At 59.3% G+C, this 56,383-nt stretch carries 55 protein-coding genes (2 of these 55 only partly in view); 23 read left to right on the forward strand and 32 right to left on the reverse strand.

Features of this window, described 5'->3' with window-relative positions; genetic code table 11:
- Both rsmD and FIU92_RS15180 read right to left on the reverse strand, forming a co-directional pair.
- Window positions 1-345 carry the 5' portion of a 16S rRNA (guanine(966)-N(2))-methyltransferase RsmD gene (gene rsmD, locus FIU92_RS15175; RefSeq protein ID WP_152459411.1) on the reverse strand. 213 nt of this gene lie to the left of the window's left edge, so 345 of the gene's 558 nt are visible here — the first part of the coding sequence; the start codon lies at window positions 343-345; the stop codon falls past the left edge of the window.
- Window positions 342-1,553 (reverse strand): NAD(P)/FAD-dependent oxidoreductase, encoded by a 1,212-nt coding sequence (locus FIU92_RS15180; protein ID WP_152459412.1) that lies wholly within the window; start codon window positions 1,551-1,553, stop codon window positions 342-344. The genes rsmD and FIU92_RS15180 overlap by 4 nt, the downstream gene beginning before the upstream one ends.
- Window positions 1,554-1,652: 99 nt before the next feature.
- Here FIU92_RS15180 and FIU92_RS15185 point away from each other — a divergent pair, with 99 nt between their 5' ends.
- The 4 genes from FIU92_RS15185 (at window position 1,653) to FIU92_RS15200 (ending at window position 3,175) form a co-directional block, all read left to right on the forward strand.
- Window positions 1,653-2,138 (forward strand): peroxiredoxin, encoded by a 486-nt coding sequence (locus FIU92_RS15185; RefSeq protein WP_152459413.1) that lies wholly within the window; start codon window positions 1,653-1,655, stop codon window positions 2,136-2,138.
- A gap of 102 nt (window positions 2,139-2,240) precedes the next feature.
- Window positions 2,241-2,486: a glycine zipper 2TM domain-containing protein gene (locus FIU92_RS15190; protein ID WP_152459414.1), complete on the forward strand. Its 246-nt coding sequence runs from the start codon at window positions 2,241-2,243 to the stop codon at window positions 2,484-2,486.
- Window positions 2,487-2,497: 11 nt separating this feature from the next.
- On the forward strand, window positions 2,498-2,845 hold the full coding sequence (locus FIU92_RS15195) for a hypothetical protein (RefSeq protein ID WP_152459415.1): 348 nt from the start codon (window positions 2,498-2,500) through the stop codon (window positions 2,843-2,845).
- A gap of 21 nt (window positions 2,846-2,866) precedes the next feature.
- Entirely contained in the window at window positions 2,867-3,175 is a 309-nt protein-coding gene (locus FIU92_RS15200; RefSeq protein WP_152459416.1) for a hypothetical protein, read from the forward strand.
- On the opposite strand, the gene FIU92_RS15205 is transcribed toward FIU92_RS15200, so the two are convergent.
- Genes FIU92_RS15205 through FIU92_RS15220 form a run of 4 tightly spaced genes read right to left on the reverse strand, consistent with a single transcriptional unit; the run spans window position 3,172 to window position 5,914 of the window.
- Window positions 3,172-3,465: a 4a-hydroxytetrahydrobiopterin dehydratase gene (locus FIU92_RS15205; RefSeq protein WP_152459417.1), complete on the reverse strand. Its 294-nt coding sequence runs from the start codon at window positions 3,463-3,465 to the stop codon at window positions 3,172-3,174. The two genes, FIU92_RS15200 and FIU92_RS15205, sit on opposite strands and share 4 nt — an antisense overlap.
- A complete protein-coding gene (locus FIU92_RS15210) occupies window positions 3,462-4,649 on the reverse strand; it encodes a GNAT family N-acetyltransferase (protein WP_152459418.1) in 1,188 nt (395 codons plus the stop codon). Before FIU92_RS15210 ends, FIU92_RS15205 begins: the two co-directional genes overlap by 4 nt.
- Before the next feature lie 45 nt (window positions 4,650-4,694).
- Window positions 4,695-5,462 (reverse strand): glycerophosphodiester phosphodiesterase family protein, encoded by a 768-nt coding sequence (locus FIU92_RS15215; RefSeq protein WP_152459419.1) that lies wholly within the window; start codon window positions 5,460-5,462, stop codon window positions 4,695-4,697.
- Window positions 5,459-5,914 carry a RidA family protein gene (locus tag FIU92_RS15220; RefSeq protein ID WP_152459420.1) on the reverse strand — a complete coding sequence of 152 codons (456 nt, stop codon included), beginning with the start codon at window positions 5,912-5,914 and terminating at the stop codon, window positions 5,459-5,461. Before FIU92_RS15220 ends, FIU92_RS15215 begins: the two co-directional genes overlap by 4 nt.
- Before the next feature lie 345 nt (window positions 5,915-6,259).
- On the opposite strand from FIU92_RS15220, the gene FIU92_RS15225 reads away from it, so the two are divergent.
- A complete protein-coding gene (locus FIU92_RS15225; RefSeq protein WP_152459934.1) occupies window positions 6,260-7,030 on the forward strand; it encodes a VacJ family lipoprotein in 771 nt (256 codons plus the stop codon).
- Entirely contained in the window at window positions 7,020-7,619 is a 600-nt protein-coding gene (locus tag FIU92_RS15230; RefSeq protein ID WP_152459421.1) for a phospholipid-binding protein MlaC, read from the forward strand. Before FIU92_RS15225 ends, FIU92_RS15230 begins: the two co-directional genes overlap by 11 nt.
- A gap of 103 nt (window positions 7,620-7,722) precedes the next feature.
- Here the strand turns inward: FIU92_RS15230 and fliP are convergent, their stop codons facing one another.
- From fliP to fliF, 4 genes are read right to left on the reverse strand one after another with little or no spacing between them, the layout of a single operon-like run.
- Entirely contained in the window at window positions 7,723-8,451 is a 729-nt protein-coding gene (gene fliP / locus FIU92_RS15235; protein ID WP_152459422.1) for a flagellar type III secretion system pore protein FliP, read from the reverse strand.
- A complete protein-coding gene (locus FIU92_RS15240; RefSeq protein ID WP_152459423.1) occupies window positions 8,451-8,738 on the reverse strand; it encodes a FliM/FliN family flagellar motor C-terminal domain-containing protein in 288 nt (95 codons plus the stop codon). The genes fliP and FIU92_RS15240 overlap by 1 nt, the downstream gene beginning before the upstream one ends.
- Window positions 8,731-9,327: an ABC transporter ATP-binding protein gene (locus FIU92_RS15245; protein WP_152459424.1), complete on the reverse strand. Its 597-nt coding sequence runs from the start codon at window positions 9,325-9,327 to the stop codon at window positions 8,731-8,733. Before FIU92_RS15245 ends, FIU92_RS15240 begins: the two co-directional genes overlap by 8 nt.
- Window positions 9,327-10,910 carry a flagellar basal-body MS-ring/collar protein FliF gene (gene fliF / locus FIU92_RS15250; protein ID WP_152459425.1) on the reverse strand — a complete coding sequence of 528 codons (1,584 nt, stop codon included), beginning with the start codon at window positions 10,908-10,910 and terminating at the stop codon, window positions 9,327-9,329. Before fliF ends, FIU92_RS15245 begins: the two co-directional genes overlap by 1 nt.
- Window positions 10,911-11,029: 119 nt before the next feature.
- On the opposite strand from fliF, the gene fliL reads away from it, so the two are divergent.
- Genes fliL through FIU92_RS15275 form a run of 5 tightly spaced genes read left to right on the forward strand, consistent with a single transcriptional unit; the run spans window position 11,030 to window position 15,643 of the window.
- On the forward strand, window positions 11,030-11,527 hold the full coding sequence (fliL, locus tag FIU92_RS15255; RefSeq protein WP_152459426.1) for a flagellar basal body-associated protein FliL: 498 nt from the start codon (window positions 11,030-11,032) through the stop codon (window positions 11,525-11,527).
- Window positions 11,528-11,536: 9 nt separating this feature from the next.
- Window positions 11,537-12,013 carry a hypothetical protein gene (locus FIU92_RS15260; protein WP_152459427.1) on the forward strand — a complete coding sequence of 159 codons (477 nt, stop codon included), beginning with the start codon at window positions 11,537-11,539 and terminating at the stop codon, window positions 12,011-12,013.
- A complete protein-coding gene (locus tag FIU92_RS15265; protein WP_152459428.1) occupies window positions 12,010-12,594 on the forward strand; it encodes a MotE family protein in 585 nt (194 codons plus the stop codon). The genes FIU92_RS15260 and FIU92_RS15265 overlap by 4 nt, the downstream gene beginning before the upstream one ends.
- Before the next feature lie 47 nt (window positions 12,595-12,641).
- A complete protein-coding gene (motA, locus tag FIU92_RS15270; protein WP_152459429.1) occupies window positions 12,642-13,511 on the forward strand; it encodes a flagellar motor stator protein MotA in 870 nt (289 codons plus the stop codon).
- A complete protein-coding gene (locus FIU92_RS15275; protein ID WP_152459430.1) occupies window positions 13,508-15,643 on the forward strand; it encodes a hypothetical protein in 2,136 nt (711 codons plus the stop codon). Before motA ends, FIU92_RS15275 begins: the two co-directional genes overlap by 4 nt.
- Window positions 15,644-16,222: 579 nt before the next feature.
- On the opposite strand, the gene betB is transcribed toward FIU92_RS15275, so the two are convergent.
- Window positions 16,223-17,677, reverse strand: coding sequence for a betaine-aldehyde dehydrogenase (gene betB, locus FIU92_RS15280; RefSeq protein ID WP_152459431.1), 1,455 nt, complete (start codon window positions 17,675-17,677; stop codon window positions 16,223-16,225).
- Window positions 17,678-17,864: 187 nt separating this feature from the next.
- Between betB and FIU92_RS15285 the strand changes: the two genes are divergently transcribed.
- On the forward strand, window positions 17,865-18,194 hold the full coding sequence (locus tag FIU92_RS15285) for a hypothetical protein (protein ID WP_152459432.1): 330 nt from the start codon (window positions 17,865-17,867) through the stop codon (window positions 18,192-18,194).
- Between the two features lie 7 nt (window positions 18,195-18,201).
- On the opposite strand, the gene FIU92_RS15290 is transcribed toward FIU92_RS15285, so the two are convergent.
- Both FIU92_RS15290 and FIU92_RS15295 read right to left on the reverse strand, forming a co-directional pair.
- On the reverse strand, window positions 18,202-18,711 hold the full coding sequence (locus tag FIU92_RS15290; protein WP_152459433.1) for a potassium channel family protein: 510 nt from the start codon (window positions 18,709-18,711) through the stop codon (window positions 18,202-18,204).
- A 65-nt stretch (window positions 18,712-18,776) separates the two neighbouring features.
- Entirely contained in the window at window positions 18,777-19,682 is a 906-nt protein-coding gene (locus FIU92_RS15295; RefSeq protein ID WP_152459434.1) for a rhodanese-related sulfurtransferase, read from the reverse strand.
- Between the two features lie 96 nt (window positions 19,683-19,778).
- On the opposite strand from FIU92_RS15295, the gene pncA reads away from it, so the two are divergent.
- Window positions 19,779-20,372, forward strand: coding sequence for a bifunctional nicotinamidase/pyrazinamidase (gene pncA, locus FIU92_RS15300; RefSeq protein ID WP_152459435.1), 594 nt, complete (start codon window positions 19,779-19,781; stop codon window positions 20,370-20,372).
- Here the strand turns inward: pncA and FIU92_RS15305 are convergent.
- On the reverse strand, window positions 20,369-20,899 hold the full coding sequence (locus FIU92_RS15305; protein ID WP_152459436.1) for a hypothetical protein: 531 nt from the start codon (window positions 20,897-20,899) through the stop codon (window positions 20,369-20,371). The two genes, pncA and FIU92_RS15305, sit on opposite strands and share 4 nt — an antisense overlap.
- 164 nt (window positions 20,900-21,063) lie before the next feature.
- On the opposite strand from FIU92_RS15305, the gene pncB reads away from it, so the two are divergent.
- A complete protein-coding gene (gene pncB, locus FIU92_RS15310; protein WP_152459437.1) occupies window positions 21,064-22,356 on the forward strand; it encodes a nicotinate phosphoribosyltransferase in 1,293 nt (430 codons plus the stop codon).
- Between the two features lie 87 nt (window positions 22,357-22,443).
- The gene (locus FIU92_RS15315) at window positions 22,444-23,604 is read left to right on the forward strand and encodes a hypothetical protein (protein ID WP_152459438.1); all 1,161 of its coding nucleotides are present in this window, start codon (window positions 22,444-22,446) and stop codon (window positions 23,602-23,604) included.
- Between the two features lie 15 nt (window positions 23,605-23,619).
- Here the strand turns inward: FIU92_RS15315 and FIU92_RS15320 are convergent, their stop codons facing one another.
- From FIU92_RS15320 to FIU92_RS15345, 6 genes are all read right to left on the reverse strand, one after another.
- Entirely contained in the window at window positions 23,620-25,071 is a 1,452-nt protein-coding gene (locus tag FIU92_RS15320) for an aldehyde dehydrogenase family protein (RefSeq protein WP_152459439.1), read from the reverse strand.
- 33 nt (window positions 25,072-25,104) lie between these two features.
- Window positions 25,105-26,703 (reverse strand): ABC transporter ATP-binding protein, encoded by a 1,599-nt coding sequence (locus FIU92_RS15325; protein ID WP_152459440.1) that lies wholly within the window; start codon window positions 26,701-26,703, stop codon window positions 25,105-25,107.
- On the reverse strand, window positions 26,700-27,515 hold the full coding sequence (locus FIU92_RS15330) for an ABC transporter permease (protein ID WP_152459441.1): 816 nt from the start codon (window positions 27,513-27,515) through the stop codon (window positions 26,700-26,702). The genes FIU92_RS15325 and FIU92_RS15330 overlap by 4 nt, the downstream gene beginning before the upstream one ends.
- Window positions 27,512-28,459 (reverse strand): ABC transporter permease, encoded by a 948-nt coding sequence (locus FIU92_RS15335; protein ID WP_152459442.1) that lies wholly within the window; start codon window positions 28,457-28,459, stop codon window positions 27,512-27,514. Before FIU92_RS15335 ends, FIU92_RS15330 begins: the two co-directional genes overlap by 4 nt.
- Before the next feature lie 40 nt (window positions 28,460-28,499).
- Entirely contained in the window at window positions 28,500-29,471 is a 972-nt protein-coding gene (locus FIU92_RS15340) for a hypothetical protein (protein WP_254705319.1), read from the reverse strand.
- 161 nt (window positions 29,472-29,632) lie between these two features.
- Entirely contained in the window at window positions 29,633-31,120 is a 1,488-nt protein-coding gene (locus FIU92_RS15345) for an ABC transporter substrate-binding protein (RefSeq protein WP_152459443.1), read from the reverse strand.
- 169 nt (window positions 31,121-31,289) lie between these two features.
- Here FIU92_RS15345 and panB point away from each other — a divergent pair, with 169 nt between their 5' ends.
- The 3 genes from panB (at window position 31,290) to glpK (ending at window position 34,525) form a co-directional block, all read left to right on the forward strand.
- Window positions 31,290-32,129, forward strand: a complete 840-nt coding sequence (gene panB / locus FIU92_RS15350) for a 3-methyl-2-oxobutanoate hydroxymethyltransferase (RefSeq protein ID WP_152459444.1) — start codon at window positions 31,290-31,292, stop codon at window positions 32,127-32,129.
- The gene (gene panC / locus FIU92_RS15355; protein WP_152459445.1) at window positions 32,126-32,977 is read left to right on the forward strand and encodes a pantoate--beta-alanine ligase; all 852 of its coding nucleotides are present in this window, start codon (window positions 32,126-32,128) and stop codon (window positions 32,975-32,977) included. The genes panB and panC overlap by 4 nt, the downstream gene beginning before the upstream one ends.
- Window positions 32,978-33,046: 69 nt before the next feature.
- A complete protein-coding gene (gene glpK / locus FIU92_RS15360) occupies window positions 33,047-34,525 on the forward strand; it encodes a glycerol kinase GlpK (RefSeq protein ID WP_152459446.1) in 1,479 nt (492 codons plus the stop codon).
- On the opposite strand, the gene smpB is transcribed toward glpK, so the two are convergent.
- The 10 genes from smpB to FIU92_RS15410 form a co-directional block, all read right to left on the reverse strand.
- Window positions 34,522-34,998 (reverse strand): SsrA-binding protein SmpB, encoded by a 477-nt coding sequence (gene smpB, locus FIU92_RS15365; RefSeq protein ID WP_152459447.1) that lies wholly within the window; start codon window positions 34,996-34,998, stop codon window positions 34,522-34,524. The genes glpK and smpB overlap by 4 nt on opposite strands.
- A gap of 58 nt (window positions 34,999-35,056) precedes the next feature.
- Window positions 35,057-35,599, reverse strand: coding sequence for an isopentenyl-diphosphate Delta-isomerase (gene idi, locus FIU92_RS15370; protein WP_152459448.1), 543 nt, complete (start codon window positions 35,597-35,599; stop codon window positions 35,057-35,059).
- 201 nt (window positions 35,600-35,800) lie between these two features.
- Complete coding sequence (locus FIU92_RS15375) at window positions 35,801-36,214, reverse strand: cytochrome c family protein (protein WP_152459449.1); 414 nt, start codon at window positions 36,212-36,214, stop codon at window positions 35,801-35,803.
- Between the two features lie 113 nt (window positions 36,215-36,327).
- A complete protein-coding gene (locus FIU92_RS15380; RefSeq protein WP_152459450.1) occupies window positions 36,328-37,344 on the reverse strand; it encodes a P1 family peptidase in 1,017 nt (338 codons plus the stop codon).
- Between the two features lie 82 nt (window positions 37,345-37,426).
- A complete protein-coding gene (locus FIU92_RS15385; RefSeq protein WP_152459451.1) occupies window positions 37,427-38,173 on the reverse strand; it encodes an SDR family oxidoreductase in 747 nt (248 codons plus the stop codon).
- A 60-nt stretch (window positions 38,174-38,233) separates the two neighbouring features.
- Entirely contained in the window at window positions 38,234-38,653 is a 420-nt protein-coding gene (gene arfB / locus FIU92_RS15390; RefSeq protein WP_152459452.1) for an alternative ribosome rescue aminoacyl-tRNA hydrolase ArfB, read from the reverse strand.
- 263 nt (window positions 38,654-38,916) lie between these two features.
- A complete protein-coding gene (locus tag FIU92_RS15395) occupies window positions 38,917-39,564 on the reverse strand; it encodes a queuosine precursor transporter (RefSeq protein ID WP_152459453.1) in 648 nt (215 codons plus the stop codon).
- A gap of 91 nt (window positions 39,565-39,655) precedes the next feature.
- Window positions 39,656-40,540, reverse strand: coding sequence for an esterase-like activity of phytase family protein (locus FIU92_RS15400; RefSeq protein WP_152459454.1), 885 nt, complete (start codon window positions 40,538-40,540; stop codon window positions 39,656-39,658).
- On the reverse strand, window positions 40,513-41,376 hold the full coding sequence (gene mepA / locus FIU92_RS15405; protein ID WP_152459455.1) for a penicillin-insensitive murein endopeptidase: 864 nt from the start codon (window positions 41,374-41,376) through the stop codon (window positions 40,513-40,515). The genes FIU92_RS15400 and mepA overlap by 28 nt, the downstream gene beginning before the upstream one ends.
- A complete protein-coding gene (locus FIU92_RS15410; protein ID WP_152459456.1) occupies window positions 41,373-42,740 on the reverse strand; it encodes an MFS transporter in 1,368 nt (455 codons plus the stop codon). Before FIU92_RS15410 ends, mepA begins: the two co-directional genes overlap by 4 nt.
- 128 nt (window positions 42,741-42,868) lie before the next feature.
- Between FIU92_RS15410 and FIU92_RS15415 the strand changes: the two genes are divergently transcribed.
- The 3 genes from FIU92_RS15415 to yaaA all read left to right on the forward strand — a co-directional run bounded on the left by FIU92_RS15415 (window position 42,869) and on the right by yaaA (window position 46,076).
- Window positions 42,869-43,156, forward strand: coding sequence for a YggT family protein (locus FIU92_RS15415; RefSeq protein WP_005980077.1), 288 nt, complete (start codon window positions 42,869-42,871; stop codon window positions 43,154-43,156).
- A gap of 76 nt (window positions 43,157-43,232) precedes the next feature.
- A complete protein-coding gene (recQ, locus tag FIU92_RS15420; RefSeq protein WP_152459457.1) occupies window positions 43,233-45,272 on the forward strand; it encodes a DNA helicase RecQ in 2,040 nt (679 codons plus the stop codon).
- A 33-nt stretch (window positions 45,273-45,305) separates the two neighbouring features.
- Window positions 45,306-46,076, forward strand: a complete 771-nt coding sequence (gene yaaA / locus FIU92_RS15425) for a peroxide stress protein YaaA (RefSeq protein ID WP_152459458.1) — start codon at window positions 45,306-45,308, stop codon at window positions 46,074-46,076.
- A gap of 90 nt (window positions 46,077-46,166) precedes the next feature.
- Here the strand turns inward: yaaA and FIU92_RS15430 are convergent, their stop codons facing one another.
- Window positions 46,167-48,425 (reverse strand): response regulator, encoded by a 2,259-nt coding sequence (locus FIU92_RS15430; RefSeq protein WP_152459459.1) that lies wholly within the window; start codon window positions 48,423-48,425, stop codon window positions 46,167-46,169.
- A 116-nt stretch (window positions 48,426-48,541) separates the two neighbouring features.
- Here FIU92_RS15430 and FIU92_RS15435 point away from each other — a divergent pair, with 116 nt between their 5' ends.
- Together FIU92_RS15435 and pbpC are read left to right on the forward strand one after the other, a co-directional pair.
- On the forward strand, window positions 48,542-53,968 hold the full coding sequence (locus FIU92_RS15435) for an alpha-2-macroglobulin family protein (RefSeq protein ID WP_152459460.1): 5,427 nt from the start codon (window positions 48,542-48,544) through the stop codon (window positions 53,966-53,968).
- A 36-nt stretch (window positions 53,969-54,004) separates the two neighbouring features.
- Complete coding sequence (pbpC, locus tag FIU92_RS15440; RefSeq protein ID WP_152459461.1) at window positions 54,005-56,041, forward strand: penicillin-binding protein 1C; 2,037 nt, start codon at window positions 54,005-54,007, stop codon at window positions 56,039-56,041.
- On the opposite strand, the gene FIU92_RS15445 is transcribed toward pbpC, so the two are convergent.
- Window positions 56,038-56,383, reverse strand: partial view of a hypothetical protein gene (locus FIU92_RS15445; protein ID WP_152459462.1) — the 3' end only. Its footprint extends 1,697 nt past the window's final position; only the last 346 of its 2,043 coding nucleotides appear in the window; the start codon falls outside the window, past its right edge; the stop codon is at window positions 56,038-56,040. The two genes, pbpC and FIU92_RS15445, sit on opposite strands and share 4 nt — an antisense overlap.

The raw sequence follows: 56,383 nt of genomic DNA on the forward strand, positions 1-56,383 counted from the left end.
CGCGCCGGGATTGTCGCCCAACCGGGTCGCATCGCGGCAGACCAAGTCGGTACGGTCGGCGCTGCGGGTCAGGTCGATATTCTTGCGTATCAACCCCTGAGCCACCCGCCCGTCATCGACGAAGGTGACATGCGACGCCCCCCGCGACAGCGCCTCGAGCCCCAGCGCACCGGTTCCCGCGAACAGATCCAGCACCCGCAAACCGTCAAAATCTATCTGGTGGTTGAGTACATTGAACAGGCTTTCCCGCACGCGGTCGGTGGTGGGGCGCAGATGCGCGCCCGCATCACCCTTGCCGACCGGGGCGAGGGCGCGGCCCCGGAATTCTCCGGCTATGATCCTCACGCCTTGAGCAGCGGTTTTAGGTCCGCGTTCGGGTCTGCCACGACTTCGGGATCAGCGGTCTTGCCCATTTCGATCAATCTTTTGCCGACCATGTATGCCCGCGGATCATTCACCGCGTCCACAGCAATCAGCCTGTCGCCTTTGTAATACCAGAAGGACACGGTCTGACCCTCGCCCTTGCGGGTCACCACGCGGTCATATCCGGTGTTCAGGCCCGCGATCTGAAGCTTGACGTCGTACTGGTCCGACCAGAACCATGGGGTTGCCACATAATCCTTGGCCGCGCCCAGCATGTTCTGCGCCACGATTTCGGCCTGGTCGATCGCGTTGGGGACGCTTTCCAGACGGATACGCCCTTCGCCATGGGGGAAAGAGGCGCAATCGCCCGCCGCCCAGATCGACGGATCAGACGTGCGACCATGGGCATCGGTTTTGATGCCGTTGTCCAGTTCGAGCCCTGCCATCTCGGCCAGTTGGGTAGAGGGGGTGATGCCCACACCGACCACGACGAAATCAACGTCCAGCGTCGTGCCGTCCGTCAACACGGCCCCCACAACCCTGCCATTTTCGCCGATCAGACGATCCAGCCCGACACCTTCGCGGATGTCGGCACCGTATTCGCTGTGCAACGCGCGGAAATACGCGCTGGTTTCGGGCGCAGCGACCCGTTGCAGGATGCGGTCGGCCATCTCGACCAAGGTGACCTTGACGCCGCGTTTCGCGCAGACGGCGGCGGCCTCGAGCCCGATGTAACCGCCGCCCACGATCAACGCGCGGGCGCCTTCGGTCACTTTGGGTTCCATCTCATCAATATGGGCCAGGTCGCGCACCACATGTACGCCATCCAGATCGCCTCCGATGGCGGCAGGCAGGCGGCGCGGATCTGACCCGGTGGTCAGCGTCAGTTCGTCATACGGGATGACTTCATCCCCAACAGTGACCGTTTTGGCCTTGGGGTCGATGCCGGTCACGCGCTGGCCAAGCCGCAGAGTGATGTTGTTTTCGGCATAGAAGCTTTCGGGTCGCAGGAACAGGCGCTCCAGCTCCATCTCTCCTAGAAGATAGGCCTTGGACAAAGGCGGGCGCTGATACGGCAGGTGCGGCTCGGCCCCGATCAGAGTAATCTTTCCGTCGAACCCGTCCTTGCGCAGCCGCGCCACCAAGGACGCTCCTGCCTGACCCGCGCCAATCACGACAATATGGCTCATGCTTTGCCCACCCCGCAGTTTTCCCGTGGTCTCTCTGATTTGACCACCTATATTGCGGCTTAGCCCAATTCTGCAAATCCAAACGACAGGAGCTGAAAAATGATTTCAACAGGAGACACCCTGCCCGAGGCCACACTGATCCAGATGGGGGCCGACGGGCCGGAGGAAGTTCGGATTTCAGACAAGACCAAGGGGCGCAAGGTTGTCATTTTCGCTGTGCCCGGCGCCTATACCGGCACATGCACCACCGCACATGTGCCAAGCTTCATTCGCACCAAAAAGCAGTTCGACGACAAGGGCGTGGACGAGATCATGTGCCTGTCGGTCAACGACCCGTTCGTCATGCAGGCCTGGGGTGAATCCACCGGCGCCACCGCGGCCGGACTGACCATGGTATCAGACGCGGCCTCAGAATTCACCAAAGCCATCGGCATGGATTTCGACGCCCCGCCCGTTGGCCTGTTCGCGCGCTCGAAACGGTATGCGATGCTGGTCGAGGACGGCAAGATCACGGCCCTGAACCTGGAAGAAAACCCCGGTGCCTGCGGGATCTCGGCGGGTGAAGGTTTGCTGGAGGTGATCTGAATTTGGCCGGCCCCGGTCTGTCCGGGGCCGCGTGAACCCAATTTAACTTGAAGCACTGCCTCAATGCGCGAATACTCGTCGCACAAAATTGGGGAGATTTTTATGAAACTTAAGGTATTTTCATCCATCCTGACCGGCGCAGCGCTTTTGGCAGCCTGCGGTCCGGCCCCAACCCCGCAACAGCAAGCCGCACGACAGCACGAGATTGCCTGCCTCAGCGGCACACTGGGCGGCGCCTTGATCGGCGGTGCAATCGGCAACCAGTTCGGCGGCGGATCGGGCAAGACGATCCTGACCGCAGCCGGTGCTGCCGCCGGTGGCATTGAAGGCCAAAGATTTGCATGCTGAGGAGATTGGACATGAAACGGGCGATTTTTGTATTCACAGCTGCATTCCTGGCCTCGGCCACCAATGCCGAAACCGTGGCCGAGCTGCATGAAAAAGAATTGAATGCCATCGACGCAAACAATGACGGGTTCCTGTCCAAAGACGAGTTCGACGCTTTTTCGGACTATGCGTTTCAGGCCATGGACGAAGACAAGAACGGCACACTGGGTCAGGCCGAGGCCAAGCCGTTTCTGGACATAAAGCAGTTCCAGAATGTTGACCGCAACAAGGACAGCTTTATTTCAAGATCGGAATATGATGCACAGATGAATGAAGATTTCGACGCGGCAGATCAGAATGGCAACGGCCAACTGGACTAAGCCCGCTTGAAGGAGCTTGCTATGAAGAAATGGATCGGAATGAGTGCTTTGGCACTGGCCGCGGCCTGTGACGTTCCGCAAGCTCCCGTGGTGACGGGGCCGGACGGACAGGCCCGCATCCAGATCAATCCGTCTGGCCTGACCTGCTATGAAAACCGGTGTCTGGATATCAATCCGGCGGCGCGCAGCGTGCGCCAGATCGGGAACAAGACCACTGGCATCCCAAGGTCCATCGATGTCAGCGATGGCACCGTCACACCTGCGGAATTCAAGCAGATGGGCACGGCTGCGTCGCTTGCCGGTGGCCAGGGGTCAGGCAACGACCGCTAGCACAGGCTGTCCATCTTTCGAGCCAGTTTGGCGTCCAGTGACGACAGGCCGCCTACGTCATGGGTGGACAGGACCACCTCGACCGTGCGGTAGACGTTGGACCATTCTGGATGATGGTTCCATTTCTCGGCCCAGATCGCCACTTGCGTCATCCAGCCAAATGCGTGCACGAAGTTGTCGAATATGAAGGTCTTGGTGATCGCGTCGCGGCCTTCGACCATGGTCCAGCCGTTTTTGAACAGCGGATCCAGCAGCGGGCCACGGGTCTCGGCGGACAAAAGTTCAGTCATTGCTGTTCCTCCGGGTTCGATTTCCTGAACGGGCCGTAATCCGTCAGAATCTCGATCTCTTCTCCCACTGCGCGGCCTTCGGCGTCCAGATATTTTTTGACGGCATCGGCAAAACCCGGATCGCCGACCCAGTGCAAGCTATGCGTGCGCGTCGGCAAATAGCCCCGCGCCAGCTTGTGTTCGCCCTGAGCGCCCGCTTCCACCCGGGCCAGACCGTGGGCAATGGCAAAGTCTATCGCCCTATAGTAGCACAGTTCGAAATGCAGGCAGGCATGATGTTCGATGCAGCCCCAATACCGCCCAAAAAGCGTTTCGCGGCCTATGAAGTTCAGCGCACCCGCAATGGCGTGACCATCCCGTTCAGCCAAAACCAGGGCCATGTCATTCGCCATCGTCTCTTGTGCGATGTCAAAAAACCGCCGCGTCAGATAGGGTGAGCCCCATTTTCGCGCCCCGGTGTCCTGATAGAACCGCCAAAACGCATCCCAGTGTTCCGGGCGCAGGTCATCGCCCGTCAACGTGCGGATTTCACCGCCAAAGCCATTGGCCTGCGCCCGTTCCTTGCGGATGTTTTTGCGCTTGCGTGAGGACAAGGCCGCAAGGAAGTCATCGAATTCGGCGTAGCCATCATTCAGCCAGTGAAACTGTTGCGAGCTGCGAAGCATTAGCCCCATCTGCTCACCGGCCAATGCCTCGGCTTCCGTACAGAAGGTCACGTGAACCGAAGAAACCTGATTGTCGGCCGCCAGTTGAACGGCACCCTGCACCAAAGCCGACATTCCGATCCTGTCATAGCCCGGGCGCACCAGAAACCGCCGCCCGGTGGCGGGTGTGAACGGCACCGCAATTTGCAGCTTGGGATAATACCGCCCGCCTGCGCTTTCATAGGCATGGGCCCAGCTGTGGTCAAAGATGTACTCGCCCTGGCTGTGCGATTTGGCATACATCGGGGCCGCTGCGATCAGGATCCCGTCAAGAAAGGCGGTCAGGTATTGCGGCTGCCAACCCGTACCGCGCCCGACCGAGCCGCTTTCCTCAAGCGCCAGCAAAAAGCGATGTGTGGTGAAGGGATCAAGGGGCCGCCCACCATCGGCGGCCTCGGTGCAGGCGCAGGCATCCCACTCGGCCGCTGAAATCCGCGACAGAGACCCAATGACCTGAACTTCGATTTGGGCCTGATCCATGTTTCCTCCGCACCAGCCCTTTATCTGTGACCGAAGCGGCAAGGTTCAAGCTGAATGCGCAGCCAGATACCCTTCGAAGGTCACATTGTCGGCAACCATGCGGGCCTCGGCCTCTTGTTCGGGCGTCCGGACGGTCCAGCACAGGATCGGCACGCCCTGCGCCTTCAGTTCGGCCACACGCGGGCGGGAAAGGTCTTCCGCCTCGTGGCTGATGAAACCGGCCCCAACACGGTCAAAATCAGGAATATCGCGCAGGGTGTCGCAGACGTCTTGCGGCAGAAGCTCGACACTGGGCTCATAGGCGCAAGTCGTGATGCCGCGCGGCAGATGCGGGGCCAGCCGCGCCAGTTCCGCGACCGAGTTTGGATTGAAGGACATCAGGGCCACCGGGCCGTCATAGCCCTGCAATGCGCGCACGGTGTCGTGCTCGAGGGCGCCGATATTCATACCCATAACGCCGTCCTGATCCTTCAGCTCGATCAGCAGCGGCACCTGGCCTGCCACCATATCCAGCACCTCATCCAGCGTTGGAATGCCGTCATCACCATACAGAAGGGTCAATTCGGACGCCGCCGCCGCCGACACCTGCCGGATCGGCCCGGGCTGGCCGGTCAGACGCCCCATGTCGTAATCATGGAACACGACGGCACGATCATCAGCTGTCAGCTGAAGATCGATCTCGATCCCGTATCCGGCATCAATGGCGGCACGAATGGCCGCCCGGCTGTTTTCCGGGCGGTTGTTCGAGATGTCATGCAGCGCCCGATGAGCAATCGGGGCCTGCAAAAACGCAGCTGGCAGGGGCGGTATCATTCGATCTCGAATATGCCTTCGATCTCGACCGCCACGCCCAAAGGCAGCGACGCAGCACTTACGGCGGAACGCGAGTGGCGACCGGCGTCGCCCAGCGCTTCGACCAGAAAGTCGGATGCGCCGTTGATCACTTGCGGCTGCGCAGTGAAATCTGCGGTCGAGTTCACGAAACCGGTCAGCTTGATGACACGCACCAGTTTGTCGATATCTCCGCCACAGGCCGCCTTGACCTGCGCCAGCAGATTGATCGCGCAGACCCGCGCCGCTGCGGCTCCGGCCTCGACATCCATGTCATCGCCCAGCTTGCCGGTGATCAGCTCGTCTGATTTCGATATCTGGCCGGACACGTACACGATATTGCCCACACGTACATACGGCACATAATTTGCCGCTGGCGCGGGTGCGTCGCCCAGCGTGACACCGAGGCTTTCCAATTTTGCAGCGATGCTCATTGAGAGGGTCCTTCCCTGATTGACTCTGCCGGACGCTAACCGGGAAGCACATCCGTGGAAAGACGGAATGCGGCAAATTCCGGCTTGCATGCGATCTGAGCATATCTTTACTTATTATGACTTGCAGATGCTCAATTGCTTTACCCGGACCTGACGAACAGGTTACACGCTAGGTGTTTCATTTGAGACCTGAAACGACTATGTGACAAGAACTTGTGCCTTACCGGCGTGTTAGTATTGGTGAATTGTGATTGTTGGCCCGACAGAACGGATGTCGGGCATTTGGGAGAAGCAAAGATCGTGTCGAGCAGATTTTGCCTGAAACACCTGGTTGTCCTGTCACTCATGGCCATTCTGTCCGCCTGTGCAACGACACCGCCCGAGGGCGCCTCACGCAGCGACGTGTTTGACCCTTACGAAAACGCGAACCGGGGAATTCACAAGTTCAATCTGGGCGTTGACCGGTTTCTGTTTCGACCTGCGTCGAAAGGGTACGTGAAGATCGTTCCTGATCCCATGGTCACCAGTTTCAGCACATTCGCCGAAAACATCTCGCTGCCCGGACAAGCGGTCGACTACCTGCTTCAGGGCAACCCGAAACAGATGGGCAATGCGCTGCTGCGCTTTGTGATCAACATGACCGTGGGCGGCTTTGGCCTGTCCGCGCCCGCAGATGAGCTGAACCTGCCGCCCGTCGATACTGATTTCGGTGAGACCCTGCACGTCTGGGGGGTCGGCGAAGGGGCCTATGTTGAACTGCCTTTCTATGGCCCGTCGACCCAAAGGGATGCCATCGGGGTGGTGATCAACCTGTTCTCGAATCCGATCAATTTTGCCCCGGTCCGGCCCGCTGACAATCTGGGCGTCTATGCCGAAGTCGTTCGCCGCATGGGCGATCGTGGACGGTTCTCGGATACCGTGGACTCGATTCTGTATGAAAGCGCAGACAGTTATGCGCAGGCCCGCCTGATCTATCTGCAAAACCGCCGCTTCGAACTGGCGAGAGATGACGAAGACGCCTATCTGGATTTGTATTCCGACCCCTATGCAGAAACCGGTACAGACCCGGTCAGGGACCCCTATTTAGACCCATACGAGGACCCCTATGCTGAATAACGAGTTGAACCGCCGTAGCTTTGTCGCAGCTGGTCTGGCCTTGGCGGTCCTGCCCAAATCCGCATTTGCCCAGACCGAGGCATCAGCCAAGGCACTGGTCAACAGTGTGGTCAACGACATCAACAGGGTTATCGCATCGGGCAAGTCAGAGAATGCGATGCTGCGTGATTTCGAGAAGATCTTTGTGCAATATGCCGACGTCCCGATCATGGCGCGTTATGCCCTCGGTGCCGATGCCCGTACGGCCACCCCATCCCAGCTAAGGCAATTCACCAAGGCTTTTCAGGGCTATATCTCCCGCAAATATGGTCGCCGCTTCCGCGAGTTCATTGGCGGTGAGGTCAACGTGCGTAATGCACGCAAGATCAAGGCCGGATATGAAGTGCGCACAATGGTCAAGCTGCGCGGCTCGGCGCCGTTTGATGTGACGTTCCTTGTTTCGGACAAGTCTGGGCGTGAAAAATTCTACAACATGTTCATCGAAGGCGTGAATCTGTTGCTGACCGAACGCACCGAAATCGGCGCGATGCTGGACGCCCGCAAAGGCAACCTGGACCAGTTGATCAAAGACCTGAAAAAGACAGGGTGATCCGTTTCACTTGCGGCCACGCATTGAATTACGCCTTTGACAACAGTGGGACAGAGGCGTCTGACCACCTGTTTTTTCGGCGCGCCGCGGCTACGTGTCGAGGTCACGGCATGTAACTGCGCACCAAAGCGCCTGCAATCAAAGCCCACCCATCGGCGATCACGAAAAACGCCAGCTTGAATGGCAAGGATACGATGGCCGGAGGCACCATCATCATGCCCATCGACATCAATACAGCAGCCACGACAAGATCGATGATCAGAAATGGCAGGAAAATCAGAAACCCGATCTGAAACGCCCGTGCGATTTCCGACAGCATGAAGGACGGCATCAAGACCGACAACGGCGCTTGTGCGGACAACTCCATAGCCTCACCACCGGGGCGCAAAGCCGCCATGGCATAGAACGTATCCGCATCCAGTCGGGCCGCCATGAAGGCACGGAACGGCTCCAACGCGCGCTCCAACGCTGGTTCCACTTCCATCGTCTCTTCCATCATCGGTCGTATCCCTGTCGCCCATGCTTCTGAAAACACCGGGTCCATGATGAAATAGGTCAGGAACAACGCCAGGCTGACCAACAGCATATTGGGCGGAGATTGTTGCAGGCCGATCCCTTGCCGCAGGATCGACAGAACGGTGATCAGGAAGGGAAAGCAGGTGATCATGATCGCCAGCCCCGGAGCGATGCTCAGTACTGTGATCAGCAGAATCAGCTGGATCGTCCGGGCGGAAATCGACCCGCCCTCGCCCAAGGACAAGGTCAAATCCTGGGCAGCGGCCAGTGAGGGTGTCAACACGGCCACCAAACCCAGGCAGAGCACATAGCGCATCAACCGATTCCGTTGTGCAAATCCGCAATCTCGGTCAAGCGCACTGCAAGTTGCCCTGCCTGATCGCCTTCCATTTCTTCCAACAGCCCGCGCGCCACCAACTGATCCCCAACATAGAGGTCAACCGGATCTTCGATCCGTTTGTCTAGGGTCAGCACGGCATTCTCTCCCATGTTCAACAGGTCCTTGATCAATGGGCGCGCACGACCAACGGAAACGGTCACTTCAATCGGGACCGAGTCGAAGGGGTTGGGTTTTTCAGATTTCGGGATCTGGGTGTCATTCATTGGACAAAGCCTCTCTTGTCTCAAAGACATAAGCGTCAAAGGTCTGTTCGATGGCGGCGAGCAAAGCGGTGCAATCAACCTCACGTCGGCTCGTGCCGACCTGAAGGCGGGCCTGACCCGGCTCCAGGTCCGAGTGTTCGATCACCTGAGGAGTGGAATGCAGATCTTGCGGCAACAGCGCTGCGACACTCTCGGCACAACCCGGCGGCACCAAAATCTGCATCGGCTGCTCTATCCGCGAACGCGCCATTTCACAGAGTTGCTCCACGATGCGGGCTGCAAGGCCGCGCTCGGCCATCTCAGGCAGTACGGTCTGAACCAGGCTGGTGAACATGGGCTCCAACGACAGGGTCATGCGGGCGATGGCTTCGTGATAGGTGAAAGACATATCCTCAAGCGACCTTGCCAATTCAGCCGAAATCTGGCTGCGGCTTTGCTCCTGCGCCCGCGAGGCATCTTCCCAACCGGCCCCATACCCGTCTTCGAAGGCAGCGAGCCGTTGTTCTTCCAGCGTGTCCTCATTCAAGATCAGAACAGGCCCCGTACCGGTCTGGGTGGTGAAATCCTCAAGAAGATGAGCAATCGACATCACACCCGCTCCTCACCTTCTTCAAGCCAACTGCGCAGGATCTCGACAGTTTCTTCCTGCTTTTCACCGATCATGGCGCGCAGCCGGTCGACAGGATCCTCCGTGGCGTTCGAGCCGAGAGCCGGAACACCACGCTCTGCCGGCAGGGTCGAGAGCTCTGCCGGTTCCTCCGGAGCGATTTCACCTGTCAGTGCCAGGGTATCCGAATCCGCCCCTCCTGCCGCCGCCAGCAGCGCCGGTGTCGGTGTCGCATTCGTCAGGATCGGGCGGATCACGAACAGGGCCAGCACGAGCGAAACCAAAGCCAGCACAGCCATCTGTATCAAGGACATGACGTCCAGATGGACGTTGTGCCAGAGCGACGACGATACCAGGGTGCCCTGTGGTTCGACCGACGGCAGATCCATGGATTTCAGTGTGATAACGTCCCCGCGCGCCGCATCGTACCCGACTGCCGACGCCACGAGCTCTTCCAGAGCGGTAAGCTCTTCCTGGGGCAAGGGCGTGAAGACTTCGGCACCAGAGGCGTCCACTGATCTTTTCCCATTGACCAGAACTGCAACCGTCAGACGCTTGATCGCGCCGGGGGCCTTATGGACTTCCAGCTCTGTCTCGGAGACTTCGTAGTTCACCCGCTCACGAGTCTGGGTAGCCGTCGAGTTCGATTCGTCCCCGCCCGCCGCATCGCCATCCGGCAGGTTCGACGCCACGGTGACATCCGATGACTGGTTTCGGGCGCTGTCCGAACGTTCTTCGACATCCGTGCTGATCGCCACGCGGCCTTTGGGGTCAAAGCGCCGCTCGCGAATGGATTCCGTGTTGGTTTCGGTGTCCACACTGACCTCGACCACGGCATTGCCTGTACCGACACGCGCCTCGACCAGACGCAGAACACGTTCCCGCAACTGGCGCGACTTGTCGTCCGCAGTGTCCGCAGGCGCTGCGGTATCCTGCCCGCCATTCACGGCCCCGTGCGAATCAACCACCGTAACGTTCTCGGGCGTCAGGCCGCTGACGGCCGAGGCAACAAGGAACCGGATGGCCTTGGCCTGATCCCCGGTAATTTCGGTCCCGGATGGCACCAGGTAGACCGAAGCCGTTGGTGACACGCTGCGCTGAAACGGGTTTGCCGTCCCGTTGGCAATATGGACGCGCGCCTGACTTATATGCGGGCTTCCGACAATCGTCCGCGCCAGTTCACCCTCTTTCGCGCGCCAATAGGCAGCATCGAACATCTGAGAGGTGGTGCCAAACCCGCTTAGCGAATCAAGCAGTTCGTACCCTTTGTTGCCGTTTGCGGGCAGGCCTTCGCTGGCCAGGGTCATTCGCAGCTCGTCGCGCTGCGCGCCGGATACGTAGATCGATCCGCCCCGGATTTCATATGTGACGCCGCGCTGGTCCAGCGCGCGGACTATTTCCCCGGCGGCACCGCTTTCCAGACCCGCATAAAGCAGCGTCATGGACGGAGCCGTCACGAGGCGCGACATGCCAAGGATTCCCAGAAACACCAGCGCAACCGCACCGGCGACGATGATTTGTTTACGCCTGTCCAAATTAGCCCAGACAGTTCCGATCTGCTGCACGCTCACCTCCGACTCGCCGGCATTCTGCCCGACGCACCCTCTGTTTGGACGATTGCTCTTAACAATCGGTTAGTCCCTGCGCGGTTATGACGGGGTCGGAACGGATGAATGAGGACGTCATGACCGACGCAACCGACGAACTGGCGGAACCCACCGGGAAAAAAGGGAAAAAGGGAATACTGATCGGGATGCTTCTTGCCATCGCCGGCGCTGCGGGCGGGTATTTCGTGACGTCATCCGGATTGATTCCGCTGGGTGGCAAGGCCGCGGTTGAGGCCGGCAAGGACGAGGCGAAAGAGGAACCTGCCAAAGCGCTGACGGATGTCGGTTTCATTGATCTGCCGCCGGTTGTTGTATCGGTGAATTCCGGCAATTCGCGACATTTGAAGTTCCACGCTCAGCTCGAAGTTAACGCGCCGTACATAGCTGATGTGAAAAAAATGCAGCCACGAATCATGGATGTCCTGAACGGATACCTGCGAGCTGTTGAATTGAAGGACCTTGAGGATTCGCTGGCATTGACGCGCATCCGAGGTCACCTGCTGCGACGCATTGGAATTGTTGTTGGCGAAGGGCGCGTTCGCGATGTGCTGGTGATGGAATTTGTACTGAATTAGGAGGCGGAATTGGAGCTGATTGCGGATATTTTGCTGGTCACCGGTGCGTTGGGCGCGGGTCTTTATTGTTTTGTGCTGTCGCGCCGCCTCAGGCGGTTCACCGATCTTGAAAAAGGCGTCGGTGGCGCGGTGGCCGTGTTGTCGACCCAGGCGGAAGAGCTGAAGAAATCCCTGGACAGCGCGCGAAATGCCTCGGATCAATCGGGGGATCAGCTGAAGGCGCTGACGCAAAGGGCTGAGACCGTGGCTCAGCACCTAGAGCTGATGATGGCATCTCTGCATGATGTCATACCCGAAGAAGAAACTGCTGCCCCGGAAACGGCAAAGCCTGTCCAAGACGATCCCCAGCCTGAAGAGGAACAGGGCACCAAGCACGAGAAAGCAGCGGAACCGGCCGAAACTGGTGCGCGTGAAGAGCAACCCAAGGCGCCAGAGGGCCTGATGTTCTTCCGCCATGACCGCAAGCAAAACGGGGCGCAGGCATGAGCCTTGCGCGCAACGCCAAACACGATACACGCCCGCGCGGCGGTGTGCTTGCTGTCATCTCATTGCTGATGATCGGCTCGGCAGCCATTCGCGTTGGCTTGGAGGCAGGACCCGCGCTCGCCAAACCGGCGACACCCGAAGTCGTGGAAAACAAGCCTGCCGCATCCGAAACACGCGATGTTCAGGTTGTGCTGGCAGAGCTTTTGCGCCGGGAGGAACGCGTCAAACAGCGAGAGGCTGAATTGCGCGATCAGGAAAAAGCACTGGAGATCGCAACCCAGGCCGTTGAAACGCGTCTGACGGCCCTGAAGGAAGCAGAAGATGCCCTGCGTGCCACGTTGGCGGTTGCGGACAAGGCGGCAGAGAACGATCTGGCGCGCCTGACGGATGTTTACCAGAACATGAAACCCAAGGACGCAGCCGCGTTGTTTGAAACTATGGACCCGACCTTTGCCGCAGGGTTCCTGTCCCGCATGCCGGTGGACGCAGCGGCTGGCGTACTGGCGGGCCTGAGCCCCGAAGCGGCCTATACGATCAGCGTTGTCATGGCCGGACGCAACGCCTCTGCCCCACAGGAGTAGTCGCCCGTGTTGCCCGGTAACGCACAGAACTCATCTGGAGATCTCAAATGATTGGAATTGTTGGAATTGTTGTCATCTTCGTAATGGTCTTCGGCGGCTATCTCGCGGCAGGTGGCAAGATGACCATCATCATGAAATCTCTTCCCTTCGAAATGATGATGATCGGTGGCGCCGCCGTAGGAGCCTTTCTGATCAGCAATGACATGGGCGGCGTGAAACATACGATCAAAGACATGGCCAAGGTTTTCAAGGGCCCGAAATGGAAGCCCGAAGACTATCGTGACCTTCTGTGCCTTCTGTTTTCGTTGATCCGCATTGCCCGCGCCAACCCTGTTGAGGTCGAGCAGCATATAGAAGACCCCGAAAACTCCAGCTTGTTTTCCGCATACCCCAAGATCCAATCAGACAAGGAGGCCGTCGACCTGATTTGTGACACCATGCGGTCGGCGGCGATGAATTATGACGATCCGCATCAGGTTGAAGAGGTTCTGGAGAAGCGCATGGAGGCGAATTTTCATCACGCCATGCACTCAAGCCATGCGCTTCAAACAGTAGCAGACGGCCTGCCCGCGCTGGGGATCGTTGCTGCGGTTCTGGGCGTGATCAAGACGATGGGATCAATCGATCAGCCGCCCGAAGTGCTGGGGAAGCTGATTGGGGGTGCCCTGGTAGGCACGTTCCTGGGCGTTTTTCTGGCCTATGGTCTGGTCGGCCCCTTCGCAGGCAAACTGAAAGCCGTGGTTGAAGAAGACAACCACTTTTATCAGCTGATCAAGGAAGTACTGGTGGCCAACCTGCACAACCACAATGCCGCCATGTGCATTGAAGTCGGACGCCAGAACACCCCAACCCATAACCGCCCGGGCTTTTCCGAGCTGGAAGACGCATTGAAAGAGCTCAAGCAGGCTGCGGCATGAAGCGCATCGGGTTTCTGATTGCTGTTTTGGTCACGGCTGCATCTGCCGTGACCGCACAGGACGTGGTGGTGCGATCCGGTGAGCATGACGGATTCACACGTCTGGTTTTCGACGTGCCACCGGATACCCGCTGGATGCTGGCGCAACGGAAGAACGGCGCCAGCCTTACCATTGCCCTGGACGATGTCACATTCAAAACCAGCTCGGTTTTTGGGCGTTTGACCACGAACCGCCTGGCCTCATTGTCGCAGGAAAACCCCGGCAGCGCTTTGGAACTGGAGTTCGGGTGCGACTGCGTGGCGTCGGCGTTTCTGTACAGAAACTCGATGATCGTACTGGACATCGCGCCAGGGGAATTGTTGCCGCCGCTTCTTGAGAATGTACCGCCACCCTTGATCGGAAAAACGGCCGAAGGCAAACCGCCATCGGTTGAGACAGGGTTGCATCTTCCGCTCCTCACCATGACTGAGCAGGGGATAAAAGACCAGCTGTCCACTCGTCTTCTGCAAGGGACCGATCGTAAGTTGCTGGACTTGAAGCTTGCTCCGGTCGGGCCTCGCAATACCGCCCCGTCCGGCACAAGCGCTGTGCCACCCCAATTGAGTTCGAACGTACGTCTGACCACGGTTCTGGACGATTTGCAGAATGTTTTGAACGCAGAACTGCAACCAATCGACCACAGACCGGCCTGCATCTCGACTGCTGAGCTGAATTTTGCGTCCTGGTCAGGGGACACGCCTTTTCCGGACCAGGTATCAGCTCTCCGCTCTGGGCTGTACAAAGAGTTTGACAAACTTGACGGCGAAAAGGCCATGAACCTGGCCAAGCTCTACGCCTCTTTCGGTTTCGGAGCCGAAGCGTTGAGTGTCTTGAGGCTGTTGGAGAAGCCGCCAAAGGGCTTCGAACCCGTTGCGGCAATTGCGCGGGTTGTAGAAAACCGGCCGCCGCTGCCCAGGAATCCATTCAACGACCTGCAACGATGTGACAGCGATGCGGCGCTTTGGGCTGTGTTGTCCGATGGGGAACTGGCACCTGACGCAAACGTGGAAGCAATCGAAAACGCGTATTCAAGACTGCCGGATCATCTTCGCCGCCAGCTGGGGCCGCGGTTATCAGAAATACTGGTGAGCGCACAACAACTGGAGGCTGCCCGCAGAATCCTTCGGTCGGTTGACCGGATTGAACCGGAAACGACATCCCGTGTCGCTCAGGCCAAAGCCAGCGTTGCCAAGGCGGAAGGGGACAGTGACCGTGAAGAAGAGTTGTTGACCGAGGTTATAACCTCTACCGACGCCGCCGCTGAATCTCCGCTGGCTTTGGCGCGCCTGGTGGAAAAACGTTGGTCTGAACGCAAAGCTGTTTCTTTTCAGGAGCTTGATCTGGCGGCATCTTATGCGGTCGAGTTCAGACGATCGGAGCTGGGCGCGATGATGAACCGCACCTATGCGATCGCTCTGAGCCTGAGCCAGGAATTCGACCGCGCATTTGACGTGATCGAAGCGCAGCCACCCGGACCCGATAGTGACGGCGCGATCAATCGGCATCTGCAATTGCTTGCCGAGAGATCGGACGACGCAACCTTTCTACGCCAGACGATGGAGGTAATGCAGCCAGACATGACGGAAGTGCTGACAACCGATACTGTAATTGCATTGGCAAGCCGTCTTGCTGATCTGGGCTTTGCTCAGCAGACATTCGCGCTGGCGAACAGACCGGAAGATCAGTCTCGGCGCTCGGATCGGGCTCGGTTGCGGGCTCGGGCCGCTTTGCTGTCGGAGCGCCCTCATCAAGCCCTGCTGGAACTGGCTGATGACAATTCCGCAGAGGCGATCGCCTTGCGCGCGCAGGCGATGGTTTCAACAGAAGATTTTGCAGCCGCCGGCGAAATGCTCCGAGATCTCGAACAAAACGAAGCGGCAAACCGGTACTTCTGGCTGGCCGGAGTATCGGATAAAAGGTTGGAACCTGCGGGCGGGAAATACGCGGCATTGAACCAAACGACCCAAGCCTTGTCTGACCTGCCGGAACGGTTGGCGGAAAAACCGCTGGCGGATGCGCAAAACCTGTTGAAGGACAGCCAGTCGGCCCGTCAGCGGATCGATGAAATGTTGAACGCAGTTGGGGTAAAGTGACGTATATCGCGGCTGTTCCGGCCGCACCCGGCAAAGTGGACGCCGGTCCCGGTATACCCTGCGATGCGTTTCAACCGCTGGCAACCCGGCGCCGTTGCTTCAAAGCCGGTCCAATCAGAACGCCCGATCAGGCGGGGATGCAAAAAAGCTCCAACTTCTTTCAAGGATGTTGTGTTCCAGACATGACACAGAAGAACAGGCCGCCGAACTTCAGGCCGCGTTCCTCAACCACAAAGGTCACGACGGCTGACCGCCTGTGAAGCAACCGGTGCCGTGGCATTGACGACAGATGCGTGAAAACGAGACGCCACATCCGAAGGACGGCGGTAAAAGTTCCACGCCTTCAATGAGTTCCGTGGTCAGAGAATTCGCGGACGTGTCTCCTCATCAAACCTGGCCAACCGGTTTGGGATGGCAACGTCTTTGGACACAAATTCTGCAAGCCCGCCTTTTCCGACACGCTGACAGGCATCGGTATTGCCAGTGCAGTATTGCACGCCACTGGCTGGCGTTTTCTCTGCTCCCGGTGCCGGGCACCGGGAGCAGAGACGTCAAAAACAGCGGACAACCGTCCTTGCTTCAGTACGGAGCCTCAACATCATTCATCGAGACATAGACGGTTTTCATTTCCGAGAAGTGATTGATCGCCAGTTTCGAGTTCTCGCGCCCGACACCGGACATCTTCGATCCACCAAACGGCGCTTCAACCGGGGCAAGGTTGTAGGTGTTGATATAGCAAGTGCCAGCTTCGAATCCGGCCACGATTCGATGCGCCCTGGTCAGATCATTCGTGAAGACACCTGCGGCCAGACCGAACTCGGTGTCATTGGCGCGGGCCATCACCTCTTCTTCGGTCTCGAAATCCAGCACCGACATGACGGGGCCAAAGATTTCCTCGCGCGCGATGGTCATGTTGTCCGTGACGTCAGCAAAAACCGTGGGTTGCACAAAATAGCCGTCTCTTTCGATCCGTTCACCGCCATAAACCAGTCTTGCGCCTTCGGCTTTGCCCTTTTCGATATAGCCCAGGGTGATGTTCATCTGGTTCTCGCTGACCATCGGGCCAAAGCTGACGTCCTCGTCCATTGGATCGCCGATTTTCGCGTGATCCAGACGTTCTGACAGACGTTTCAGGAATGCCTCTTTGATACCTTTCTGAACGAAGACGCGGGTGCCATTGGAACAAACCTGGCCCGAAGAGTAGAAATTGCCCAGGATCGCACCTGAAACAGCATTTTCGATGTCGGCATCGTCAAAGACGATCATCGGGGATTTGCCGCCAAGTTCCATGGTCACATGCTTCATGCCATCCGCAGCAGCAGCATAGACCTTGCGGCCCGTCGGCACAGAACCTGTCAAAGAGACCTTGGCCACGCGCGGATCAGAGACCAGCGAAGCACCGACATCACCGTATCCCTGGATCACGTTGTAGACACCCTTGGGCGCTCCGGCCTCGACAAGAATTTCGGCCACTTTCAATGCCGAAAGGGGCGTGGTTTCCGAAGGTTTGAATACCATCGTGTTGCCGCAGGCCAGTGCAGGTGCACCTTTCCAGCAGGCGATCTGCGTGGGGTAATTCCAGGCGCCGATCCCGACGCACACGCCCAGCGCCTCGCGGATGGTATAGACGAAATCCCCCCCGCCCAGCGGAATATGCTCGCCAGTCAGAGAGGCTGCCAATCCACCAAAATACTCCAGCGCATCGGCCCCCGAGGTGGCATCGGCAACTGTGGTTTCCTGAAACGGCTTGCCGGTATCATGGGTTTCCAGAACGGACAGGTCGTAGTTGCGTTCGCGCATGATATCAGAGGCGCGGCGCAGGATGCGGCCACGTTCCGTCCCGGACAGGGCCGCCCATGCTGCCTGAGCGTTTTTTGCGCTGTTTAGAGCCTTTTCCACGATCGCCGGCGTCGCTGAATGCAACCGTGCAATCACTTCGCCTGTAGCGGGATAGATCACTTCGATGGCCGCGCCGTTTGTATCTTCGACATATTCGCCATCAATGAAATGGCTGGCCCGGGGCTGAAACTTCATACCGTGTCCTTTTCTTTCGCACCCGTCAGGACGGGACAAATGGTCAGTCGAAAATCGGCCTATCGGTTATTGATTGACCAGTCAATAAAATCATCAAAGGGGCGGTTTCACGCCTGTCAAACCCCGCAAACCTTGAAATTTTTGGTTAATGTTCTATTTATGTTCTACATAGTCAGAGGACAAACCGATGACCCAGCAAACACGCCCCACAGCCCTGAACGGGCCGAACAACGACTATCACCTGCTTCCGGTCACCGATCGGCAGATGCGGTATGCGCGTGCGATTGCCGAGAAGTCAGCCCTTGAGATTCCGGTTGAGGCACAGCGTGACCGGCGGCTTTTGTCTGACTGGATTTCAGCCCACAAACCACGCGGGACCTCGCAGTTCGACAATTACCCGACGGGAAAACAAGTCGCGTTTGCCGAGCGGATTTCACGCAGCAAGCGCCGCCCGATCCCATCCGAGTGTTTCCGCGACAAGAAAATGATGTCGCGCTGGATCGATCACAACAAATAGTCCCGAATTAGGGTCTATCCGGATTGTGGTTGCGGGCATAAAGCGAAACTGCTGCGGCAACAAACATACCCAGTAGGATATAGCCTGTTACGGCCTCGGACACGGCGAGCCCACGGCACAGACCGGTCGGGGACATGTCGCCATATCCGACTGTGGTAAAGGTGACATAGGAAAAATACAGGATATCCCCCGGACCCTGCGCACCAATGACACAGTGGTCGTTATACCCAAAGGCCCCGTAAACTGCGGCGAACAGGAATGGAACAACCTGTATGAACGAAACACCCATCAGAAACAAAAGCCTGCGGGGCGATTTCACCTGTGTCATGTAATACCAGGACTGTGACACCAGCCAGATCAACAGCCCGATTGAGGCGACTGTGCCAATCGTATCGCCCGCAGCCGCCTCGCTCAGGCGGGACAGGCCATACCAAGCCAGGAAGCTAGCAAGGACCAGCCCCAGTGCCGCAATCAGGGTCGATTTCCATTCGTCCAATGTCGTGGGTTTGCGGTGCATGAACGCCCCTTCAATCCGGTCTTCGGGCAATCATCCGACCTAAAGGCATCGCCCGCAACCCGAATTCAATCCTGCCGCAAATGCGCCTCACCCCGTTCCCGCGCCAGCAGGATCTGCTTTTGCCGCTCGCGAAAGCGCATTTTGTCAGCATCGGACGTCTCATCGATGCATTGATGGCATGAAACGCCATGCTCGTATTCCGGGCGCTTCATATCCTCGGGCAGGATTGGACGCCGGCAGCCATGACAAAGCTTGTGCGGCCCTTCAACAAGACCGTGGCCAACCGAAACGCGATTGTCGAACACAAAGCATTCACCCTGCCAGGAACTGTCTTCAGCAGGGATTTCCTCAAGATACCGCAGGATACCGCCTTTGAGGTGATAGACATCCTCGACCCCCTGCCCCAACAGGTAGTTGGTGGATTTCTCGCAACGGATGCCGCCCGTGCAGAACATGGCGACCCGCTTGTTGTGAAAGCGGTCCTTGTTCTGTTCCCACCATGCAGGGAAATCGCGGAAACTGGCCGTTTCAGGGTCTATTGCCCCTTCAAACGTCCCGATTGCCACTTCGTAATCGTTTCGCGTGTCGATCAAAACCACATCGTCAGAGTGGATCAGGTCATTCCACTCCTGCGGGTCGACATAGTTGCCGACGCGGGCGCGCGGGTCCACGTCGGGCTGGCCCATGGTCACGATCTCTTTCTTCAACCGCACCTTCATCTTGCCGAAAGGCGGGTGGTCCGAGGTCGCTTCTTTCCACTCCAGATCAGCGCAACCGGGCAAGGATCGGACATGTGACAGCACGGCGTCAATTCCGGCCCGCGGGCCGGCGATCGTGCCGTTGATCCCTTCCTGGGCAAGCAGCAGCGTACCTGTGACAGACTGCGCGCGGCACAGGTCCAGCAAGGGGTTGCGCAACGCGGCCGGGTCCGCGAAACGTGTAAAGTGATAGAGGGCAGCGATTGTGTACATACGCGCGATCTACCTTTGCAGACCCAGAGTCGCAAGGGATTGCATTGACGCCCCGCGCGCCGCCGCCTACCGATAGAGCGGTAAAAGGAGGCCGCCATGACCCATGCCCTGCTCGTGATCGATGTCCAGAACGACTTCTGCCCAGGCGGGGCACTGGCCGTGGTAGAAGGGGACGAGATCGTCGCACAGATAAACGCCATGATGGATGAATTCGATGCCGTGATCCTGACTCAGGACTGGCATCCAGCGGGGCATTCTTCTTTTGCCAGTTCCCACGATGGCAAAAACCCGTTCGACCTGGTCGACATGCCCTATGGCCCACAGGTTCTGTGGCCCGACCACTGCGTGCAGGGCACGCGCGGCGCCGGGTTTCATCCCGAATTGCGCACGGATGGCGACCTGATCCTTCGCAAGGGGTTCCGCAGTGCCATCGACAGCTATTCCGCATTCTTCGAGAATGACCACCAGACACCGACAGGCCTGAAAGGCTATTTGGATACACGCGGCATCGACCGTTTGACCCTTGTGGGATTGGCCACCGATTACTGCGTGCGTTATTCTGCGGTAGATGCCGCCAGGTTGGGTTTCGACGTCACGGTTCGCATGGGTGCCTGTCGCGCGATTGACATGGACGGTTCGCTGGCAGCCGCCGAACAGGCGATGCGGGATGCCGGCGTCCTATTGACCTAAGGTGTGGCGCCTGCAGCGGCCAGAAGCTTGATCATCACGAACAGAACAACCGCCAGACCCAGCGCGAACCCAATGCGCCCTGGTATCGTGCGACGTTCCGGGTTGGTCTGGTTTGACGGAGGTGGCGGAACGCGCATCGGTCGGCTGCGTACGATCCCAGCCATGGGTTGCGCGGTTCGCACGTAGTGCAAGAAATCCCAAAGGTTGAAATCGCCGCAATATTCACCCTGAATTCCACGCGTCCTGATGTTGTCAAACAGCGACCGCAGAATTCGCACCCGATCCGCATGATCCTCGGCCGGAAAAACACCCGGCACGATGCCGCTGTTGCGCGACTCGAGGCTGAACCCGGCATCCATGAAAATCTTGCGGATTTTCGGCGATGTTCCACGCAACGCGTCCGCGGCTCTGATATCGCGGAACACCGCACATACCTGGCGTTCCGTATCAGAGGCAGACCCCAGCTTTTCAGGGTCCAGATCTTCCAGCGCTACGTTAACAATATCAAAATCGTACTCGATACCCATTCACAAACTCAGTTTCGACTTTCCATCCCCTCTTCTCACTAACCGGTAAAAACAATGCACAATATGCCGGTATTGTGACGTCAAACTGGCATTGTCACCAAATCAGTGACTCTTGCTATTTCCAGAGTCGATTGATCTAACTACGGAAATCGCAGGAGTTCCCCATGGTCGACATCGCGACCCGCGTCTACAATCACAAATGGAAGATTGACCCGATTGTACGGTCTTTGATCGATACTGATTTCTACAAACTGCTGATGTGCCAGTCAGTGTTTCGAAACAAGCCTCAAACAGATGTCGTTTTTTCGTTGATCAACCGGTCGAATCACGTACCTCTGGCGCGTTTGATCGATGAGGGAGAGCTGCGGGAACAGCTGGATCACATCCGCTCTCTCAGCCTCAGCCGTGGGGAAAGCACCTGGCTGCGCGGCAACATGTTCTACGGAAAACGGCAGATGTTCCGCTCGGACTTCATGGAGTGGTTCGAGAATTTGCGCCTGCCGCCCTATCACCTTGAACGCAAAGGTGACCAATTTGAACTGACCTTTGAAGGCAAGTGGCACGAGGTCATGCTGTGGGAAATTCCCGCGCTGGCGGTGTTGATGGAGCTGCGCTCGCGCGCGGTGCTTAACGATATGCGCCGGTTCGAATTGCAGGTGCTTTACGCCCGCGCGATGACCCGGGTTTGGGAAAAGATCGAAAAGTTGAGCTCGATAAACGGGCTTGGGATCGCGGATTTCGGCACCAGACGGCGGCATTCCTTCCTGTGGCAGGATTGGTGCGTGCAGGCGATGATCGAAGGGCTGGGCGCATCCTTTACCGGAACTTCGAACTGCCTGATCGCCATGCGACGCGAAGTCGAGGCCATCGGCACCAATGCGCATGAACTGCCCATGGTCTATTCCGCGCTGGCCGATACGGATGAAGCGTTGGCGCAGGCGCCTTATGACGTGCTCAGCGACTGGCATGACGAACATGACGGCAACCTGCGCATCATCCTGCCCGACACCTATGGCACCAAGGGGTTTCTGGACAATGCTCCTGACTGGTTGGCGGGATGGACCGGCATTCGCATCGACAGCGGAGACCCGGCAGCAGCGGCCGAGGTCGCAATAGACTGGTGGAACGCACGCGGCGAAGACCCGACAGGGAAACGGATCATCTTCTCTGATGGTCTGGATGTCGAGAAAATTCAGGAATTGCATGCCCAGTTCGCGGGCCGCGCCAATATTTCCTTCGGTTGGGGAACCTTGCTGACCAACGATTTTCGCGGACTCGTCCCCAATGACGCGCTGGCGCCGTTCTCATTGGTCTGCAAAGCGGTATCCGCCAATGGCCGCCCGACGGTCAAACTGTCGGACAACCCGGAAAAGGCTATGGGTCCGGAGGACCAGATCGAACGCTACAAGCGGGTGTTCGGCGTCGGAGCGCAAAAGGCGATCGAGGTGATCGTCTGAACCACGGCGGTGCATTCATCATTTATCGGCACCTCACCTGATGCTATTTTGGAAGGCATTCCCATTGAGCATTAAGGTTGAGATACAATGATTTTTGAACCAAAGAACTTCTACGATACCGGCGGATCCCGAGATGAGCTTTCACTTTTTTCCTACGCCGCATACCTGATATCCCGCGCGCAGTTTCTGCAAGCCGAAGGCGATGACAGCGACCTTTTCCTGTTGGGCCGCGATTTGGAAGAAACCGAAGATGCCGTTCTGTCCAAACAGCTTGTCATGCTCGGATTCCGGCCAATTGACGACCGCCAAATATCCGCCCACGAATACATGCGTTTCTTTGATGGCCCCGGCGATCCAAGGCCCGTTGACCTGCTTACTTCGCCAGAGCCTGAGGGGTATTACCAACATTTGTTCGAGGCGATCAAAGCAGCAGAAGAACAGCCGAACGTCGAACATATTGACGCTGCTTTGAAGCTTGGACTGGCGGCCCCTGATTCAATTGTTGCTCTTGCCGCACTGAGTTCGTGCCTCAAACTGTATTCGCCGGAATCTTTTCCGCCACGTCTTTGGCTTGGTGTGTTTACGGCGCGTTGGGCGCAGTTGGAGCCGCTCTCGCAAGATTTGCTTACTGTGTTGTCGTCCGCTCTGATTTCAGACCCGCCGGGTTCGAAGATTCCACCGGCGCCCGCGCAACAGAAAGCCGGTGCGCCGGGGTTGCTTCTGGTTCATGGCACACACTTCGAAGTCAATCCCGACCCCACATGGTACTATCCCCATGTCGGAGATCTGCACAATTACATCAGGCCGCATCGCAACGACATCTATTCAGGGCAAAACTACTATGAATGGGAGGGCCGGTGGTCCGACCGCGGCCGACATATTGCTGCCAAACACTTGAAAAACTGGATAGATCTTGAGGCTTATCACGGCTGCGATGTGGTTGCCCACAGCCACGGCTGCAATGTCGTCATGAAAGCCGCCGAGATGGGGGCACATTTCAACAAGGTCGTTTTCTTGAGCTGCCCGGTACACTGGCACAAGTACAACCTGAATTCAGGCCGGATCAATGTGCCGTATTCTGTTCGGGTCTGGTTTGACCTGGTGATCCTGGCAGATGGCGGAAGACAAAAGTTCCCCGCCAGTGCCAACGTTGCCGACGAGGTCGTCGGAGGTTGGTTCAGTGGGCATTCTGCCACGCGGACATCACAGATTTGGGGCAATCATACATTGGAAGCAAAGCTGATCTGAATTGCCTGGGAAATGTTATCCGTGAAACGCGGCAACTGTCTTCAACTGTGAAAAGCCGTACAAAGCCTCGAACCCTTTTTCGCGGCCATGGCCGGATTTTCCCACCCCGCCAAACGGCAGTTCAACACCACCGCCTGCACCGTAGTTGTTGATGAAAACCTGACCCGAGTGCAGCGCTTTCGCCAACCGCATCTGCCGCGCGCCATCCCGCGTCCAGACGCTGGCGACAAGGCCGTACTCTGTACTATTCGCTATGGTCAGGGCCTGTTCTTCGGTGTCGAACGGGATCAGAACCTGGACGGGGCCGAAAATTTCGTCCTGTGCCAACTGATGATCTGGCGGCACGTCTGCGAACAAAGTGGGCCGGACATAGGCTCCGGTCTCTGGCGCGTCTTCGACAATCTGTCCCTGCGCAGCGATCGTCAGGTCCGTGGCGGTTTTCAGAAAGCCCCTGACAATCTGTTTCTGCCGGTCCGAGATCAACGGCCCAACCCGCAGATCCCGCATCGCCGGGCCGACAGTCAGTTCTTCATAGGCCTGGGACATGCGCGATCTGACCTGCTCATAAACGCCCCGCTGCACCAGGATCCGGGACGAGGCCGAACAGGTCTGGCCCGCATTTTGGATCCCCGCATTCACCAGAAACGGCAGCGCCGCATCCAGATCGGCATCGTCAAAAACCAATTGCGGGGATTTCCCGCCCAGTTCCAGCGTCACGGGCACCACGTTGCGTCCCGCCGCCTGCTGCACAAGGGCCCCTGTGGCAACTGAACCGGTGAACGAGATGTGGTTTACACCCGAATGTCCGGACAGCGCCGCACCCGCCTCGGCCCCCAGACCGGGCACGACATTCAAAGCACCGGCCGGCAGCCCGGCCTGTTGCGCAAGATGGGCAAAGGCCAACGCGGTCAGACAGGCCTCTTCCGCAGGTTTCAGAACACAGGCGTTGCCCATGGCCAACGCCGCCCCGACCGAACGCCCGATAATCTGCATCGGATAGTTCCAGGGCACGATATGGCCCGTCACCCCATGCGGTTCGCGCAGGGTATAGACGGTGTAGCCATCGAGATAGGGAATGGTCTCGCCCATCACCTTGTCGGCCGCGCCGCCGTAGAACTCGCAATAGCGCGCCAGGGCGACCGCGTCTGCCCGGGCCTGTGTCAGCGGTTTGCCGACATCCATCGCCTCAAGCCGCGCTAGATCGTCCACCCGTTCCAGCACCAGTTGGCCCAGCCGGGTCAGGATGCGGCCGCGTTCCAACGCCGTCTTTCGCCCCCAATCACCATTCAACGCAGATCGGGCGGCTTGTACCGCCGCGTCGATTTCCGCCTCGGACCCTCGGGCGATCCGGCAGATCTCGGTCCCGTCCGAAGGGTTGATCAAGGGCAGGCTGTCGCCCGCAGCCGCCCGGATCCAGCGCCCGCCGATCAGGCACAAGGTGGGATCAAACCAAATCTTCTGGGTCATTTTGGGCCTCCAATCAGGATCTAACAAGGAACTTTATGCCGTCAGCGGCCTTATCTCGGGCAACCGGGGCGCAGCGGCAATCAGGGTTTGCGTATAGGGATGTTGCGGATTTTCGAACACCTGCTTGGTCTGACCCTGTTCGACGATCCGCCCGGACTGCATCACAAGCACACGGTCGGTGATCGTGCGGACAACGCTCAGGTCATGGCTGATGAACAGATAGGTCAGGTCATAGGCATCGCACAGTTCAGCGAGCAGATCGAGGATCTGTGCACGGACCGAAACGTCAAGCGCCGAAACCGCCTCGTCGAACAGGATCAGATCGGGCCGGATGATCAGGGCGCGTGCAATGGCGATCCGTTGTCGTTGCCCGCCCGAGAATTCGTGGATGTACTTGCCCGCGTCGTCGGGGCTGAGGCCGACGGCCGTCAATATTTCCGAGATCCGATCCTGTCGATCTGATCCGGTGGGCGGGGTGTCCAGCAAGTGGAAAGGCTCGGTGATCAGGCGCGCGACACGATGGCGGGGGTTGAAGCTGCCATATGGGTCCTGAAACACAACCTGCATCCTTCGACGTACGGCAAGGTTGGATTTGTGACCGGTGAATACCGGCTGACCACCCAACCGGATTTGACCGGACTGAACCTCCTCCAGGCCCAGAATTGCCCGTGTCAGGGTCGATTTTCCACATCCGGATTCCCCGACCAGCCCCAACCGCTCGCCTCGGTTGAGGCAGAAGCTGACACCATCCACCGCCCGGTGATGGCGCGGCGCGTCCAACAGGCCTTTTCGGGGCAATCGGTAGTCCCGGACAACCTGGGTTACCTCCAGCAACGTTTGCGGTTGTGCGGGTTCCGGCAAAGTGACCTGATGACCAGACGCCTCGAACAGCATTCGGGTATAAGGGTGTTGCATGTGACGCAGCAGGTGCTGTGTGGCCCCGCTTTCAACCACTTCTCCGTGGCGCATCACGATGATCTGGTCGGCCATATCAGAGACAACAGCCAGATCATGGGTGATCATCAGCAGCCCCATGTCGTATTCGCGCACCAGCCCCTTGAGCAGGTCGAGAATCTGCGCCTGTGTCGTGACGTCCAGCGCTGTCGTCGGCTCGTCCGCGATCAGCAGCCTGGGGCGCAGAGCGATGGCCATGGCAATGACCACGCGTTGCCGTTGCCCGCCGGACAGTTCGTGCGGATAGCGGGAAAGGGGGAACCGATCAGGTGGCAGGCCGACGCGGGTCAGCACCTCTTTGGCGCGTGTTCGGGCCTGGGTCGGGGGCATCGCCTTGTGGATCAGGATCGTCTCCATCACCTGATCACCGATGGTTTTCACCGGATTGAGCGCTGTCATCGGTTCCTGAAACACCATCCCCACGGACGCGCCGCGCAAGGCGCACAAATCGGGCTCTGACCGTGTCAACAGATCCTGACCGTCCAGCCAGATCGCACCTTCCGTGCTGGCCGCATGCGGCAGCAGTTGCATTACCGCCAATGCGGTCATCGATTTGCCCGAACCGCTTTCACCCGTCACCGCCACGATCTGGCCGGGGTCGATCGACAAGCTGACCTGTTTCAGAATCGGTATCCCGTGGATCGTCAGCGACAGGTTTTCAATCTGCAAGAAACTCATGCCCGCGCCACCCTGATCCGGGGATCCAGCCAGTCCCGCATTCCGTCGCCCAACACGTTCAGACCCAGCACCGTGACGATGATCGACAGACCCGGAATCAGAGCCAAATGCGGGGCAAAACTGACCATCGTCTGCGCGTCTGCCAGCATCCGGCCCCAGCTGGGCGTTGGAGGTTGAGCGCCCAGACCTACATATGACAGGCCCGCTTCGGCCAGAATGCCAAGGCTGAACTGGATGGTCCCCTGCACGATCAGCAGATTGGCCACGTTGGGCAGAATATGTTCAGCCGATATCCGCGCGGCCCCTTTGCCCGACACACGGGCGGCGAGGATGAACTCTCTCTCCCAAAGCGACAAAGCAGCCCCGCGGGTGATACGGGCAAAGACGGGGATGTTGAAAATACCGATCGCAACAATGGCGTTGATCGCTCCGGCGCCATAGACGGCCGTGATCAGGATGGCGATCACCAGCGAGGGGAAAGCGAAGACCAGATCATTGCCACGCATGATGACCTCATCCAGCCATGAGCCTTTGCGCGCGGCCGCTGCCAGGCCAAGAGGAACGCCGATTGCCATGCCGATGCCGACGGCCACCAACGCCACCGCAATCGACGTACGCGCACCGACCATGATCATCGAGAACATGTCGCGGCCGAAATGATCGGTCCCAAACCAATGCTGCCCGTTTGGTGGCTGCAATTTATTGGGAATGTCCAGCGCGGCATGGTCGTAAGGGGTCCAAATGAACGAGACCAACGCGGCCAGAACCACCAGCGACGACAACAAGGCCCCAACGATCAGGTTCCGGTTCATATCCTGCTCCTCAGTCGTGGGTCCACGGCCGCATAAGCAAGATCGACAAGGAAATTGACCGTTATCACGGCAAAGACCAGCAACATCACGACCGATTCCACGACGATGAGGTCTCGGGCAGAAATGGCCTGAAACACCAGCCGCCCGAGGCCCGGCAGATAGAACACCTGTTCAATTATGATCGATCCCGCCAGCAGGAAGGAAAACTGCAAGCCGATGATGGTCAGCACCGGAATCAGCGCATTTCGCACCCCATGCCGCCAAAGGGCCTGACGACGGGACAGGCCCTTGGCCCGAGCCGTGCGCATGAAATCCTCACCCAGAATGTCCAGCAAGGCCGACCGCATGACGCGCGCCAGAATCGCCGCCTGTGGCAAGGCAAGAGCCACGGCAGGCAGGGTCAGGGAATGCAGGCCGACCCACAGACCGTCGTTCCAACCGGCAAACCCGCCCGCATTGAACCAGCGCAGATTGATGGCGAAGATCAGCACAAGCATCATCGCGAACCAGAAGTTCGGGACTGCGATGCCAAGCTGCGTCGCCCCCATCACTGCAAGGTCCCCCGGTTTGCCCCGACGCGCAGCGGCATAAATTCCGGCGGGAAAGGCGATCAACGTGGACAGCGTCAGCGCATAAAGTGCCAGGGGCAACGATACCCACAGCCGGTCAGCGATCATCTGCGACACCGGTGTGCGATAGGTGTATGACGTGCCGAAATCGCCCACCAGCATGCCGCCAACCCAGTGGAAATAGCGCTGTATCCTGGACGCATCCAAACCCAGCTCGGCCCGCAACGCGGCCAGCGTGTCCTCCTGCGCGTTGACGCCCAGCATGAACGACGCCGGATCACCCGGGGCAACCTCGATCACGGCGAAGATGACCACCGAGGCGACGGCCAGGCTGACAAGCAAGGAAATCAGTCGTTTGAGGACGTAGCGGAGCATTGGCACCACGTTAGGGTCACATCAGGCACGGGTCCAGCGTCTAAGGCACCAGAAGGAAAGCGGAAACCGCATAGGCAACGATCGCGGCATAGCCCAGTGGATAGATCCACTTGATCGCATAATTGTCCAAAGTGCGCGCCGCCCCCTCCTTGCCGGACACTTTCAATCGTCGCAGCGCGACGTTGAACACGATCAGCGCCCCGGTCATCAGGAACATACACTGAAGGACAAAATCCAGAAAAGTCAGATAACCCAGCTTGGGCAGATCTGCGGATATTGCCCAGTTGAACGCGACGAAGACCAGCAGGTTGCCGCCCGCAATCTCGATCCTCCGGCGGTATTCATCCAGAAAAAACAGCGCCCAGCCGACCGAGATCAAGACAAGCATCGGCAGGAAAACCCGAATGACGTAATAGGTCAGATGTCGATTGCCCTCAAAAACAAGCGCGACCTGATCGCTTTCTTTGCCGGATAGACCCAAGACCCTGGATGTTTCCAACCGTGCATTGTTCAGAATCCATTCTTCTTCGCCCAACTGATCTCCGAGGCCCGAGAATTCGTTCAACGGATGGTAATTGACGTATTCAGAGGGAAAGACCGAAACGACCTCGAAATGAAACTCCTGCGTGTCGAACGGGTATTTTCGGAAATCGAAATGAGGCGCCTGGAGTGTAAGAGACGATTTTTCGACATACAGCACCCGTCCGTCGTAACGCAGGGATGCGGCGGATTCGTGGATCCACTTGTTGGACTGCTGATTGTGAATGACAAAAGCCGGCAGAACGGACCCGATACTTGCCGCGTGATTTGCAAGGTCGGGCGGGTTGAAGACCCGGACATCCCTCCCCAGTTCCTCGGGATCAAACGCCAGCGCCGGATCGGTCCATTCCACCCGCAAGACCACAACCGCGCCATAGTTTTCGGCCTTTTGATCAACACCGGTGATCTGGTCGATGCGAATTCCGATCCCAACATTCAACGGGTTCTCGGGCGTTCCGGGAAGGGCATCCATCCGACCCCCCAACACATTCTGCGCCGTGGCCGCGACAGAGGAACCGAGCACCAGAAAAAAACCTAAAACCAAGACGGGAATGGCACGGAGCAAGAACATACGTGAGAACACCCTGACACAATGGAAGGCCCAGGCCGCCCGGCGCGGCCCGGGCTGTAACATTACTCGGACCAGCTGATCTGAGTCAGATCGATTGCGGCGGTGGGCGCGTTCTCCCAAAGGCCCTGAACGCCGACTTTCGCAACGCCCAGTTTGGCCAACTGGAACAGGTAGCCATTGACATAGTCGCTTGCGATCAGGCGCTGCGCCTCACCCAGCAAACGGGTGCGTTCTTCGGGGTCGGTGGTGGTGTTCAGAGTGTCCATCAGCGCCTGAAAATCCGTGCTGTCATACTGAAAGTAATAATCAGGCCGCGCATAAATACCGATATCCATAGGCTCGGTATGGCTGACGATGGTCAGACCGAATTCCTTGCCCTTGAACACGGATTCCAGCCATTGGGCCCATTCCACATTGATGATCTCGGCCGTGATGCCAACCTCGGCCAGCTGCGCCGCTATGATTTCGCCCCCACGACGGGCGTAAGACGGCGGGGGCAAATGCAATGTGGTCTCGAACCCATTTTCGAATCCCGCCTCGGCCAGCAACTCTCTGGCTTTTTCGGGGTCGTAAGCGGATTGCGCGGTCAGATCGACGTAAGCCGGGTTGTGCGGCGCAAAGTGGGTTCCGATCGGCGTGCCATAGCCAAACATTGCGCCGTCGATGATCGCCTGCCGGTCAATGGCATGGGCCAATGCCTGACGAACAAGGATATCATCAAACGGAGGTTGCTTGTTGTTGGTGGACAGGATCGTCTCACCTTCGGTCGACCCCACAAGGACCTGAAAGCGCGGGTCGGCCTCGAACTGAGGCAGGTTTTCCGGCGCCGGGAAGTTGTCAAACACGTCGACATCCTCGGCCATCATGGCGGCAAAAGCGGCGGTCGGGTCCGAGATGAACTTGAACGTCGCAGTCTCTAATTCGGGCTGTTCGCCCCAGTAATCGGGGTTTCGGTTCAGCGTGATACTGTCGCCCTGCACCCAGTTTCCAAAGGTATAGGCACCGGTACCAACCGGGTTGGTCTTGATGTTGTCTATGCTTTCCGGCGCGACGATGACCGCATCCCCCCAGGCCAGGTTGAACAGGAAATTTCCGTTCGGTTCTGACAGGGTAACCTTCACGGTCAGCGGGTCGACGACCTCGACGGTTTCGATACCGGCAAACAGGGCCTTCTGCGCATTGGCGCTGTCTTCAGCGGTTGCGCGGTCAAGGCTGAATTTGACATCCTCGGCGTCCATGGTGGTGCCATCATGGAAGGTCACCCCGTCATGCAGGTTAAAGGTATAGACCGTCCCGTCTTCGGAAATCTCCCAGCTTTCCGCCAATCCGGGCACAACCGAGCCGTCGCCCATGAAACGTGTCAGGCCTTCGAAGATATTGGTGTAAACCACCGAGTCGATGGCTTGCGCCGCGGCGCTAGTCGGGTCCAGATGCGGAGGCTCAAGCTGCATCGCAATGGTGATGTCCGACTTGGCCAAAGCCTGCGTGGAAAGCAGGCTGGCCCCTACGGCCAGGGTCGATGCAAATGTCCGGAACAGGAATTTTGTCATGTGAACTCTCCCTACTGAAATGGGTTGTGCCCTTGTTTTCAGGGCCATTTTACTGACAGTCTTCCTGTAAACCTCAGGTCAATCAAGGGAATGTTCGCGCAACCGGGGTTTCTTCGGCCCCTCCCGATCTGCTATGCCGCACTGCAACATAATACTGCAGGAGCGATCCATGAGCGCCACCGCCCGCAAGAAAGCCCCGAACGCCGAGGACATTCGCGCCCGAAAAGGCGGCGAACCTCTGGTCTCTTTGACCGCCTATACCACGCCAATGGCGCGCCTGATGGACGCCCATTGCGATTTTGTGCTGGTCGGTGACAGCGTCGGCATGGTGCTGCACGGGCTGGAATCCACGCTGGGGGTCACGATGGAGATGATGATCCTGCATGGTCAGGCCGTATCACGCGGCCTGAAAAGTGCGATGATGGTCATCGACATGCCTTTCGGAAGCTATGAGGAAGGCCCGGCACAAGCCTTTCGTAACGCCGCACGCCTGATGGCGCACACAAATGCAGGCGCGGTCAAACTGGAATGCGGGGTCGAAATGGCTGAAACCATCCGCTTTCTGGTGAAACGAGGCATTCCGGTGATGGCTCATATCGGACTGACGCCGCAGTCGATCAATACCCTGGGCGGCTACAAGGTGCAGGGCCGGGACGAGCAGGCTGAAGCCGTCATGGCAGACGCCCGTGCCGTAACCGAGGCTGGTGCGTTCTCGGTCGTTCTGGAGAAAGTGCCCCAAGGTCTGGCGAACCAGATCACCGAAGAGATTGCGATCCCGACCATCGGCATCGGTGCATCTGCGGGCTGTGACGGGCAGATTTTGGTCGTGGACGACATGGTGGGCTTTTTCACCGCCTTCAAACCCAAATTCGTCAAACGCTATGCCGAGCTTGGTCCGTTGGCCGAAGCGGCCATTGCGGAATACGCGGCCGAAGTCCGCGCGCGGACCTTCCCGGCGGACGAACATGTCTTTGCCGATCAGGCTCCGGCCAAAGGACAAAAGACATGACCGCACCGATTCTGCGCTCTCTGGCCGAGCTGCGTGCCAAAACCACCACATGGCGCCGAAACGGTGAGGGGATCGGCGTGGTTCCGACCATGGGTGCGCTGCACGAGGGGCATTTGTCGCTGGCGCAGGCTGCGAAACAGGGCTGCGACCGGGTGATCGTGACGATTTTTGTGAATCCCAAGCAGTTCAACAATCCCGAAGACTTGGCAAATTACCCCCGCACCGAACATGAAGACGCCCAAAAGCTGGCCCCGTATGGCGTGGATGCGATCTATGTGCCGGACCCGCAGGAAATCTATCCGGAAGGTTTTTCGACGACGGTGTCGGTTGCCGGTCTGACCGACGTGATGGAAGGACCTTTCCGCCCCGGACATTTCGAAGGCGTTTCCACGGTGGTCGCCAAACTGTTCCTGCAAACACAGGCGGATCGAGCCTATTTCGGGGAAAAAGACTATCAACAGCTGCTGGTTGTCCGCCGGATGGCGCGCGATCTGAACATCCCAATCGAGGTGATCGGCTGCCCGACTGTCCGAGAACCTTCGGGCCTGGCGATGTCGTCGCGCAACCTTCTTCTTTCTCCCCAAGGATTGGAGATCGCAGAGCAAATGAACAGCGTCATGCGGCAGGTGGCGGACGATCTGGCCAAGGGCGCAGACTTTGCCGTGCTGGCGCAGGATGCCAAGGAAACCCTGCTGAAGGTCGGGTTCACCGAAGTCGAGTATATCGACCTCCGCTGTGCCGAGACGCTGGAAAGCCTGTCCAACGCAAGTCAACCCGCCCGCCTGTTCGTCACAGCCTGGGCCGACGGTGTCCGCCTGATCGACAATATTCCTGTCAATCCGGCCTGATTTCTGCACTGGCCCCTTCGCCATTGTTTGCGCTAAAGTCCGGCAAAACGATACCGGGGGAGAGCGGAAATGACCCATATTCTGGCAATCGATCAAGGCACCACATCCTCGCGCGCCATTCTGTTTGACGCGCAGATGCGGCCTGTTGGCACCGCCCAGCAGGAGTTTCCTCAGCACTTTCCGCAGGAAGGCTGGGTTGAACACGACCCCGAGGATATCTGGTCCAGCGTTCTGCACGTGTGCCGTGAGGTGATGGAAACCACCGGTGTTTCAGCGGATCAGATTGCCGGTATCGGAATCACCAACCAGCGCGAAACGACGGTCGTCTGGGACAAACAGACCGGCAAGGCCATCCACAATGCCATCGTCTGGCAAGACCGCCGCACCGCCGATATCTGCGCGCGCTACAAACAGGCCGGGTGCGAGGATGACGTCACAGCTCAGACCGGTCTGCTGCTAGATCCTTATTTCTCGGGCACCAAGGTCAAATGGCTGCTGGATACCGTTTCCGGTGCACGCGAGCGCGCAGAAGCCGGAGACCTGCTGTTCGGCACGATCGACAGTTTCCTGATCTGGCGGCTGACCGAAGGCCGTGTCCATGCAACCGATGCCACCAACGCTGCCCGTACTCTGCTGTTCGATATTCACTCGGGCACGTGGAGCGCCGAGATTTGCGACCTGCTGGATGTGCCCCTGAACCTTTTGCCCGAAGTGAAGGATTGCGCCGCGGATTTCGGAACCACCACTTTGCTCGGGGGCGACATTCCCATTCTGGGCGTTGCAGGCGACCAGCAAGCCGCCACCATCGGGCAGGCCTGTTTCCAGCCCGGTATGATGAAATCAACCTATGGCACGGGCTGCTTTGCACTGCTGAACACTGGCGCGCAGCCGGTTCAGTCGAATAACCGCCTGCTGACGACGATCGCGTATCAACTGGACGGCCGGCGAACTTATGCGCTGGAGGGTTCGATCTTTATCGCGGGGGCCGCAGTGCAATGGTTGCGCGACGCGTTGCAGATCATTGATGCGGCGCCACAAAGCGGCGAACTGGCGGCTCAGGCCGATCCGAACCAGCATGTGGTGCTTGTGCCCGCCTTCACCGGCCTCGGGGCGCCTTATTGGAAACCTGACTGTCGCGGAGCGCTGTTCGGGCTGACGCGCAATTCCGGCCGGGCCGAGATTGCCCGCGCCACGCTGGAAAGCATCGCCTTCCAGACCCGCGACCTGTGGCATGCCATGCAGGGCGACTGGGGCGCCGATGCCGATGTCATCCTGCGCGTCGATGGCGGGATGGCCGCGTCTGACTGGACCATGCAAGGCCTGTCGAACTGTCTTGGCGCGCCTGTGGACCGCCCTGTCATGCAAGAGACGACAGCCCTGGGCGCCGCATGGCTGGCAGGCATGAAAGCCGGAATTTATCCGGATCAGGCCGGGTTTGCGGAAACTTGGGCGCTGGATCGCCGGTTCGAACCAACGCAGGAACAAGCCGAACGCGATGCGGCTTATGAGCGTTGGCAACGCGCGGTACAGGCAGCGATGGCGTTCTAGCTGTGGTCTTTCAACAAACGCTGTTTCTGCCGTGACCAATCCCGCTTGGCCTGGGTTTCGCGCTTGTCATGGGTTTTCTTACCCTTGGCGATGCCGATCTTGATCTTGGCCAACCCCTTGTGGTTGAAATACAAAACCAGCGGCACCAGCGTCATGCCCTTGCGCTGGGTTGCATTCCACAAATCGGACATCTGTTTGCGGGACACCAACAGCTTGCGACGGCGGCGTTCTTCGTGCTTGAACACTTTGGCCTGCTCGTATGGCGCAATATAGCTGTTGACCAGCCACAGCTCGCCATCATCGACGGTGGCATAGCTTTCCGCGATGTTGGAGCCACCCGCGCGCAGGGATTTGACCTCGGATCCTTGCAGAACGATACCGCATTCGATGTCGTCCTCGATGGCATAATCGAAGCGGGCGCGCCGGTTTTCGGCGATCACTTTGTAATTCGGGTCTGTCTTCTGCTTGGCCATGACGCGTTGATTTAGGCGGCTTGCGCCGCCCTTGCAAGGCACGGATTTCCAGCCGCGGTCATGATTTGGCAGAAATGATCAGATCCGGGCCAAAAATCGTGTCCGCGTGGTTGTGAAGATATATCTTCAACCAGGGCGTAAACCGATCCGGGTGACGTTTCACTTCGGCCAACAGATCGTGATAGTCGATCCAACGGATATCCATGACTTCATCCGGGTTGGGCGCGATTTTCAGCGAGCCGCGGACATGGGCCAGAAAGACGTCGACAACCTCGTTTTCCACCATGCTGTTGCCCACATCGGCGTGATATTCCAGCCGGTGTCGGTATTCTGGATACAGGCCCGTGATCCCCAGCTCTTCACGCAGGCGGCGCACGGCACAGGTGGACGAGCTTTCGTCCCAATCGGGATGCGTGCAGCAGGTGTTCGCCCAAAGGCCGGGCGTGTGGTACTTGCCCAATGCGCGACGCTGTAACAGGATCTCGGTCCCCCGTACGACAAAAACCGACACAGCCTTGTGCTTGAGCCCCTTCTCGTGAACTTCAAGCTTGTCTACAGGGGTCAACTCACCATCGACCCAAGCTGGGATCATGATACCCATCTGTCCTCTCCTGCTGCCAATCCGCCTGACGAGCCCTGATTTTGATTATTGCTGTTGCCGGATCGGCTTGGCTTTGCGGCGTTGCTTGGCAATCCGCCGTCTGACTTTAAAGTGCGGCTGTTCCACATTGTTATCAATCGCACCAAAGGCCGCAGGGGCTGCGGCCTTTGGTCCTTGTGCAGTAGTGCACAGTATCAGGTGTTATTCACCCGACACGCTTGCGATATAGGCATAGACGTCTTCGGCGCCCTTTTTCAGCTTGAAGGTCATTTTCGATTTGGCGGATGTATCATCCAGATAGGATTTCAAAAATGCCTTGGGGTCCTGAGCATACTCGACAAAAGTAGTTTCGTCCCAAACCAGGCCCTTCTCACCGGCGGCAACGATGCTGTCTCCGTATTTGAAACCCTCAACGGTACCAGCGGTGCGGCCCGCGATTCCATAGAGGTTGGGGCCGGTCTTGCCACCTTTGACGATCACTTCGCCTGCCGGGTCGGCGATCATGTGGCAGGACTTGCATTTGTTGAAGGTTTTCTTGCCCGCCTCAGCGTCACCTTCAGCATAAGCAGGAAGGGCCAGAAGGCCGACGATTGCGGTAGCGAGGATGCGATTCATAGCTTTTGCTCCGATAGAAATTGGCTGCACCGAATGGACCGTCGGCGCAAAAAAGAGTCAACGCGCAGATTGCCGCGCGCGCTTAATGTGCCACTGCGACAAATAGGATGTCCTTAACTTTTGTCATGTACCTCGGACCAGCAAGGCAACAGATCGCCTGCGGCCGGAGTCGCCAGATACACGGCGCGCGCAATAGCTCGCGCCAGGCACAGCGAGGCCGCATGCCCGATGACACCTGGTTCGGTGTCGGTGGCGACACTCCGCGCGCCCGTGCTGACCCCGAATACCAGATCACCATCCCCCGGCGTGTGGGCGGGTACAATGGCGCGGGCAATACCGTCATGGGCGGCAACGGCCAGTCTCTGACATTGCGGTTTGGTCAGGGCCGCATCCGTCGCAACGATGGCAATCGTGGTATTGGCCTTGTCCGGGTTCGCGGACTGCATCACCTGCGCTTTGCGACTGACCGTTGGTTGGCCAAGTCCGGCATTGGGATCAGGCCCCAACCCACCGAACTCGCCGTCCACTTCAAAGGGGGCTGCCCAGAAATGCCTGTCACCCGGCGTGGTGACACTGCCCAGCGGATTGACCGCAACCAATGCGCCAACGGTAACACCACTGTCCAAAACAACCGAGGCCGAACCCAACCCGCCTTTGTGCATCGCGGTCAAAGCCCCGGTTCCTGCACCTGCTGTTCCGAGTTCGAACCGGTCCGACGCGGATTCGAACGCCGCACGGCCCAAGGCGCGATAGGGATTCTCGTACCACGCCTTGTGGCCGCCATTCAGCAGGTCGAACAGGATTGCCCCGGGCACGATCGGCACCACGGCGGAACCCACCTTGAACCCGCGGCCCAGGGCATGCAGCGCATCCATGACGCCCGAACAGGCATCCAGCCCGAAGGCCGACCCGCCCGAAAGCACGATCGCATCCACCTTTTCAACGGTCTTGTCGGCGGCCAGCAAATCTGTCTCGCGCGTGCCGGGAGCGCCACCCATCACATGCACCGAGGCGCGGAGTGGTTGCGCGCCGGTCAGGACGGTGACGCCTGATTTCAAAGTTGCGTTCTGTGCGTTGCCGACCTTCAGGCCGGGGACATCCGTGATCAGGTTTCTGGGTCCGGGGATCATGCAAGCCTCGGCGGTTGAGCGGGAAAGCGCGCTGGCGCGCGCTGCCTCCGGCGGGGATATTTTTGGCCAGATGAAGAGCGGGTCAGATGCATCGGCCTCCGTCCACCTCGAGCGCGGCGCCGGTGATCATGCTGGCCTCGTCCGAACACAGGAAACAGGCGGCATTGGCCATATCTTCGGGGGTTGAGAAGCGGCCCAACGGGATGGTCGACAGGAATTTTGCACGGATTTCGGGCGTATCCTCGCCCATGAAGGATTTCAATAGCGGCGTTTCCCCGGCAACCGGGCAGATCGCGTTCACCCGCACGCCGGACGGGGCGAGCTCGACCGCCATCGTTTTGGTTGCGGTGATCATCCAGCCCTTGGAAGCGTTGTACCAGTTCAGGTTCGGGCGCGGTGACAGGCCCGCGGTTGAAGCAACATTCAGTATTGAACCCGCCCCGCACGCCTTCATGGGTGGAACCAATGCGCGGGCGGTCAGATAGACGGATTTCATGTTCACGTTGAAAACACGGTCGAAATCCGCTTCGCTTACCTCCTCCAGCGGCGCCGGCAAGTGGGTCACACCGGCGTTGTTCACAAGGATGTCCAGATGGCCGAAGGTTGAGAAAGCCGCATCCGCCATCTTTTGAACCGAAGCGCCCTCGCCTACATCGACCTGCTGGGCAACCGCCTCGGACCCAAGCCGGGTTGCGAGTTCATGCGCAGCATCGCCATTGATGTCAGCGATCATGACACGCGCGCCTTCGGCCAGGAACTTCCTTACGATCCCCGCACCAAACCCGGATGCACCGCCAGTGACGATTGCGGTTTTTCCCTCCAGCCTCATGGTGTTACTCTCCTGCACCTTTTGCAGGCCAGACTATCAACGCCCGGACGAGATGCCAGATCAATCTTCGGACACCTTGCCGCGCAGCGCCTTGACGTCGCCCCGCGCCTTTTTCGCCGCAAGCCTGCGTTTGACCGAACCATAGGTGGGTTTCGTCGCGATGCGCCGCTTGGGTTTGACCAGCGCCTTGCCGATCAGCTCGGCCAGCCTTGTTCGCGCAATTTCCCTGTTGCGGGCTTGGGAACGTGTTTCTTCGCATTGAATGATGATCGCGCCATCCTTGGTCCATCGGCGCCCGGCCAGCCGTTTCAGCCGCGCCTTGACCGGATCGGGCAGCGAGGGTGAGCGCGCGGCTTCGAAGCGCAGTTCAACGGCGGTCGAGACCTTGTTCACATTCTGCCCACCTGGACCGGAGGAACGCATGAAGCTCTCGGTCATTTCCCAGTCTTGCAGAGTGATTTCGTCAGAGATGCGCAACATGGGCAAGACCATAGCTGGAGCGGTTAAAAACAGAAAGGGCCGCCCCGGTGGGACGGCCCTTCGAAAGTTCAGGAGGTCGGGTCGGTTAGATCAATCGACCAGCCGGAGCATACGCTCGGCCAAGGGCTGCCCTAGCAGGCGGTCCCCCCGGTTGTTCCGACACCTCTCTCCAATCTCTTTCTCGACACTGGATCACCTCCTTTTCTATCTGTTGCGGTTGAAAAGAAGCGTGACACAAGATGCGCCATTCTCAAAGCACTTTTTTACGCAGGCTGTGCAGCGGTCAGTCGCGCAACGATCACCTTGAACGGAATCAGCGCGATCAGGGCCAGCGACAGTTTCACCAACCAGTCAGCAAAGGCCAGCGTCACCCACAGCGGTGCCTCGGGGCCCGACAGCATGAAGGGCACGGGCTCCCACGCCCAATTGATGGCCGCATCTGCATCGGCACCAAAGAAGGTGACCGAGGCCGAGAAGGCGATGGTGAAGAAGATCGCGGTATCCAGCGCTGAACCAACCAGGGTCGAGACCAGCGGAGCACGCCACCATTGACCACCGCGCATGGCGTTGAACACGGTGACGTCGGTCAGCTGCGCGATCAGGAACGCAGTGCCCGAGGCGACGGCGATGCGCAGCGGCACGGCGGCATAGGTGAACCCGTCGCCCTGAAGCATGATCTGGCTGCCGATCAGCGAGCAGATCACCCCGGTGACGAAGCCCGCGAAAACAACCTTGCGGGCAGGGCCCACACCGTAGACGCGGTTCATGATGTCAGTGACCAGAAAGGCCAACGGATAGGTGAAGGCACCCCAGGTCAACAGGCCATCAAAGATCAGGAACTGGACCAGGATGTTCGAGGCCACGACGATGGCGGCCATGGCAAGAATGCCGGGAATAAAGTTGCGTTGCATTTTTTGATGCCCGTTTTGACAAGGTAGCGGCGACTTGGCCAAGGGACCGTCCCAAGGCAGGCTGTGCGTTTAGACCTTCATCTGCCGCGTGTCAATCGGGCAGCAGATACTCGACCAACTCGGTCCGTTGCAGTGCCAGAAAGTTGTCATCCGAGATCATCGTGGCCCGCAAACGTCCCCGATCATCCCGCCAGATCGACAAGCCTTCGAGGTTGTCATGCGCGCCGGTTCCGGTTTCGAACAGGGTTTCCTCGGCTTTTGGCACGTCGCCTGTCAGATCCCATCGCCGCAGGCGCGAGCGAAATCCGATTGCCGTGAGGTTTCGCTCCAACACGTAGAACCGCCCATCAGGACCGAAATCAGCGGCAACCGGTTTGAACCAACCACGCTGGGGCAGAACAAATGGGGTCGACCAGGTTTGGCCATTCCAGCGATAGACGGGAATATCTCCGTCCGAGGTGCGGTTCGTTTCCGGCAGCGTATACAGCCGCCCGCGCCTGTCGATGGCCAGACCTTCAAAGGACCCGTTGTCGGCGAGATGCTGAAATGCCTGCGGGCGTGGCAATACACGCGCCTTCGTGCCCGGTGCGGGGTAATGGGCGACGCGGTGCACCCCTTCGAATGAGATATAGAATCCACCGTCAGGAGCCGCCGCAATCCCCTCGGAATCGCCAACGCCGCCGGACATGAGATGCCCGTTGCTGGACAGAACCGGCCATTGCCCCAGAATGCGAATGCCGGTGATCTCGCCATCAAGACGGTCAATGCGCGCCGTCACCAACCGTGCCCGGTCGCTCAGCGCCATCATCTTCTGCCCATTGTCCGAAATGTGCAGCGCGGAGAATCCACCGAACCAATCCGCCTTGTCACGCCATGCAAAACTGCTTTGATGTGTGGCGGTTTTTACATCCACTCCGGGGGCCGCCGTGGCCAGAAACAGTGCCGCACTTACTTGGATTGCAAGACTGAGGCGCATTGTTTCGGCAAATCGGCCAGCACATATTCCCGGCGTTTCTTGGGCGCCGGCGCGTTCGGGTCTGGCGGCGGCGGGTTCAGGATGTTACGCACCCATTGTTGCGCCTCGGCACAGCCATCGCCCTTGGGTGGTGCATCCTGGTTGACGCATCCCTTTGATCCTCTTGGGCATTTCAGGCGCACATGGAAGTGGTAGTGATGCCCCCACCAGGGCCTGATCTTGCGCAGGTAGGCCCGGTTGCCTTTTTCATCGTTGCACATCTGAACCTTCGCCCCGGGGAACACGAAGATACGTGCCACGCGCTTGTCCTTGGCGGCTTCGCGCAGCACCGCGTGGTGCTGTTTGGTCCAGTTGCTGTTGACGTAGGCACCGTTCGAGCGGCGCAGCGATATGGACGAAATATTCTCGCGCGCCTTGCGCGACAGGCGCATGTTGTCACCCGGAAGCATCCAGATATCGATATCCAGCCCCAGCTGGTGCGAGCGGTGGCCCGAAGTCATTGGCCCGCCCCGCGGCTGGCTGATATCCCCGATATAGAGACCGTTCCAACCCGGCTGTTTCGCCGCGAACCGGCTGAGGTCCTGCACGTAATCGATCGCTTCGGGATGCCCCCAGTTGCGATTGCGCGACAGCCGCATTGCCTGCCACGTGGGCCCGGTCTCGGGCAATTGAACCGATCCGGCCGCACATCCGCGCGAATAACTGCCGAACGCCGCTGCTTTTTGTTGCGAGCTTACCTTCTGTGCCCCGAACAACTGCTTTGCCAAGGGCTGCGCTGATGCCGTATTCGCCAGCGCGGTTATTACCAATAGTGCCAAAAAACGTAGTAAAATCATCTGCTCTGATCCCCTTCCGGTCTGACCCAGCGCATCAGGAATAGACCCAGAATAAACAACAGAATGATTGGTGACACCCCCAGACGCGCACTGCCGGTTGCGGTTGTTGCAATCCCGATCAACAACGGGGCCGCAAAAGCGGTCGCGCGCCCCGACAGACCATAAAGACCAAAGCTTTCGACCGGGGTTTCAGGGTCGGTGTGGCGCACCATCATCGAACGGCTGGCCGATTGCAGAATGCCTCCCATGCCACCGATCAGCACACCACAGCCAAAGAAGACGAGGTCAGGCAGGTTGGATCCGTCAGGCAGGCCGATGCCGTAGATCTGCGTCCGGTCCATCGACACCACTGTGACGCAGACAAAAATCAATACCCAGATCGCCACCATTATAACCGGCTTCGGGCCGTATTTCTTGTCTGCCTTTCCCCCGATCCACGCAAAAACGGCCGAGGCGAGAACGCTGACGATCCCGAATACTCCGATCTTGATCAGATCCCATTCCAACACCAGCCGCGCATAGACACCACCAAAACTGTACAGCCCGTTCAGCGCGTCGCGATAGAACATGGACGAACCGAGGTAACTGGCCAGACTGACGCGATAGCGCAAGTTAGACACTGATTTCGACAACAGGCGCAGCGCCTCTCCCACGCTTCCTTTCCTGTCTATCGCCGCATCATCGCGGACCCACAGGAAGTACGGCACCATGAACAGAATGAACCAGATTGCCGTAAATGGGCCGACGAAACGCGTGCCTTCCCGGGTGGCAGCATCCAGACCAAAGGCGGGCGTCATCCCGATCAGGGTTTTGCCGTTTGGCTGTTCCACAAACAGCGCCAGCATGATCGCCAGCGAAATCAGCCCTCCAAAATAGCCAAAGGCAAAGCCAGAGCCCGAGATCTCTCCCACTTCGCTGTCATCACCCAGATCGGGTAGCTGCGAGTTGATGAAGATCAGCGCATATTCCGCGCCGACGAAGCCAAAACCGAAAGCCGACAGCATCAACCACATGTTCGAGCCATCGGGCATCGTGTACCAAAGCGCCGCAGACCCGACCGCATACATGACCGAAAAGGCAAATATCCACGGGATACGCCGCCCCGAAACATCCGCCATCGCCCCCAGCAGCGGCGCGCCAAAAGCGATGATCAACCCAGTGATCGTCAGACAGTTCGCCCAAACAGTCTGCGCGCGCGCCGCAGCCGCCTGCGCATCCAGCCCTTCAGTAGTGAAATACCCGGCGGCGACGCCTGCGAAGTAGGGGCCAAAGACAAAGGTGACCAGAAGGGTATGATAGGGCTGGCTGGCCCAGTCAAAGAACCACCAGCCCCAGATGCGCCTGCGCTTGGAAATCTCTGCCATCTCTGCCCCTGTTTATCGTTGCGATTATATGACTGGGCTTTAATTCAAATCGCAAGCGTTGAGTGCCAGACACTTGCTCTTTGTCGCTATGGTGCTTAGGTCTCGGCCAACTAGAATGCGGAGAACCCATGCTGTCGCTGATCCAAATCCTGCTGCTGATCCTGGACATTGTCTGGTTCATCATCCTGGCCCATGTGATCATGAGCTGGCTGATCAACTTTCAGGTGCTCAACCTGCACCAACAACTGGTCGCGCAAATCTGGTACGGGCTGAACCGCCTTTTAGAGCCTATTTATGGCCCGATCCGGCGTATCCTGCCCAACATGGGCGGTCTGGACCTGACGCCGCTGGTGGTGCTGATCGGGGTCTATGCGCTGCGGATCATCCTGATCAACAACGCGGTCTATTTCTACTGACCTCTTGTTCCCCGATTCCGACTGTGTGATTGTCCTTTCAAGAGCAGTCAAATCTTGAAACAGGGCACCCACGCACATGTTCGACGCCGCGCCTCTGCTGCGAGATGTCTTTGGATTCGATGAATTCCGCCCCGGGCAGGAAGAGATCGTCGATGCCGTAACCGCCGGCCAGAACGTGCTGGCCATCATGCCCACGGGCGGCGGCAAATCCCTGTGTTATCAACTGCCTGCCCTGCTGCGCGACGGGGTCACGGTGGTGATCTCGCCGCTGATCGCCCTGATGCGCGATCAGGTGCGGGGGCTGCAAGAAGCCGGGGTCGAAGCCGGCGCGCTGACCTCGGGCAACACCCCCGAGGAAACAGATGCCGTGTGGGCGGCGCTCGAAGCCGGGCGGCTGAAACTGCTTTACATGGCGCCCGAACGGCTGGCCGCCGGGTCGGCACTGGGCGTGTTGCGTCGGATCAATGTCAGCCTGATCGCGGTGGACGAGGCCCATTGCGTCAGCCAGTGGGGCCATGATTTCCGCCCTGATTATTTACGGATCGGAGAGTTGCGGCGCGCGCTGAACGTGCCCTTGGCCGCCTTCACCGCCACGGCGGATGCGGAAACCCAGGACGAAATCGTCGAGAAACTGTTCGACGGCACACCCCCGCGCAAGTTTCTGCGGGGCTTCGACCGGCCGAATATCCACCTGGCCTTTGCCGCCAAGGACAGCCCGCGCAGGCAGATCCTGGATTTCGCGGACGCCCACCGAGGCCAGTCGGGCATCATTTATTGCGGCACCCGCAACAAGACCGAAGTTCTGGCGCAGGCGCTGCGCGAACAGGGCCACAGCGCCTGCCACTATCACGGCGGGATGGAGGCCGAGGACCGCCGCATCGTCGAAACCCGCTTCGCGCGCGAGGACGGGCTGATCGTGGTGGCCACCGTGGCCTTCGGCATGGGCATCGACAAGCCCGACATTCGCTGGGTCGCCCATGCGGACCTGCCGAAATCCATCGAGGCCTATTACCAGGAAATCGGCCGCGCCGGGCGCGACGGCGGGCCGGCTGAGACCCTGACTCTGTTCGGCCCCGACGATATACGTTTGCGGCGGTCCCAGATTGACGAGGGGCTGGCACCACCCGAACGCCGCATGGCGGACCATGCGCGGCTGAACGCGCTGCTGGGGTTGGCCGAGGCGCTGCACTGCCGCCGCCAGACCCTGCTGGGCTATTTCGGGGAACAGGCCGCACCCTGCGGCAAATGCGACCTGTGCGATACACCGCCCGAAGTATTTGATGGAACAACACCCGTCCGAATGGCCTTGTCCGCGATTCTTCGCACCGAGGAATGGTTTGGCAGCGGTCATCTGATCGACATCCTTCTGGGGAACGAGACCGACAAGATCCGCGCCCGTCGTCATGATGGTCTGTCCACCTGGGGCATCGGCAAGGACTGGTCGCGCGCGCAATGGCAGGCGATATTCCGCCAGATGATGGGGCACGATCTGGTGCGCCCCGACCCCGAACGCCACGGGGCCTTGCGCATGACCGAGGCCGCCAAACCTATTCTCAAGGGCGAGGCAAAGATCAATCTGCGCAAGGACGCCCTGCGCAAGGCAACCCGTCGCCCCGCCGTGAAAGCCATGGTGTCCGATGAAGATGCGCCCTTGCTGTCGGCTCTCAAGGCCAAAAGACGCGCTTTGGCAGAATCCGCCCGGGTCCCGGCCTATGTCATTTTTCCGGATCGCACCCTGATCGAAATGGCGGAAAAGCGCCCCATGACGCTGGACGAGATGGCCCGGATTGGCGGCGTCGGCGCCAAGAAGCTGGAACGGTATGGCGACACCTTCCTTGAAGTGATCGCGGGCGAGGCCCAGGCGTTGCACCCGGCGCGCCGCAAGCTGGCCGGTCGCGATCAGGGCGACATCTTTGACCGCTTGCTGGAAGTACAGTCCCAATTGTCCCGCGGTCCCGACGGGATAGACAAGCCTCTGACCTGCTCGGCCTCGCAACTGGCAAAGGTGGCACAGATGCGCCCGGATGACCTGCGCGGGCTTGAACAGGTGCTGGGCGACCGGCGTCACGAAAGGTTTGGCACCGCCTTTCTGGACGTGCTGCGTGAGGCGGGCTAGATACGCCGGGACAGGTAAGGAAAGAGGGCAGGTATGCTGGTAGTGATTTCCCCGGCCAAACGGCTGGACTGGACAGAGCGGGACGTTGAAGTCACACAGCCCGATTTTCAGGATGATGCGATCAGACTGTCCAAAACCGCGCGCAATCTGACCCTTGGCGATCTGAAAAAGCTGATGGGTCTGAGCGATGATCTGGCGCGCCTGAACCGCGATCGCTATCGTGCTTTTTCCGACATGCCAGACGCTGATGCAACGCGCCCTGCCGCGCTGGCCTTTGCGGGGGACACCTATCAGGGTCTGGAAGCAGCTTCGCTCGATCCTGACGAACTGGCATGGGCACAGGATCATCTGCGCATCCTCTCAGGTCTCTATGGTGTGTTGCGGCCACTCGATGCGATACAGCCCTACAGGCTGGAGATGGGTAGCAAGCTGAAAACACGGCGCGGCAAAAACCTTTACGAGTTTTGGCGCGACCAGCTGAGCAAAGCTCTAAACGCACAAGGCAACATGATCGGCAGCGACGTTCTGATCAACTGCGCCAGTCAGGAGTATTTCGGCGCCGTGGACCCGAACGCGCTGAAATTGCGCGTCATCTCGCCGGTGTTCATGGAAGACAGGAACGGCACACCGAAGATCGTGAGTTTCTTTGCCAAAAAGGCGCGTGGTGCAATGGCGCGATATGTCATTCACCACCGCCTGACCGACCCCGATGCCTTGCTGGATTTCGATACGGGCGGTTACGCGTATCGTGCTGACCTGTCGGAAAAGGATAAACCTGTCTTTGTTCGACCTTATTCGGCCTGAGACCCTGACAGCCTGATCGATACTTCCTTCCACGGTTTTGGGCCGTGGGTCCGGGCGAGGGGCCAGCCCCTCGCGCTCCCCGGGATATTTTCAGCCAGATGAAGTGGGATCCTGTTTGCGGTCACACATGGGTGCATGCTTCTGGGCGAGGTGATTGTCCATGACTTCGCTTACGCCATCCGGTTGGTGTTGCAGGATCATTTGATGAATGTGGTTTTTGCGCAGCGGTTTCGTCATGTAGTGATCCAACCCCGCGGACAGGATGCCCTGATCGTCACCGGCCATTGCATGAGCCGTCAAGGCGACGATCGGGACATGACGCCCTGTTTCGACCTCAAGCCTGCGGATTTCAGCAGTGGCCTGTTTGCCGTCCATTTTTGGCATCGATATGTCCATGAAGATCAAGTCCGGGTCAAATTCCTGAAAGATCTCGACGGCTTCTATTCCATTGGACGCAAATCGCAGATCTATATGCAGGTCTTTGACCATCTTTTTCAGGATCAGCTGGTTGGTAAGATTGTCCTCGGCCGCCAGTACCTTCATGCGCCTTGTTTCCAAGACCTTGGTTTCTCGGCCGTCAGAGACGGGTTTTCGCTGCGTCGAACGACGTTCTGGCGGCGGGATGTCCTTGAGAGCCACGAGCCTGGAATACAACTCGGCCCTTGGAATTGGCCTCTGCAACACACCATCGATCAGTTCGCGGGCTGGGTGCGTGTGGATCAGAGATGGATTTGCAGACATCACTATGACCGAGGCGTCGCCCCACCCACGGTCTTTGAGGGTGACGGCAAGATCCAAGCCATCCATATCCGGCAGATCATGATCGCACAGGACAAGTTCAATCGCGTCATGCATTTCTGCCAGCGCCTCGGCCCCTGATGCGCAAACCGTCACTTCGGCCCCCAAACGGCCAAGTTGTTTCGCCAGAATGGCCCGGTTTACGGCCAGATCCTCGACCACCATGACGTGTTTCACGCAATCCGCCAGTTTCGGAGGCTCGGGCTGTGGGCCTTCTGCCGTGGGCAGCGACACCCTGAACCCGAAACAGGATCCCCGACCCGGTTCGCTTTCGACCCAGACTGAACCGCCCATCATGGTGATCAGGCGCCTGGTGATCGCAAGACCCAACCCGGTACCTTCAAATTGACGATTGCGTTCATCTTCGACCTGATTGAACTCACCAAAAACGTGGTTGATCTTGTCCGCATCGATACCGATGCCGGTATCTTCGATGGCAACATGGATATCGCATGTCTGAGCCTGGGCATGCGGAACGCCTGTCACACGGACCAGGACATGCCCTTCCGTGGTGAATTTGACTGCGTTGCCGACCAGATTGGTCAGAACCTGCCGTATTCGGCCCGGATCGCCCACGAAAAGGGTGGGCAGGAACAGGTCGTAATCCACAAGCAACGTGAGCCCCTTGTCGCGCACGCTTGGCTGCAACAGCATTGCGACTTCAAGAATGCAGCGCTCCAGATCGAAGGGTTCAGGGTGCAAAACCAATTTGTCCGCCTCGATCTTGGAGTAATCAAGCACGTCGTTGATGATAACCAACAATGCCTCACCCGAATTGCGGATGGTGTTGACATAGAGCCGCTGTTCTTCGTCCAGCGGAGATTCATCAAGCAGTTCGGCCATACCCACGATACCATTCATCGGCGTGCGGATTTCGTGGCTCATATTGGCAAGAAAGGCTGATTTGGCCCTGTTGGCCGCTTCCGCCCGTTCGCGGGCAGCCTTCAGTTCTGTTTCGTGCCGGACCAACGCGGTGATGTTGAGCGCCAGGCTGACCACGTCACCGCCGCTGCCACGCTGATCGATCAGGCGGATGTAGTGACCGTTCCACAGTTGCATGACGATCGGAGGTGGATTGGCCCGGTTCCAGCGTGCCTGCATTCTGGCCTGCCATTCCTCGGCGGTTTCGTCACCGGTATCGACAATTCCTTCGGTGGTCAGCAATTGCAGAATGCGCTGGTAGGAAATCCCCGGCGCCACCTCATCCAGCCCTTCAAACACGCTGAGATATGCAGCGTTTGCGCTAATGAGCCTGCTGTCTCCGTCAAAGAATGCAAACCCGTCCTGAATCGTCTGGATCGAATGCCAGAGGCGGCGTTCGGCAATCTCGATCTTGGCATGAGCGACGGTGAGATCGGATTTGACCTTTTCGTTTTCGCCGCGAACAGTTTCGACTTCGGCCTGAGTTTCACCAATGCGCCTGGTCAACGCCATGGCGTGTTGGCCCAGTTTGCGATTGGCGGCCGAAAGTTCGGCCTGTTTCAAGGCAAGCATTCGTTCGGCTGCCAGACGCGCACGCCGTTCCTGTGCCAGTTTGTTTGCAAGACTCATTTTGATCGATTCCGGGACGTTCGGATCTCAGCATCGCGACAGAGAATGAAAAACTGTTTAAGCCGTTGCGCTACAGGCGCGCGCCATGCAAGGTTGAGCGCAAAGAGGAGAGCACGATGCACCGCTTTGTTTTTATTTCAATAACTTACATAATTTGCCTTCTGATCCTTCCCGCTGCCGTTCTGGCGCAGAGTGCAGTGCCCGAGTTCCGCTATGTCACCTCTCGGGACACGGATTTTTACGGGTCGGATCTGGATCCGTTGTTCGACACCGATCTGAAGTCCTGTATTCAGGCCTGCTCGGCCAACGCGCAATGTACGGCGTTCACCTACAACACCCGGTCCGATGCCTGCTTTCCCAAAAGTGGCGTGAACCGACAAGAGGCGTATCAAGGCGCATTGTCCGCGCAAAAGGTGCCAAGCAGCGAACAGACCCTAACCTTGGGAAAAACGCGCGCACAAGCGCTGAGCGTCCTGAGTTCTGGCGATCTGGGGCATGCAAGAAAACAAGCCCGCGGTCTGGGATTCCTGCACCCGGCAGGGGGGTATGATCTGCGGGCCGTTCTGGATGCGGCGCGCGACACGGGCAGTGTCGCACAAGCGATGCAGTGGACCGGTGTCGCCGTATCGCTCAGCGACAGCGCGGATCTTTGGGTGGAATATGCGCGCCTGCTGCTGGCCATGAACCCTTCGGGTTGGAACGAGCGGCGCGACCTGCGCAACCGCGCGCTGAATGCGTCGATCAATGGCTATCTGCGCGCCGAAACCCCCGGCACCCAGATCGCTGCCCTGGTGACCCTTGCGGACGCCCTGGAAGAGGTTGAGCGCGGGCGCGACATGATTCCCGTTCTTCGGTTGGCCGAGCAGGTGCAGCCGCGCGAAGACGTGCTGACCGCATTGGACAAAGCCATCGGCAAATACGGTTTCCGCGTGGTCGACAGCTCGGTCGAAAGCGATGCCGCAGCCCCCAGGATCTGTATCGAATTCTCGGAATCGCTGGTCAAGGCCGGGGTCGACTATGATCCCTTCGTTCAACGTGACGCCGACGGGCTGGTCGTGCAGGCCGAAGACAGCCAGCTTTGCATCGATGGGGTCGCGCATGGCCAGCGTTATCGCCTGACGCTGCGCGAAGGCTTGCCTGCCGCCTCGGGCGAAGCACTGAATCGCAGCATCGAACTGACCCATTATGTACGCGACCGGACGCCTTCGGTTCGGTTTCCCGGGCGCAGCTATGTCCTTCCGAAATCTGCCGACGCGGCCTTGCCTGTCGAAACGGTCAATGTCACCGAACTTGACCTGACCCTGCGGCGGGTCAGCGACCGGAACCTGTTGCGGGCCGTGCAACAGGACTTTTTCGGCCGCCCGCTCAGCGAATGGCAGGAGGAAGAATTCTCGGACCAGATTGCCCAGGACATCTGGACGGGTACTGCCGAGGTTTCAAACCAGTTGAACCAAACCATGACGGCACGTCTTCCCATGGCCGAAGCGATCTCGGATCAACCTGCGGGTATCTATGCATTGACCGCCCGGGTTCCGGGGGCCGATCCCTATGACGATCCCGGCGCAACGCAATGGTTTGTGCTTTCTGATCTGGGGATCAGCACCGCCTTGGGCACTGACGGGCTGCACGTGACCGTGCGCGGGCTAAGCGATGCGGCACCGCGCGAGGGTGTCGAAGTTTCGCTGGTCTCAGGGGCGAATGCTGTCATCGCATCGGCACAGACCGATGAAACCGGCTATGCAAGGTTCGATCCGGGCCTGACACGCGGCAAAGGGGCCAGCGCGCCTGCTCTGGTGACGGCGGCAATCGATGATAGGGATTTCAGCTTTCTCTCGCTGATCGATCCTGCCTTTGACCTGTCGGATCGCGGCGTTGAAGGGCGCGCACCGGCGGGGCCGGTCGATGTCTTTCTGACCACCGACCGAGGTGCCTATAGGGCCGGCGAAGTGATCCATGTCACCGCCCTGTCCCGCGATGGCAAGGCGCAGGCCATCGAGGGCCTGCCTCTGACGTCGATCCTGTATCGCCCGGACGGGGTGGAATACCGCCGGTCTGTCTCGGATGGCGGTGTTGCCGGGGGCCATGTCTTTGCCCTGCCCGTGGCCGCAGACGTACCGCGCGGCGCATGGAAAATTGAAATCAAATCCGATCCAAAAGGCGATGCGCTGTCGCGTCAGACCGTTCTTGTCGAGGATTTCCTGCCCGAACGGATCGATTTCGAACTGACCCTGCCCGACGCACCCTTGCGCCCCGGCGACAGCCCACCGCTCTCGATCGACGCGCGCTATCTGTTTAGAGCGCCGGGGTCGGACCTGAGCATCGACGGGCAGGTCATCGCACGCCCGGCGGACACGGTCCCGGGCTACGACGGATATCGCTTTGGTCGCTATGATGCAGAAACCTCGATCAAGAGCACATATTTCGGAGACACGCGCACAGACGCGACGGGGCACGCGACCGTAGCAGTCAAAATCCCCGTGTTAGAGACTGAGGGAAAGCCAATCGAGGCCGAAATCATCGCCCGGCTTGCCGATGGCTCAGGCCGCCCGGTCGAGCGTCGCCTGACCGCGCCCGTCCTGCCGCCGCACCCTGTTATTGGTGTCAAACCTCTGTTCGACGAAGTCATTCCGGAAGGCACCGAAGCTGCATTCGAGATCGTTGGCCTGTCTCCTGAGTTGACGCCCATTCCGATGCATCTCCGCTGGACGCTGAACAAGATAGAAACGCGCTATCAATGGTACCAGCTTCACGGCGACTGGAACTGGGAACCGACAACGCGCCGCAGCCGTGTCGCCTCCGGCGAGGTGGACGTCTCCTCTGACCCTCTGACACTGACCCAACCGGTGGAATGGGGGCGCTATGAACTGGTGGTGCAGCGAGTTGACGGAACATATACCGAAACCGCCGTCGATTTCTATGCGGGCTGGTATCAGGCCGCCGATGCATCGACCACGCCGGACCGGCTTGAAATGTCGTTGGATCGCGACAGTTATCGCATCGGGGATACGGCGCAGTTGCGGATCGTGCCCCGCATGGCCGGTGTCGCTCAGATCGAAGTCCTTTCGAACCGTCTGATCCACCGCCAGATCGTGGAGGTGCCCGAATGGGAAACTCTGATCCCGATTGAGGTGACCCAGGATTGGGGCGCCGGGGCTTATGTCACCGCAACCGTGATCCGCCCAATGGATGTTGCAGCTGGTCGGAACCCCGCGCGGGCGATGGGCGTGGCCCATGCCAGCATCGATCCAGGGGACCGCAGACTTTCCGTAACTGTCGATGTGCCCGAGGTCACCGCACCGCGTCAGACGCAAAAAGCCCGTATCAGGGTCGAAAATACCGTGGACGACGAACCGGTCTGGCTGACGCTGGCCGCCGTCGACCTGGGCATTCTGAACCTCACCGGGTTCAAAAGCCCGGACCCGCAAGGATACTATTTCGGGCAGCGCCGTCTGGGGGTTGATCTGCGGGATGTCTACGGACGACTGATCAACGGCATGAACGGAGCCATGGGCACAGTGCGCTCGGGCGGCGACAATGACAGCGGGATGCGTCGCCAGTCTCCGCCACCGACACAAGACCTGATGGCCGTGTTCAGTGGACCGGTCGAGATCGGCGCGGACGGAGAGGTTGAGATCGACATACCCCTTCCTGCCTTCAACGGAACCGTCCGGCTGATGGCCGTCGCGTGGTCGCGCAAATCCGTCGGTCAGGCCGAAGCTGAAATGATCGTCCGCGACCCGGTGGTCGTCACCGCCAGCCTTCCGCGCTTCCTTGCCCCGGGCGATCAAAGCCGGATGCGTCTTGAGATCGTCCATGCGGATGGCACATCCGGAGAAATGGCACTTGGCCTGACCGCCTCCAAGGGTTTGGAACTGGGCGCGGCACCGGCCAGCTTTGTGCTGGAGGACGGTGGCAAGGCGGTTTTCGACATCCCGATCACGGCCAGCGCCATCGGCGATCCTGAAATCAGCGTATCGATCACCACACCTGATGGGCGCGACCTGTCGCAAACCCTGCGCATGCCGGTGCGGGCCAATGACCCGGTGATTGCACAGACGCGGCGTTTTGCCTTGGGCGCAGGCGATAGCTTCCTGTTTTCGCAGGATGTGTTTGACGGGTTCCAGCCGGGTTCGGCCAAGGCCATCCTGTCCGCCGGAGCGTTGGCCAAATTCGACACGCCCGGTCTGCTGGATCAGCTGAACCGTTACCCTTATGGCTGCACCGAACAGATCACCAGCAAAGCGCTGCCGTTGCTGTACCTGTCATCCGTTGCGCAAGCCACGGGGCTGGGTGATGGCCCGGTTGTAGATCAACGCATCGCCGATTCGATCCGCAGTATCCTGACCCGTCAGGCCGCAAACGGCGCCTTTGGCCTGTGGCGCGCAGACAGCGGGGATTTCTGGCTGGACGCATATGTGACCGATTTCCTGTCCCGTGCCCGCATTCAGGGGCATCCCGTGCCGGACCGGGCGTTTGCTCAGGCGATGGATAATCTTCGGAACAGGGTCAATTACGCGCCTGATTTCGACGAAGGCGGTCAGGACATCGCCTATGCCCTGATGGTTCTTGCGCGGGAAGGCGCGGCCTCGATGGGCGATCTGCGCTATTACGCGGATGTCAAAGGGGATGCCTTCGACACCCCTCTGGCGGCGGCGCAACTGGGCGCAGCTCTGGCCTCTTACGGCGACCAGACCCGCGCGGATGCGATGTTCAACCGTGCCGCGCGGATGCTGGATCGGCAACAGAACCAGCAACAGAACGTCTGGCGCGCTGACTACGGCACCCACCTGCGGGATGCAGCGGGCTTGTTGAGCCTTGCCGTGGACGCGGGCAGCGAGGCGATCGACCGCGATGCTTTGATCCAACGGGTGAGCACGGGCCGCACGCCGCTGTCCACTCAGGAGGCCACGTGGTCATTGCTGGCGGCGCACGCGCTTGTGTCTGACCCAACGGGATCGGGCTTGATGGTCAACGGGGCCCCGGTTTCCGGTCCGTTCGTGAAAGTTCTGCAATCCGGACAGGCGGACGAGATCAACGTCACGGCCGCCGACGGTCAGGCGACGGATATCACCTTGACGGTCACAGGCATCCCTGAGATTCCGCCCGAGGCAGGCGGCACCGGCTATGCAATCGAACGGCGGTATTACTCGATGGATGGCGATCTGATCGATTCAGACAGCTTTGCCGTGGGTGATCGGTTCGTCACCGTATTGCAAATAACACCGTTCGAAAACGGCGGCGCGCGGCTGATGGTGAACGATCCACTGGCCGCCGGGATCGAGATTGATAACCCAAGCCTGCTGCGCTCGGGCGATGTCCGCTCGCTGGACTGGCTGGATCTGTCCGACGCCACCCATACCGAGTTCCGCTCGGACCGGTTCCTGGCCGCCGTTGATTTGTCCGGTCGTGAAACCGTGACGCTGGCCTACGTGGCGCGCGCCGTGACACCTGGCGTGTTCCATCATCCGGCGGCCTCGGTCGAGGACATGTACCGCCCACAGAACCGGGCGCGGACATCTACCGGACGGGTCGAGATCCAGTGACCGGCCTTGCGCCATACCCTTGTTTGGGCGGTCGACATGCCTAGGCGGTCGCGGCTCTTGTTTGCGCTGGCCGGAGCACTCTATCTGACGGCACTGGCACGGGATGGTGTTGACCGCTGGGTCGATGCCACAACGCTGCCTTCCGTTCTGGCTGAAACTTCGGTCGAGATGCGGGACCGGAATGGCGAGCTTTTGCGGGCGTTTCCAGTCGAGGATGGCATCTGGAGGCTGCGGCCCGGCGCAGTTGACCCGGATTTCATCGCGATGCTGATCCGGTACGAGGATAAACGGTTCTGGACCCACGCCGGAGTGGACCTCATCGCGATGCTGCGGGCTGCCGGGCAAAGCCTGTGGAACGGGCGTAACGTGTCGGGCGGGTCCACCCTGACCATGCAGGTGGCGCGGTTGATCGAAGATGGCCCAACCGGGCGCTGGAGCGGGAAATTTCGCCAGATCAGAGTCGCATTGGCGTTGGAGCGGCGTCTGAGCAAACAGCAAATCCTGAACCTTTATCTGACCCATGCCCCCTATGGTGGCAATCTTGAAGGGCTCCGTGCCGGCGCCCGCGCGTGGTTTGGAAAGGACGCCACGCGGCTGACGCCCGCGCAAAGCGCCCTGTTGGTTGCGTTGCCGCAATCCCCCGAGGCCCGGCGCCCGGATCGCAAGCCAGAGGCTGCCCGGCAGGCCCGCGACCTGGTTCTGAACAGGCTGGTGCGCCACACCGTCCTGACCAATGCCCAAGCGCGTGCGGCCATGACCGAACCCCTTCCGGATCGGATGAATCTGTTTCCGCGCTTTGCACCCCATCTGACTGACCGCGTGAGGCTGCAAGCACCCGCAATCCAGGCCTTCGATCTGACGCTGGATGCCGGATTACAGGCCCGGCTGGAAACCTTGGTGGCCCAGGCCGCCACCCGCGTCGGACCACGCGTTTCCGGGGCTCTGATCGTGGCCGACCATCGCAGCGGCGAGGTTCTGGCATCGGTTGGATCTGCCGGGTACCAAGATGCCCGTCAGGGGTTCGTGGATATGACCCGGGCCGTACGGTCACCCGGATCGACCCTGAAACCTCTGGTCTACGGGCTGGCCTTCGATCAGGGGCTGGCCCATCCCGAGACCCTGATCAGCGACAGCCCCGTGATGTTTGGCCGATACGCACCGCGCAATTTCGACGGCGCCTTCCGTGGCGATGTCCGGGTGCGGGACGCCCTACAGCTGTCGCTGAACATCCCCGTAGTGCGCCTGACGAATGAGCTGGGGCCAGCTCGGTTGATGACGGCTTTGCGGTTGGCCGGGTCAGAGCCACGTCTGAATGGCGCAACACCCGGATTGGCGATTTCTTTGGGTGGCGTGGGGTTGAGCCTGCACGATCTGGTACAGGTTTACACCACTCTGGCAGCTGGCGGTACAGGCCCGATCCTGCATCATGACGTTCTGGCAGACGCCCGGCGCACCCGGCGCGTTCTGTCGGAAACCTCGGCCTGGCAGGTTTCGGACATTCTGGCCGGGCTTGCGCCACCGGCAGGTGGTGCGACAGGGGCGCTGGCCTACAAGACCGGCACGTCTTATGGCCACCGCGATGCCTGGGCCATCGGCTTTGACGGGCAGCACGTCATAGGGGTCTGGCTGGGCCGCGCCGATGGAACGCCTGTTCCCGGTGCATTCGGGGGCGACCTTGCCGCACCCCTGTTGGCCGAGGCTTTCAACCTGTTGAAACCCGAGCTCACGCCCCTGCGCCCGCCGCCGCCTTCGACCCTGCTGGTGGGTGCTGCTCAATTGCCCCAACCCTTGCAGCGTTTCCGCCCCCGCACGGCTGTATTCGACAATGACCCGTCCGCACCAGACTTGCTGTTTCCGCCCGATAATTCCGTGTTAGAGACGTTTGGGGCACCTCTGACAGTCAAACTGCGCGGGGGTGTCGGGCCGTTTTCAGTGCTGGCAGACGGTGTACCCCTGCTGACCGGGCAGCGACACCGAGAGTTCGAAATCCCAAATCCCGGGGCCGGTTTCACTTCGCTTGTAGTGGTGGATGCGCAAGGTCAATCCGACCGGGCATCCATCCGGATCGACTAACGTCGCCCCTCGCGCAGCCAACCGCCCAGAAGGAACCCACCGGCCAACATCAAAACCAGCCAAGGCGGAAGCAGACCCGCTTGCGTAACGTCTCGTGTCTCATAGGCATTTCGCGGCGTCAGACCGATCCAGCCCCGGCCTGCTGCCGGACGCCCGGTGCGCACGTTGCGGATCGACGGTAAACCGTCCTCCAAGCGGATTACGCCACCCCGCATACTGGCCAGAACTGGCTCGAGAACATCGCCGGTTGCGATGGTGCGTTCAAACTCCTTCGGTGCGGCGGGGCCAAGGCCAATCACGGCCATGTGGTCGCCTTCCTGCAAACGGTAAAGACCAATCTCG

Source organism: Ruegeria sp. THAF33, from assembly GCF_009363615.1.
In the GTDB taxonomy this organism is placed as follows: domain Bacteria; phylum Pseudomonadota; class Alphaproteobacteria; order Rhodobacterales; family Rhodobacteraceae; genus Ruegeria.

What these genes read in the sequence shown, in the direction of transcription:
- FIU92_RS15180 (WP_152459412.1), bottom strand. Translation starts at nt 1,553, where the DNA reads ATGAGCCATATTGTCGTGATTGGCGCGGGTCAGGCAGGAGCGTCCTTG.
- FIU92_RS15185 (WP_152459413.1), top strand. Translation starts at nt 1,653, where the DNA reads ATGATTTCAACAGGAGACACCCTGCCCGAGGCCACACTGATCCAGATG.
- FIU92_RS15190 (WP_152459414.1), top strand. Translation starts at nt 2,241, where the DNA reads ATGAAACTTAAGGTATTTTCATCCATCCTGACCGGCGCAGCGCTTTTG.
- FIU92_RS15195 (WP_152459415.1), top strand. Translation starts at nt 2,498, where the DNA reads ATGAAACGGGCGATTTTTGTATTCACAGCTGCATTCCTGGCCTCGGCC.
- FIU92_RS15200 (WP_152459416.1), top strand. Translation starts at nt 2,867, where the DNA reads ATGAAGAAATGGATCGGAATGAGTGCTTTGGCACTGGCCGCGGCCTGT.
- FIU92_RS15205 (WP_152459417.1), bottom strand. Translation starts at nt 3,465, where the DNA reads ATGACTGAACTTTTGTCCGCCGAGACCCGTGGCCCGCTGCTGGATCCG.
- FIU92_RS15210 (WP_152459418.1), bottom strand. Translation starts at nt 4,649, where the DNA reads ATGGATCAGGCCCAAATCGAAGTTCAGGTCATTGGGTCTCTGTCGCGG.
- FIU92_RS15215 (WP_152459419.1), bottom strand. Translation starts at nt 5,462, where the DNA reads ATGATACCGCCCCTGCCAGCTGCGTTTTTGCAGGCCCCGATTGCTCAT.
- FIU92_RS15220 (WP_152459420.1), bottom strand. Translation starts at nt 5,914, where the DNA reads ATGAGCATCGCTGCAAAATTGGAAAGCCTCGGTGTCACGCTGGGCGAC.
- FIU92_RS15225 (WP_152459934.1), top strand. Translation starts at nt 6,260, where the DNA reads ATGGCCATTCTGTCCGCCTGTGCAACGACACCGCCCGAGGGCGCCTCA.
- FIU92_RS15230 (WP_152459421.1), top strand. Translation starts at nt 7,020, where the DNA reads ATGCTGAATAACGAGTTGAACCGCCGTAGCTTTGTCGCAGCTGGTCTG.
- fliP (WP_152459422.1), bottom strand. Translation starts at nt 8,451, where the DNA reads ATGCGCTATGTGCTCTGCCTGGGTTTGGTGGCCGTGTTGACACCCTCA.
- FIU92_RS15240 (WP_152459423.1), bottom strand. Translation starts at nt 8,738, where the DNA reads ATGAATGACACCCAGATCCCGAAATCTGAAAAACCCAACCCCTTCGAC.
- FIU92_RS15245 (WP_152459424.1), bottom strand. Translation starts at nt 9,327, where the DNA reads ATGTCGATTGCTCATCTTCTTGAGGATTTCACCACCCAGACCGGTACG.
- fliL (WP_152459426.1), top strand. Translation starts at nt 11,030, where the DNA reads ATGACCGACGCAACCGACGAACTGGCGGAACCCACCGGGAAAAAAGGG.
- FIU92_RS15265 (WP_152459428.1), top strand. Translation starts at nt 12,010, where the DNA reads ATGAGCCTTGCGCGCAACGCCAAACACGATACACGCCCGCGCGGCGGT.
- motA (WP_152459429.1), top strand. Translation starts at nt 12,642, where the DNA reads ATGATTGGAATTGTTGGAATTGTTGTCATCTTCGTAATGGTCTTCGGC.
- FIU92_RS15275 (WP_152459430.1), top strand. Translation starts at nt 13,508, where the DNA reads ATGAAGCGCATCGGGTTTCTGATTGCTGTTTTGGTCACGGCTGCATCT.
- betB (WP_152459431.1), bottom strand. Translation starts at nt 17,677, where the DNA reads ATGAAGTTTCAGCCCCGGGCCAGCCATTTCATTGATGGCGAATATGTC.
- FIU92_RS15285 (WP_152459432.1), top strand. Translation starts at nt 17,865, where the DNA reads ATGACCCAGCAAACACGCCCCACAGCCCTGAACGGGCCGAACAACGAC.
- FIU92_RS15290 (WP_152459433.1), bottom strand. Translation starts at nt 18,711, where the DNA reads ATGCACCGCAAACCCACGACATTGGACGAATGGAAATCGACCCTGATT.
- FIU92_RS15295 (WP_152459434.1), bottom strand. Translation starts at nt 19,682, where the DNA reads ATGTACACAATCGCTGCCCTCTATCACTTTACACGTTTCGCGGACCCG.
- pncA (WP_152459435.1), top strand. Translation starts at nt 19,779, where the DNA reads ATGACCCATGCCCTGCTCGTGATCGATGTCCAGAACGACTTCTGCCCA.
- FIU92_RS15305 (WP_152459436.1), bottom strand. Translation starts at nt 20,899, where the DNA reads ATGGGTATCGAGTACGATTTTGATATTGTTAACGTAGCGCTGGAAGAT.
- pncB (WP_152459437.1), top strand. Translation starts at nt 21,064, where the DNA reads ATGGTCGACATCGCGACCCGCGTCTACAATCACAAATGGAAGATTGAC.
- FIU92_RS15315 (WP_152459438.1), top strand. Translation starts at nt 22,444, where the DNA reads ATGATTTTTGAACCAAAGAACTTCTACGATACCGGCGGATCCCGAGAT.
- FIU92_RS15320 (WP_152459439.1), bottom strand. Translation starts at nt 25,071, where the DNA reads ATGACCCAGAAGATTTGGTTTGATCCCACCTTGTGCCTGATCGGCGGG.
- FIU92_RS15325 (WP_152459440.1), bottom strand. Translation starts at nt 26,703, where the DNA reads ATGAGTTTCTTGCAGATTGAAAACCTGTCGCTGACGATCCACGGGATA.
- FIU92_RS15330 (WP_152459441.1), bottom strand. Translation starts at nt 27,515, where the DNA reads ATGAACCGGAACCTGATCGTTGGGGCCTTGTTGTCGTCGCTGGTGGTT.
- FIU92_RS15335 (WP_152459442.1), bottom strand. Translation starts at nt 28,459, where the DNA reads ATGCTCCGCTACGTCCTCAAACGACTGATTTCCTTGCTTGTCAGCCTG.
- FIU92_RS15340 (WP_254705319.1), bottom strand. Translation starts at nt 29,471, where the DNA reads ATGGATGCCCTTCCCGGAACGCCCGAGAACCCGTTGAATGTTGGGATC.
- FIU92_RS15345 (WP_152459443.1), bottom strand. Translation starts at nt 31,120, where the DNA reads ATGACAAAATTCCTGTTCCGGACATTTGCATCGACCCTGGCCGTAGGG.
- panB (WP_152459444.1), top strand. Translation starts at nt 31,290, where the DNA reads ATGAGCGCCACCGCCCGCAAGAAAGCCCCGAACGCCGAGGACATTCGC.
- panC (WP_152459445.1), top strand. Translation starts at nt 32,126, where the DNA reads ATGACCGCACCGATTCTGCGCTCTCTGGCCGAGCTGCGTGCCAAAACC.
- glpK (WP_152459446.1), top strand. Translation starts at nt 33,047, where the DNA reads ATGACCCATATTCTGGCAATCGATCAAGGCACCACATCCTCGCGCGCC.
- smpB (WP_152459447.1), bottom strand. Translation starts at nt 34,998, where the DNA reads ATGGCCAAGCAGAAGACAGACCCGAATTACAAAGTGATCGCCGAAAAC.
- idi (WP_152459448.1), bottom strand. Translation starts at nt 35,599, where the DNA reads ATGGGTATCATGATCCCAGCTTGGGTCGATGGTGAGTTGACCCCTGTA.
- FIU92_RS15375 (WP_152459449.1), bottom strand. Translation starts at nt 36,214, where the DNA reads ATGAATCGCATCCTCGCTACCGCAATCGTCGGCCTTCTGGCCCTTCCT.
- FIU92_RS15380 (WP_152459450.1), bottom strand. Translation starts at nt 37,344, where the DNA reads ATGATCCCCGGACCCAGAAACCTGATCACGGATGTCCCCGGCCTGAAG.
- FIU92_RS15385 (WP_152459451.1), bottom strand. Translation starts at nt 38,173, where the DNA reads ATGAGGCTGGAGGGAAAAACCGCAATCGTCACTGGCGGTGCATCCGGG.
- arfB (WP_152459452.1), bottom strand. Translation starts at nt 38,653, where the DNA reads ATGTTGCGCATCTCTGACGAAATCACTCTGCAAGACTGGGAAATGACC.
- FIU92_RS15395 (WP_152459453.1), bottom strand. Translation starts at nt 39,564, where the DNA reads ATGCAACGCAACTTTATTCCCGGCATTCTTGCCATGGCCGCCATCGTC.
- FIU92_RS15400 (WP_152459454.1), bottom strand. Translation starts at nt 40,540, where the DNA reads ATGCGCCTCAGTCTTGCAATCCAAGTAAGTGCGGCACTGTTTCTGGCC.
- mepA (WP_152459455.1), bottom strand. Translation starts at nt 41,376, where the DNA reads ATGATTTTACTACGTTTTTTGGCACTATTGGTAATAACCGCGCTGGCG.
- FIU92_RS15410 (WP_152459456.1), bottom strand. Translation starts at nt 42,740, where the DNA reads ATGGCAGAGATTTCCAAGCGCAGGCGCATCTGGGGCTGGTGGTTCTTT.
- FIU92_RS15415 (WP_005980077.1), top strand. Translation starts at nt 42,869, where the DNA reads ATGCTGTCGCTGATCCAAATCCTGCTGCTGATCCTGGACATTGTCTGG.
- recQ (WP_152459457.1), top strand. Translation starts at nt 43,233, where the DNA reads ATGTTCGACGCCGCGCCTCTGCTGCGAGATGTCTTTGGATTCGATGAA.
- yaaA (WP_152459458.1), top strand. Translation starts at nt 45,306, where the DNA reads ATGCTGGTAGTGATTTCCCCGGCCAAACGGCTGGACTGGACAGAGCGG.
- FIU92_RS15430 (WP_152459459.1), bottom strand. Translation starts at nt 48,425, where the DNA reads ATGAGTCTTGCAAACAAACTGGCACAGGAACGGCGTGCGCGTCTGGCA.
- FIU92_RS15435 (WP_152459460.1), top strand. Translation starts at nt 48,542, where the DNA reads ATGCACCGCTTTGTTTTTATTTCAATAACTTACATAATTTGCCTTCTG.
- pbpC (WP_152459461.1), top strand. Translation starts at nt 54,005, where the DNA reads ATGCCTAGGCGGTCGCGGCTCTTGTTTGCGCTGGCCGGAGCACTCTAT.